The 57,671-nt window shown below is 45.7% G+C and carries 49 protein-coding genes and 1 tRNA gene (2 of these 50 running past the window's edge); 22 read left to right on the forward strand and 28 right to left on the reverse strand.

Annotation, left to right across the window (positions count from 1 at the left end; all coding sequences use genetic code 11):
• Positions 1-209, reverse strand: the start of a protein-coding gene (gene truA, locus L0U88_RS05350; RefSeq protein ID WP_234864574.1) for a tRNA pseudouridine(38-40) synthase TruA. 556 nt of this gene lie to the left of the window's left edge; the window shows 209 of its 765 coding nt (coding positions 1-209); its start codon is at positions 207-209; its stop codon lies beyond the left edge, outside the window.
• Positions 206-820, reverse strand: a complete 615-nt coding sequence (locus L0U88_RS05355; protein ID WP_234864575.1) for a hypothetical protein — start codon at positions 818-820, stop codon at positions 206-208. Before L0U88_RS05355 ends, truA begins: the two co-directional genes overlap by 4 nt.
• Positions 821-932: 112 nt before the next feature.
• On the opposite strand from L0U88_RS05355, the gene L0U88_RS05360 reads away from it, so the two are divergent.
• Positions 933-3,434, forward strand: a complete 2,502-nt coding sequence (locus tag L0U88_RS05360; protein WP_234864576.1) for a M1 family aminopeptidase — start codon at positions 933-935, stop codon at positions 3,432-3,434.
• 670 nt (positions 3,435-4,104) lie between these two features.
• Here the strand turns inward: L0U88_RS05360 and L0U88_RS20985 are convergent.
• From L0U88_RS20985 to gap, 5 genes are all read right to left on the reverse strand, one after another.
• Positions 4,105-4,902 carry a TPM domain-containing protein gene (locus tag L0U88_RS20985; RefSeq protein ID WP_289623301.1) on the reverse strand — a complete coding sequence of 266 codons (798 nt, stop codon included), beginning with the start codon at positions 4,900-4,902 and terminating at the stop codon, positions 4,105-4,107.
• 15 nt (positions 4,903-4,917) lie between these two features.
• Positions 4,918-5,379 (reverse strand): TPM domain-containing protein, encoded by a 462-nt coding sequence (locus L0U88_RS05375; protein WP_234864577.1) that lies wholly within the window; start codon positions 5,377-5,379, stop codon positions 4,918-4,920.
• 9 nt (positions 5,380-5,388) lie between these two features.
• Complete coding sequence (locus tag L0U88_RS05380) at positions 5,389-5,979, reverse strand: LemA family protein (protein WP_234864578.1); 591 nt, start codon at positions 5,977-5,979, stop codon at positions 5,389-5,391.
• 98 nt (positions 5,980-6,077) lie between these two features.
• Positions 6,078-7,271, reverse strand: coding sequence for a phosphoglycerate kinase (locus L0U88_RS05385; protein WP_234864579.1), 1,194 nt, complete (start codon positions 7,269-7,271; stop codon positions 6,078-6,080).
• Positions 7,272-7,323: 52 nt separating this feature from the next.
• Positions 7,324-8,337 (reverse strand): type I glyceraldehyde-3-phosphate dehydrogenase, encoded by a 1,014-nt coding sequence (gene gap, locus L0U88_RS05390; protein WP_234864580.1) that lies wholly within the window; start codon positions 8,335-8,337, stop codon positions 7,324-7,326.
• Between the two features lie 134 nt (positions 8,338-8,471).
• Between gap and L0U88_RS05395 the strand changes: the two genes are divergently transcribed.
• Positions 8,472-8,543 (forward strand) — tRNA-Glu (locus L0U88_RS05395).
• A 53-nt stretch (positions 8,544-8,596) separates the two neighbouring features.
• Here the strand turns inward: L0U88_RS05395 and L0U88_RS05400 are convergent.
• Together L0U88_RS05400 and L0U88_RS05405 are read right to left on the reverse strand one after the other, a co-directional pair.
• Positions 8,597-9,658, reverse strand: coding sequence for an NADH:flavin oxidoreductase/NADH oxidase (locus L0U88_RS05400; protein WP_234864581.1), 1,062 nt, complete (start codon positions 9,656-9,658; stop codon positions 8,597-8,599).
• 64 nt (positions 9,659-9,722) lie between these two features.
• Positions 9,723-11,849, reverse strand: coding sequence for a PAS domain-containing hybrid sensor histidine kinase/response regulator (locus L0U88_RS05405; protein ID WP_234864582.1), 2,127 nt, complete (start codon positions 11,847-11,849; stop codon positions 9,723-9,725).
• A 71-nt stretch (positions 11,850-11,920) separates the two neighbouring features.
• Between L0U88_RS05405 and L0U88_RS05410 the strand changes: the two genes are divergently transcribed.
• On the forward strand, positions 11,921-12,316 hold the full coding sequence (locus L0U88_RS05410) for a hypothetical protein (RefSeq protein ID WP_234864583.1): 396 nt from the start codon (positions 11,921-11,923) through the stop codon (positions 12,314-12,316).
• A 5-nt stretch (positions 12,317-12,321) separates the two neighbouring features.
• Positions 12,322-13,011 carry a LytR/AlgR family response regulator transcription factor gene (locus tag L0U88_RS05415; protein ID WP_234864584.1) on the forward strand — a complete coding sequence of 230 codons (690 nt, stop codon included), beginning with the start codon at positions 12,322-12,324 and terminating at the stop codon, positions 13,009-13,011.
• Between the two features lie 207 nt (positions 13,012-13,218).
• On the opposite strand, the gene metX is transcribed toward L0U88_RS05415, so the two are convergent.
• Entirely contained in the window at positions 13,219-14,238 is a 1,020-nt protein-coding gene (metX, locus tag L0U88_RS05420; RefSeq protein WP_234864585.1) for a homoserine O-acetyltransferase MetX, read from the reverse strand.
• Positions 14,239-14,299: 61 nt separating this feature from the next.
• On the opposite strand from metX, the gene L0U88_RS05425 reads away from it, so the two are divergent.
• On the forward strand, positions 14,300-14,722 hold the full coding sequence (locus tag L0U88_RS05425) for an OsmC family protein (protein WP_234864586.1): 423 nt from the start codon (positions 14,300-14,302) through the stop codon (positions 14,720-14,722).
• Positions 14,723-14,733: 11 nt separating this feature from the next.
• Entirely contained in the window at positions 14,734-15,900 is a 1,167-nt protein-coding gene (metZ, locus tag L0U88_RS05430) for an O-succinylhomoserine sulfhydrylase (protein WP_234864587.1), read from the forward strand.
• On the opposite strand, the gene L0U88_RS05435 is transcribed toward metZ, so the two are convergent.
• The 7 genes from L0U88_RS05435 to atpG form a co-directional block, all read right to left on the reverse strand.
• Positions 15,893-17,296: an MBL fold metallo-hydrolase gene (locus tag L0U88_RS05435; RefSeq protein ID WP_234864588.1), complete on the reverse strand. Its 1,404-nt coding sequence runs from the start codon at positions 17,294-17,296 to the stop codon at positions 15,893-15,895. The genes metZ and L0U88_RS05435 overlap by 8 nt on opposite strands.
• Positions 17,293-17,778 (reverse strand): DUF4442 domain-containing protein, encoded by a 486-nt coding sequence (locus tag L0U88_RS05440; RefSeq protein WP_234864589.1) that lies wholly within the window; start codon positions 17,776-17,778, stop codon positions 17,293-17,295. The genes L0U88_RS05435 and L0U88_RS05440 overlap by 4 nt, the downstream gene beginning before the upstream one ends.
• A 92-nt stretch (positions 17,779-17,870) precedes the next feature.
• Positions 17,871-18,707: a ferritin-like domain-containing protein gene (locus tag L0U88_RS05445; RefSeq protein WP_234864590.1), complete on the reverse strand. Its 837-nt coding sequence runs from the start codon at positions 18,705-18,707 to the stop codon at positions 17,871-17,873.
• 20 nt (positions 18,708-18,727) lie between these two features.
• Positions 18,728-19,390: a ferritin-like domain-containing protein gene (locus L0U88_RS05450; protein ID WP_234864591.1), complete on the reverse strand. Its 663-nt coding sequence runs from the start codon at positions 19,388-19,390 to the stop codon at positions 18,728-18,730.
• A gap of 68 nt (positions 19,391-19,458) precedes the next feature.
• The gene (lysA, locus tag L0U88_RS05455; protein ID WP_234864592.1) at positions 19,459-20,664 is read right to left on the reverse strand and encodes a diaminopimelate decarboxylase; all 1,206 of its coding nucleotides are present in this window, start codon (positions 20,662-20,664) and stop codon (positions 19,459-19,461) included.
• Positions 20,665-20,730: 66 nt separating this feature from the next.
• Positions 20,731-21,498 (reverse strand): SMC-Scp complex subunit ScpB, encoded by a 768-nt coding sequence (gene scpB, locus L0U88_RS05460; protein WP_234864593.1) that lies wholly within the window; start codon positions 21,496-21,498, stop codon positions 20,731-20,733.
• Between the two features lie 127 nt (positions 21,499-21,625).
• Entirely contained in the window at positions 21,626-22,507 is an 882-nt protein-coding gene (atpG, locus tag L0U88_RS05465; RefSeq protein WP_234864594.1) for an ATP synthase F1 subunit gamma, read from the reverse strand.
• Positions 22,508-22,718: 211 nt separating this feature from the next.
• Between atpG and secA the strand changes: the two genes are divergently transcribed.
• Both secA and L0U88_RS05475 read left to right on the forward strand, forming a co-directional pair.
• Positions 22,719-26,045, forward strand: a complete 3,327-nt coding sequence (secA, locus tag L0U88_RS05470) for a preprotein translocase subunit SecA (RefSeq protein ID WP_234864595.1) — start codon at positions 22,719-22,721, stop codon at positions 26,043-26,045.
• An 87-nt stretch (positions 26,046-26,132) separates the two neighbouring features.
• Complete coding sequence (locus tag L0U88_RS05475; RefSeq protein ID WP_234864596.1) at positions 26,133-26,972, forward strand: 3-keto-disaccharide hydrolase; 840 nt, start codon at positions 26,133-26,135, stop codon at positions 26,970-26,972.
• Between the two features lie 7 nt (positions 26,973-26,979).
• On the opposite strand, the gene L0U88_RS05480 is transcribed toward L0U88_RS05475, so the two are convergent.
• The 4 genes from L0U88_RS05480 to L0U88_RS05495 all read right to left on the reverse strand — a co-directional run bounded on the left by L0U88_RS05480 (position 26,980) and on the right by L0U88_RS05495 (position 33,160).
• The gene (locus L0U88_RS05480) at positions 26,980-28,188 is read right to left on the reverse strand and encodes a heparan-alpha-glucosaminide N-acetyltransferase domain-containing protein (RefSeq protein ID WP_234864597.1); all 1,209 of its coding nucleotides are present in this window, start codon (positions 28,186-28,188) and stop codon (positions 26,980-26,982) included.
• A 32-nt stretch (positions 28,189-28,220) separates the two neighbouring features.
• Positions 28,221-28,667, reverse strand: coding sequence for a hypothetical protein (locus L0U88_RS05485; RefSeq protein WP_234864598.1), 447 nt, complete (start codon positions 28,665-28,667; stop codon positions 28,221-28,223).
• Between the two features lie 90 nt (positions 28,668-28,757).
• On the reverse strand, positions 28,758-30,068 hold the full coding sequence (locus L0U88_RS05490; protein ID WP_234864599.1) for an amidohydrolase family protein: 1,311 nt from the start codon (positions 30,066-30,068) through the stop codon (positions 28,758-28,760).
• 11 nt (positions 30,069-30,079) lie between these two features.
• Positions 30,080-33,160 carry an amidohydrolase family protein gene (locus L0U88_RS05495; protein WP_234864600.1) on the reverse strand — a complete coding sequence of 1,027 codons (3,081 nt, stop codon included), beginning with the start codon at positions 33,158-33,160 and terminating at the stop codon, positions 30,080-30,082.
• Between the two features lie 91 nt (positions 33,161-33,251).
• Here L0U88_RS05495 and deoC point away from each other — a divergent pair, with 91 nt between their 5' ends.
• The 3 genes from deoC to L0U88_RS05510 are packed head-to-tail and all read left to right on the forward strand — an operon-like array spanning position 33,252 to position 35,661.
• A complete protein-coding gene (gene deoC, locus L0U88_RS05500) occupies positions 33,252-33,929 on the forward strand; it encodes a deoxyribose-phosphate aldolase (protein WP_234864601.1) in 678 nt (225 codons plus the stop codon).
• A gap of 60 nt (positions 33,930-33,989) precedes the next feature.
• On the forward strand, positions 33,990-34,418 hold the full coding sequence (locus L0U88_RS05505; protein WP_234864602.1) for an SPOR domain-containing protein: 429 nt from the start codon (positions 33,990-33,992) through the stop codon (positions 34,416-34,418).
• A gap of 40 nt (positions 34,419-34,458) precedes the next feature.
• Entirely contained in the window at positions 34,459-35,661 is a 1,203-nt protein-coding gene (locus tag L0U88_RS05510) for a M20 metallopeptidase family protein (protein ID WP_234864603.1), read from the forward strand.
• Here L0U88_RS05510 and L0U88_RS05515 read toward each other — a convergent pair whose 3' ends face one another.
• From L0U88_RS05515 to L0U88_RS05530, 4 genes are read right to left on the reverse strand one after another with little or no spacing between them, the layout of a single operon-like run.
• Positions 35,662-36,387 (reverse strand): hypothetical protein, encoded by a 726-nt coding sequence (locus L0U88_RS05515; RefSeq protein WP_234864604.1) that lies wholly within the window; start codon positions 36,385-36,387, stop codon positions 35,662-35,664.
• A gap of 10 nt (positions 36,388-36,397) precedes the next feature.
• Positions 36,398-36,775: a GntR family transcriptional regulator gene (locus L0U88_RS05520; protein ID WP_234864605.1), complete on the reverse strand. Its 378-nt coding sequence runs from the start codon at positions 36,773-36,775 to the stop codon at positions 36,398-36,400.
• 25 nt (positions 36,776-36,800) lie between these two features.
• Positions 36,801-37,610, reverse strand: a complete 810-nt coding sequence (locus tag L0U88_RS05525; RefSeq protein WP_234864606.1) for a hypothetical protein — start codon at positions 37,608-37,610, stop codon at positions 36,801-36,803.
• A gap of 23 nt (positions 37,611-37,633) precedes the next feature.
• The gene (locus L0U88_RS05530) at positions 37,634-38,464 is read right to left on the reverse strand and encodes an ABC transporter ATP-binding protein (protein ID WP_234864607.1); all 831 of its coding nucleotides are present in this window, start codon (positions 38,462-38,464) and stop codon (positions 37,634-37,636) included.
• A gap of 106 nt (positions 38,465-38,570) precedes the next feature.
• Here L0U88_RS05530 and L0U88_RS05535 point away from each other — a divergent pair, with 106 nt between their 5' ends.
• From L0U88_RS05535 to L0U88_RS05565, 7 genes are all read left to right on the forward strand, one after another.
• Positions 38,571-40,916, forward strand: a complete 2,346-nt coding sequence (locus tag L0U88_RS05535) for an NADP-dependent malic enzyme (RefSeq protein ID WP_234864608.1) — start codon at positions 38,571-38,573, stop codon at positions 40,914-40,916.
• A gap of 21 nt (positions 40,917-40,937) precedes the next feature.
• The gene (locus L0U88_RS05540; RefSeq protein WP_234864609.1) at positions 40,938-41,675 is read left to right on the forward strand and encodes an MlaE family ABC transporter permease; all 738 of its coding nucleotides are present in this window, start codon (positions 40,938-40,940) and stop codon (positions 41,673-41,675) included.
• 1 nt (position 41,676) lies between these two features.
• Positions 41,677-42,486 (forward strand): ABC transporter ATP-binding protein, encoded by an 810-nt coding sequence (locus L0U88_RS05545; RefSeq protein WP_234864610.1) that lies wholly within the window; start codon positions 41,677-41,679, stop codon positions 42,484-42,486.
• Positions 42,487-42,560: 74 nt separating this feature from the next.
• A complete protein-coding gene (sucD, locus tag L0U88_RS05550) occupies positions 42,561-43,433 on the forward strand; it encodes a succinate--CoA ligase subunit alpha (protein WP_234864611.1) in 873 nt (290 codons plus the stop codon).
• A 272-nt stretch (positions 43,434-43,705) separates the two neighbouring features.
• Positions 43,706-49,792: an alpha-2-macroglobulin family protein gene (locus L0U88_RS05555; RefSeq protein ID WP_234864612.1), complete on the forward strand. Its 6,087-nt coding sequence runs from the start codon at positions 43,706-43,708 to the stop codon at positions 49,790-49,792.
• A gap of 5 nt (positions 49,793-49,797) precedes the next feature.
• Positions 49,798-50,877 carry an NAD(P)/FAD-dependent oxidoreductase gene (locus tag L0U88_RS05560; RefSeq protein WP_234864613.1) on the forward strand — a complete coding sequence of 360 codons (1,080 nt, stop codon included), beginning with the start codon at positions 49,798-49,800 and terminating at the stop codon, positions 50,875-50,877.
• A gap of 25 nt (positions 50,878-50,902) precedes the next feature.
• The gene (locus tag L0U88_RS05565) at positions 50,903-51,262 is read left to right on the forward strand and encodes a hypothetical protein (RefSeq protein ID WP_234864614.1); all 360 of its coding nucleotides are present in this window, start codon (positions 50,903-50,905) and stop codon (positions 51,260-51,262) included.
• On the opposite strand, the gene L0U88_RS05570 is transcribed toward L0U88_RS05565, so the two are convergent.
• Positions 51,235-52,044 carry an MOSC domain-containing protein gene (locus tag L0U88_RS05570; RefSeq protein WP_234864615.1) on the reverse strand — a complete coding sequence of 270 codons (810 nt, stop codon included), beginning with the start codon at positions 52,042-52,044 and terminating at the stop codon, positions 51,235-51,237. The genes L0U88_RS05565 and L0U88_RS05570 overlap by 28 nt on opposite strands.
• A gap of 48 nt (positions 52,045-52,092) precedes the next feature.
• On the opposite strand from L0U88_RS05570, the gene L0U88_RS05575 reads away from it, so the two are divergent.
• Positions 52,093-52,374 (forward strand): Rdx family protein, encoded by a 282-nt coding sequence (locus L0U88_RS05575; protein ID WP_234864616.1) that lies wholly within the window; start codon positions 52,093-52,095, stop codon positions 52,372-52,374.
• Between the two features lie 6 nt (positions 52,375-52,380).
• Here L0U88_RS05575 and L0U88_RS05580 read toward each other — a convergent pair whose 3' ends face one another.
• Both L0U88_RS05580 and L0U88_RS05585 read right to left on the reverse strand, forming a co-directional pair.
• A complete protein-coding gene (locus L0U88_RS05580; RefSeq protein WP_234864617.1) occupies positions 52,381-53,181 on the reverse strand; it encodes a zinc-dependent peptidase in 801 nt (266 codons plus the stop codon).
• Positions 53,182-53,400: 219 nt separating this feature from the next.
• Entirely contained in the window at positions 53,401-54,225 is an 825-nt protein-coding gene (locus tag L0U88_RS05585) for a zinc-dependent peptidase (RefSeq protein WP_234864618.1), read from the reverse strand.
• Positions 54,226-54,269: 44 nt separating this feature from the next.
• Here L0U88_RS05585 and aspS point away from each other — a divergent pair, with 44 nt between their 5' ends.
• The 3 genes from aspS to L0U88_RS05600 form a co-directional block, all read left to right on the forward strand.
• Positions 54,270-56,093 carry an aspartate--tRNA ligase gene (gene aspS / locus L0U88_RS05590; protein ID WP_234864619.1) on the forward strand — a complete coding sequence of 608 codons (1,824 nt, stop codon included), beginning with the start codon at positions 54,270-54,272 and terminating at the stop codon, positions 56,091-56,093.
• A gap of 21 nt (positions 56,094-56,114) precedes the next feature.
• Entirely contained in the window at positions 56,115-56,627 is a 513-nt protein-coding gene (locus tag L0U88_RS05595; RefSeq protein WP_234864620.1) for a hypothetical protein, read from the forward strand.
• A 99-nt stretch (positions 56,628-56,726) separates the two neighbouring features.
• Positions 56,727-57,671 carry the 5' portion of a circularly permuted type 2 ATP-grasp protein gene (locus tag L0U88_RS05600; protein ID WP_234864621.1) on the forward strand. It continues 501 nt past the right edge of the window, so 945 of the gene's 1,446 nt are visible here — the first part of the coding sequence; its start codon is at positions 56,727-56,729; its stop codon lies off the right edge, out of view.

A 57,671-nucleotide genomic window follows, 5' to 3' on the forward strand; every position in this document is an offset into this window, starting at 1 on the left:
AGCTCCCTGTTTATATCAAAATGAAAATAGTTCTGTAAAGCATGAACACCTGCATCGGTTCGGGATGAGCCCGTCAGCTCAACCTTATTCCTGAGGATGGTTTGCAAGGCTTTCTCAATTTCGGACTGTACGGAATTGGCATTCTCCTGCCGTTGAAATCCTGCATAAGCAATGCCCATATAACTCAGCTCCAGAAAATATCGTTTCATTTCAATTCTTCCTTTTGTTGTCTGGGTATTTCCAGTTCGATTCTATCCAAACCATTGGCCTCCCGCACTTCATATACAAGTATCCATGCGGTGGCTGTTTCCTTTTTACTTACCAACCGGATAGCAGGAACAGGCGCTGCTTCCAACACGGTTGTGGGTTTTGGGAGATAATATAATACAGCTGAATCATTTACTACCTGCGATAACCGAACTGCAAATGCATCGGTACGTTTGAGCATTCCCTGGTAAGGATCTGTTTTTGATCCCAGCCTGCGGGTAGGCACCAGTTCATCCAGCTTGCTGTCATACAGCCGCCATCCCTCCTGTTTCATATCCTTCAGTACCCAGCCTTTATCCATATCCGTTGCAGGCATGGCAAATACAAATGCAGCTGTCGTTTGGCCAGGGAAGCCCAGTATAAGATCTCCTTTCAGCTTGTGCAGGGAGGCCAATAACATAAAGCCTTCCGGTGCGGAGTGGTAGAGACTATCGCGGGTTCGGATATAAAACGGCTGCCCGTTTTCCGATTCAATGTATACAAAACCGGTATGCTGAGCATATATACCCTCCGCACAACACAAACAAAAAAGAAGAAAAAGACAGGTCCGCATTCAGCCTGAAAATTAGGTATAATTCCAGTTCGGCTGACCGTTCTTCATTTTCAGCTTTTTTTATGAGGAGCTTTGAAACCGAACGAATAAATTTACCCGGTAAAATATACATATGAAAAAAGCACTATTGCTGCCTCTGTGTCTCCTGGCACTTACTGGTTTGCATGCACAGGAAAATGCGAAAAAAGAAGATGAAGCGCTCCGTATCTATCGAGAAACTCCGGCCAAAATCAACAACCTGGTGCATACCAAACTGGATGCACGTTTTGATTATAACAATGCCTGGCTGAATGGGAAAGTTTGGATCACCCTACAACCACATTTTTATCCTACCGATTCTCTCACACTCGATGCAAAGGGGATGGACATCAAAACGGTTGCACTTTCAGCAGCAGGAAAGAACAATCCGCTGAAATATAAGTATGATGGTCAAAAGCTATTCATCCAACTCAATAAAACCTATTCCAACAAAGAAAAATACACGGTATATGTAGAATATACAGCCAAGCCAAATGAACTGAAGGTTCAGGGCAGTGCTGCGATCACGGATGCAAAAGGCTTGTATTTCATCAATCCCAAAGGAGAAGAAAAAAACAAACCGACACAGATCTGGACACAAGGAGAAACAGAAGCTACATCCGTATGGTGCCCCACCATCGACAACCCTGGGCAGAAAACCACACAGGAAATTATGATGACTGTGCCGGCTAAATACGTTACCCTAAGTAATGGAAAACTGGTTTCCCAGAAAAACAACCCGGATGGTACCAGAACCGATCACTGGAAGATGGATCTTCCACATGCACCCTATCTGTTCTTTATGGGTGTAGGCGACTATGCCGTAGTCAAAGACAACTATAAAGGAAAAGAAATCAGTTATTACGTTGAAAAGGAATATGCACCTGTAGCAAAAAAAATCTTCGGTCATACACCGGAGATGATGGCTTTTTTTGGAAAGGTAACCGGGATCGAATACCCCTGGGTTAAATACGCACAGATTGTTGGTCGCGATTATGTAAGCGGGGCGATGGAAAACACCACTGCCACACTGCACCAGGAAAGCGCTCAGCAGGATGCGAGGGAGTTGGTTGATGGCAACCGCTGGGAAGATGTAATCGCACATGAATTGTTTCACCACTGGTTCGGCGATTATGTTACAACCGAAAGCTGGAGCAACCTGACGCTCAATGAGTCCTTTGCTGATTACAGCGAAACACTTTGGAATGAATACAAGTATGGTAAGGATGCTGGTGCAGCCGCATCTTATGCTGCGATGGAAGGCTACCTGGCCAATCCGGAAAATGCCAGCAAAAAACTGGTACGCTTTCATTACCACGATAAAGAAGACATGTTCGATGCCGTTAGTTATCAGAAAGGTGGAAGAATTTTGCACATGCTGAGAAATTACCTGGGCGACAGCGCATTCTTTAAATCACTCAACAAATACCTGACGGAAAACAGGTTTAAAGCAGCAGAAGCACACCAGCTCAGGCTGGCATTTGAGGAGATCAGCGGAAAGGATCTGAACTGGTTCTTTAATCAGTGGTATTTCGGCAGTGGTCATCCGAAACTTGAAATAACCTATAACTACAATGACGCAGCAGGTACTGCTACTGTATATGTGAAACAAAACCAGGATGGAGACAAGGTATTTCAATTACCAATGGCAATCGATGTTTATGAAGGCGGTAAGAAAACCAGGTACCAGGTAATGGCAAAAAACAGCATTGACAGTTTTCAGTTCAGTTACAAAAAGCGGCCGGACCTGATCAATGTGGATGCAGATAAAGTATTGCTGGCTGAGAAAAAAGACAACAAGACGATAGAACAGTTTGCTTATCAGTATAAACATGCAGCTAATTATCTCGACAGAAGAGAAGCCATTGTATTTGCGGCAGAACAGCAGGGCAATGCTGTTGCTCAATCGATCCTGATGCAGGCTATGAAGGATCCTTATCACGGATTGCGTTCACTTGCTTTACAATCCCTGGATCTTAAAAATAGCACCATCAAAACCACCGCCGAAAAAACCATTGCGGAACTGGCAGCTAAGGATCCCAAATCGACTGTCAGAGCAAGGGCTATTGAAATACTGGCTTCTTATGACAATGACGCCTATACGACTATTTTCAAAGCCGGCCTGAGCGACTCTTCCTATTCTGTTGCAGGAGCATCGCTTTCCGCAATCATGGAAAGAGACAATACTGCAGCAGTGGAAGCTGCCAGGAAAATGCTGACTCAGCCAATCAAAGGAAGTCTGGTACCGGCTCTCACTAATGTGGCTGCCAGGAACAGTCTCGCAGAAGCTACAGCTCCGATCAATGACGCGTTCGGCAAGATGCCTTTATCACAGGAAAAACTGGAGTTACTCGGACCATTTGCCAAATTGCTGGCAAGCTCTACTGATGCTGCACAGGTAAAATCCGGTGTATCGCATATTGTGAAGTTCAGGGAAGGCATTCCGGCTCAATACCGGACACAGATCGATCCTTATATCAACAATATGATCCTGCAAAGCATTCAACAGGCCTGGCAAAAGAATACCAGTACTGAAGCGGCTGCAGTGGTTGAATTCATTAAAGCCGCGCGCAGCGGAGAAAAGAAAGGATTTTGACAAGTTAGAAGTATGAATTGTGAAGTAAGAAGTGGGGAGTATTGGTCAGGGGGTTGGTGGGTACCGGAGATAGGGAGCACCAACTGATGAACATACAATACAAAGGGGCTGTCTTTAAGGAGGCAGCCCCTTTTATATTTTATTATTGCTGCTATTCGCAAATGGAGATTGGTTAGCTACCTATATGAAGTCTGATTCGATTTTTGGCAAAATCCCTTCAGATGATTCAATTATTTTACCCCTTGAGCTGATTTTTTACCCGAAATGATTCGATTCATTGAGTCACCAAGCCAACTAAGTCAAGGTGGTTTATTTATCTGCAAATTCAACAAAACACAGTACCAGCTTGCCTTACATTCGAAAATACCAGCAATTTACCAGGGATAGAATGGTGGAATGCTCAACTTCCTTCATTAGCCAAACCAAATAAACTTACATACATCCTACGTATAAGAAATCATAATAAATAGATAATCAATCACTAAAGCATCGTTTGAATTGAATCAATTGAATCAGGAAAAAGGGGTAGCGCTGAATAGCTCAGGCAATGAAAAAGGCTGCCTCCATTGAGACAGCCTCTTAAATTCATGTATCCGTATGGGGTTAGGTTATCCAAACCCCTTTCTTCCTTTCTTCCTTTCCTCCCTCTTCCTTTCCTCCATCTTCCATACTACCAGTCCCCGCCGGCTCCACCGCCTCCAAATCCTCCGCCACCGAAGCCTCCAAAGCCGCCGCCACCACCTCCACCGAAGCCGCCGCCTCCGCCGCCACCAAATCCTCCAGGGAAGAAAATAGGCGGACCACTATTCCAGCCACGATAACCACGGCGACTCAGCATACCGCCACCACCACGCCCACCTCCACCGCGGGAAGCAAAAATTATCACCATTATAATTATGAAAATGATCAACCCGAGCGGAATGCCACCCTCACCTTCACCACGATTACGATAACCTTCCGGTGCCTTGTACTCACCGGCAGCCGCTTTTATCAATGCATCCGTGGCCTCATCCAGCGCACGGTAATAATTACCTGCCTGCAAATTGGGAATCATTTCCCGGTCCACGATACGCTTTGCGATGATATCGGGAATTGCTCCTTCAAGGCCATACCCTGTTGCGATGTAAACCTTTCTTTTTTCCTGGCCATCATTGCCGGTAGAAATCAGGATTACAAGCCCATTATTGAACTCCTTGCCTCCGACGCCCCATTCTCTACCCAGTTGCGTTGCATAATCGTTAGGCTCCAGCCCATTCAGGGTTTTCACCAATACTACAGCAATCTGGTTAGAAGTAGTATCATCATAAGCAACCAGCTTGGCCTCAAGAGAAGCTATCTGGTCCGGAGTCAATAATTGTGCGGCATCGTTTACCAGCCTGGGTGGATTAGGCTTGGGCAACACCCTGCTTTGCGCTGAAACGGTCAGCGTACAAAAAAGCAGGACAACCCAGGCTAAGAATCTATTCATACTGTACTTGGTTGCTTAATGACCAAAAATGATGTCATCAGGCAATTCATTTTTATCGGTGGTAGGCTTATATGGGAAATGCTGGCTCAACAAATCGCCAATATCATGAATGGCGAGAACCAGGCCTTCTGCATAAGCATTGTGCCGAAAGTGATTAATAACCAAACCGATCTCATTTTTCCAAAAATCAGGACCGGCAATTTTGTGAATACCATCATCGCCCCAGATAGCTACCTGGTGATCTTTGGAGGCAATATAAATGAGAACAGCATTGCGCTCCTGCGTATGGTCCATCTGAAGCAACCAGAATAACTCGGCTGCCCGGTCAATTGGATTTACATACTTACAGCGACTCTCAATAAAAACCCTGATTTCCCCACTCGTTTTCTGTTCGGAAGAACGGATGGCTTCAAGCACCCGCGATGCTTCTTCATGGGTGAAAAAACGGGCTTTTCGCTTAAGGAAAAAAAATGCCATCAGCCTTAATTAAAAATTGACTGAGGGAGCTTTTTCAGATCCGGCTTCCGCTTTGAAACCTTCTTTAACAGAGAAGCCAAACATACCAGCGAAGATATTATTGGGGAAACGGCGAACAGAACTGTTGTACTCCTGAACAGCCGCATTAAAATCATTCCGGGAAACTTTGATCCGGTTTTCTGTTCCTTCCAGTTGTGCCTGTAAATCGCGGAAATTCTGGTTGGCTTTCAGATCGGGATAGTTTTCCACTACTGCCAGTAAGCGACCCAGTGCACTGGTTACGCCGGCCTGTGCCTGCTGGTATTCTGCCAGTTTCTCGGGCGTAATATTGGTTGGATCAATCTGAACAGAGGTTGCTTTCGAACGGGCTTCAATTACCTGGGTAAGTGTTTCCTGTTCGAAATTAGCAGCTCCTTTTACCGTATTCACGAGGTTGGGAATCAGATCAGCTCTGCGCTGGTAATCACTCTGGACATTCGCCCATTTGTTTTTTACATTTTCATCCAGGCCAACCATGCTGTTATAACCACTGCAGGCCCGGAAACCGAAGAGCACCAACACTCCGAGAACAATAATCAGGATCAAGTTTTTTGAATTCATGGCAGAGAGTTTATATATATAATTAAATGTACAATAATCCAGACAAAAAAAGGGAGCACCGGGTTGGATGCTCCCTAAAAAAAATCTAACGAAGGGTGTTAACTGTTGATCGCAGCTATACCTGGCAATACTTTTCCTTCAAAGTATTCAAGCATTGCACCACCTCCGGTTGAAACATAACTTACTTTTTCTGTATAACCGAACTGGTTAACCGCAGCCACCGAATCGCCACCGCCAACCAGGGAGAAAGCTCCTTTTTCAGTAGCTTCTGCCACTGCATCCGCGATGGCTTTCGTACCGGCCTGGAATTTTTCCATTTCAAACACGCCCATCGGACCGTTCCAGAGAATGGTTTTGGAGGCCAATATCACGCTGGCGAACTGCTGGCGGGCATCCGGACCAATATCCAGTCCCATCCAGCCATCCGGAATCTGATCACTAGGTGCAGTTTGTGTATTGGCATTTGCATCAAACTTATCCGCTATGATAGAATCTGCAGGCAGGTGAATATTCACGCCTTTCTTTTTGGCTGTTTCCAGTAAGGCTGCTGCCATTTCCAGGCGATCGGCTTCACACAATGAATTTCCAATTGATCCACCCATTGCCTTTTTAAAGGTATAGGCCATACCACCACCAATGATAATATCGGTTGCGCGTTCCAGTAAGTTCTCAATGATCAGAATCTTATCAGAAACTTTGGCGCCGCCAATGATAGCAGTAAAAGGCTTCTCTGAATTGTGCAGTACTTTTTCCGCACTCATTACTTCTCCTTCCATTACCAGGCCGAAGAAACGTTTGTCTTTCGGAAAGAATTCAGCGATAATTGCGGTAGAGGCATGCGCGCGGTGAGCAGTTCCAAATGCATCATTCACATATACATCACCAAGGCGGGCCAGCTTTTCTGCAAACCCTTTATCTCCTTTCTCTTCTTCCTTATAAAAGCGAAGATTCTCCAGTAATAAAACCTGTCCGGCTTTGAGAGATGCCGCTTTCTGAACTGCTTCTTCGCCGATGCAATCAGCCGAGAAATCTACCTGAACGCCTAGAGCGTTTGACAAATGGGCAACAATATGGCGGAGAGAATATTTATCAGTTGGACCGTCTTTGGGTCTGCCGAGGTGACTCATCAGTATAACACTACCACCATCACTAAGAATTTTTTTGATGGTTGGGATAGCTGCCCTGATTCGGGTATCATCTGTAATTTCAAAGCTTGCATTCAGGGGAACATTAAAGTCGACCCGAATGAGTGCTTTCTCCCCGGCAAAGGAATGTTGACTATATTGACTCATAGAAAATTGCTTGCGATAAAAAAGGAAAAGCGGGCAGAACCCGCTTTTATGATTATTTGGAAATAAGTCCGGCGAAATATTTCACAGTGCGAACCAGCTGGCTCACATAGCTCATTTCATTATCGTACCAGCTAACAGTTTTAACCAGTTGCTGATCACCAACCGAAATTACTTTTGTTTGAGTAGCATCAAAGATGGATCCGAAAGTAGAACCGATGATATCAGTGCTAACAATCTCATCTTCTGTATAACCGAAGCTCTCATTGCTGGCAGCTTTCATCACGCCGTTTACTTCTTCCAGGGTAACTTTTTTGGAAAGAACGCAGGTAAGTTCAGTTACAGAACCAGTAATGGTTGGAACGCGCTGGGCACCACCGTCCAGTTTACCTTTCAGTTCAGGTAATACCAGTCCGATTGCTTTAGCAGCACCGGTGCTGTTCGGAACGATATTAGCTGCAGCAGCTCTTGCACGGCGCAGGTCGCCTTTTGCGTGAGGAGCATCCAGGGTGTTCTGGTCGTTCGTGTAAGCATGGATGGTAGTCATGCTACCTATGGTAATTCCAAACGCATCATTCAACGCCTTTGCCATTGGAGCCAGGCAGTTGGTAGTGCAGGAAGCACAGGAGATGATTTCTTCAGAACCATCCAGGATTGCATGGTTCACATTGTATACAATTGTTTTCAGGTCGCCGGTAGCGGGAGCTGAAATAACAACGCGCTTTGCACCTGCTTTCAGGTGAGCAGCAGCTTTGTCCTTATCAGTAAAGAAACCGGTACTTTCAATCACTACATCTACTCCGTGAGAACCCCAGGGAATTTGTGAAGGATCTTTCTGGGCATATATTTTAACCTCATCGCCATTTACGATGATGGCATCCTGTGTAGCTTTAACGTCTGCATCGAAGCGGCCTTGTGCGCTGTCGTATTTCAGCAGGTGAGCCAAAACAGCCGGAGAAGTAAGGTCATTGATCGCAACTACGTCAATACCTTCCATGTTATAGATCTGGCGGTATACCAGGCGTCCAATTCTTCCGAATCCGTTGATGGCAACTTTTACAGTGCTCATAATTGGTTTAGTTTGTGTTTTACTTTTAATGAATGAGGCGCTAAGTTACTATATCAGGATAGGCGAGAAAAATTTTCAAATTTTTTTTGGTAGATATATCGCGCTCCCTATCTTTGCACTCCCAAAAGGGAAATGCCGCGTTGGTCAATCGGTTAAGACGCATCCCTTTCACGGATGAATGACGGGTTCGATTCCCGTACGCGGTACAAAAAAGAGCTGAAATTTCAGCTCTTTTTTCGTTTATAAAAGTTCCTGTTTTCTATTTCTTAGCCCGGAGGTATTGGTTCGGCCATTCAATTTCTTCACCTAATGCTGCGGCAGCCTTCAGAGGGAAATAGGGATCCCTCAAAAACTCCCTGGCCATCAGTACTATATCAGCTTTCCCTTCCAGGATCAGTTCGTTTGCCTGTTGGGCGGATGTAATGAGTCCGACTGCTCCAGCCAGTATTCCTGTTTTTCTCGCAGCAGTTGCAAACCGAACCTGGTAGCCCGGTTCGAGGGGAATCTTAACACCACTGCTATTCCCCCCGGTGGAGCAATCCAGCAGGTCCACTCCCCTGTTTCTCAAAATAGCTGCCAGTTGAACGGTATCGTTTTCTGTCCAGCCACCCTCCACCCAATCGGTTGCCGACACTCGTACAAAGACTGGCAGTTCTTCCGGCCATACCGACCTTACCTTTTCAACTACTTCCAGCAGGAACCGAGTCCGGTTTTCAAAACTGCCACCATATTCATCTGTACGTTTGTTGGATAGTGGTGATAAAAATTCGTGCAGGAGATAACCATGGGCTGCATGGATCTCCACTATTTTGAAGCCTGCTATAAGTGCTCTTTTGGCAGCCGCAGCAAAGAGTTCGGCGAGCTCCTGTATTTCGGACTGGGACAATTCATGAGGCAGACGGTCGGATGGATAAAATGGAATGGCTGAAGGTGCGATGGTTTGCCATCCTCCTTGTGATAGTTCTAATTGTTTGCCACCTAACCAGGGCAGATCACAGGAAGCTTTACGACCAGCATGTGCGAGCTGAATGCCGGCAACCGCACCCTGCTGGTGAATGAAATCAACCATATTTTTTAATGGAGCGATCTGCTCATCCTTCCAGAGCCCAAGGCAGCCCGGAGTGATGCGCCCTTCCGGAGTAACGCCGGTTGCTTCTACGATGATTAATCCAGCTCCACCTACAGCCCTGCTACCAAGATGGACCAAATGCCAGTTGTTTGCAAATCCATCGGTTGCAGAATACTGACACATAGGTGAAACAGCTATCCGGTTAGGAATGGTTACCGACCGGATCGTAAGAGGAGAAAATAAACCTGCCATAAGCTGAAATTGTCAGGTAATATTATAAAAAAAGCCGGTAGAAACCGGCTCTTGAAAAACAATACTACACATGTTGCAGACTTTTTGCGTAATGCAATAATTTTTGTTTAAGGTCCTCCGGCCTAAACGGCTTAGGTATAAAATCATTAAAGCCTTTATCAATAAGATCTGCCTGCATATGATCATACACAGCTGCAGTAAAGGCAATAATCGGAATATCTTTATCAGTCTTTCGGATATAAGCTACCACACCTGCACCATCCAGCTCCGGCATTTCAAGGTCTACCAACAGCAGATCTGGTTTTTTCTCCGCGTATGCGCGAACAGCTTCCAATCCGTTTACAGTTTCAATAATAGTAGCATTCCATTTTGAAAGGAAACGTTTCACCACCATCATGTTGATCGGATTGTCTTCCGCTACCAGGATGCTGACACCGGTGAGGTCTTCCATCCGAACCTCCTTTACCTCTTCAATATAACTCTGGCGTTCTGTTTCGAGCGGAAGTGTTACTGTGAAACTGAATGTACTTCCTTTGCCAGGCTCACTTTCTACCGTGAGATCACCACCCATTTTCTGAACGATGTAATGGCTGATGGCCAAGCCCAAACCGGAACCACCATATTTCCGCGTGGTTTCCAGATCAGCCTGGTAAAATTTATCAAAGATCCGGTGCTGTTTCTCTTTCGAAATACCGATCCCCGTATCCTGCACACAGAAGCGAAGCGTAACATTATTGCTTCTTCTCATCAGGATTTTCACATTCATGCTAACGGTTCCTTTATCTGTGAACTTGATTGCATTGGACAACAAATTGTTCAGCACTTGTTGCAGTCTCAATTCATCACCAACAATATCAATACCCAGCACAGAGGAGATATCCGCCTGGAAACTCAGGTTTTTCTGACGAACCGGGTTCTCAAAAACAGTAACTACTTTTTCAAGGAAGGCGCTGAGGTTAAATGGTTCTTTATTGAGTTCCATTTTATCTGCTTCCAGTTTACTGTAATCCAGGATATCATTAACCAGGGTAAGCATGTGTTCGGACGAATGTTTGAGTACATCCAGCATCTGGCGCTGACTGTTCAGGTGATATTCCTGGTGCAGCAGATTGGTGGTACCGATAATTGCATTCAACGGGGTTCTGAGTTCATGGCTCATATTACTCAGGAAGCGCGATTTCACCCTGGCAGCGCGTTCCGCACGCTCTTTTGCTTTCAGTGTTTCAACCTCTGCAATTTTCACTTCGGTAATATCGAGGATACTCATTTTGGCATACTTGCATTTCTGATGCTCAAACACCACAATGTTTACATAGGCAAAAATGGGTCGGCCTTCCGCATCTGAAAACTCCATATTTCCAAACCAGGGAGAATGTGCTGTAAACGATTCTTTACTGAATGCATTCAAGCGTTTGGCAGACTCTTCTCCTAGAATGGATTCAACCGCAGTGAGTGTAATCCCTTCTTTTGAACGTATGGAAAATAATTCCAGTGCGCGCTTGTTGCAATCCGAAATCAACTGGGTATCCAGGTCAATAATAAAGATGGCGTCCAGGGAGGTATTAAAAATCGTATCGCCCAGGTTTTTCTCACCGAGAATATCTTCCTCCTTTTTATTCAGGGCTTTCAGGATGGAAAAGGCTACCAATCCGGTCAGCAATAATGAAAGCGTAAGATTAATCCGGAGATTATAGATGTAATGCGATTGTTGTACCAGGTTACCGCTACCATTATTAGGTGAAATAATAAAAGCGATTCCGAAGAAGGTAAGTGTAGCAATTTCTGCAATGATGAGATCCTTGCTGATTTTGGTATCAATCAGGAAGATCATGGCAAAGATTACCGGGAAATAATAAAGATATACACCCGATTTAATACCTACGAAATAACTCACTACCAGCACACCGGCATTAAAACTGATGATCACTACCCATTTTGCCAGTTCCTGGCGATTGTATAATCTAAGGAAGTAAGAGAAGAACAACATGGAACATACCATCAGGCAGGCAAAGGCCGCCATATATTCTTTCATGATCGTACAAAGGATCATGTTCAGTCCGGCAACGATAATTCCCACTTCGGTAAGTGTCTTCAAAGGAGAGGCAGGAAGATTCTCCTGTCGGTGGTAGAGATCTTCCGCTAATTTTTCCCAATATCTCGTTACACCAGATAATATGTTGGTACGATTCATCGTTTTCTGTTTGGTAGACGGAGTTTTTATCTGCCTATCAAACGTACCGAGTAATTAAAAAATTGTACCCTATGCAAGCCATTTCGGACACTGTGTTCCAACTCAGTAGCCAGTTTGACAGCATGTTTCTGCTTGACATGCATGATAATGACCTGGCCGCTATTTCAGACATCTTTCTTACATCCCACCAACAATTGTCAGAAGAAACGGCACGCTATGCCTGGCTGGCAGAAAACGGAGAAATCACAGAGCTAAAGCGTAGAGTACACCTCGTAAAACCACTATGGGGCTATTGTGGTTTATCCGAATTCCAGACACGTTTTCAGGAAATGGAAAATTTTTTCAGCACAAATCCGTCAATAAATGATTCGCTTATACGACTGGAGACAGAAAATCCGTTTATACTGGAAGGACTGGAACTGATCAAAAAGGAAGCCAATAAAATTCAGGAATTTTTAAAACAATAATGGTCATGAAATTTACAGCTGTTATCGTAGAAGATCTTTCCGTTGCCGCAGACGTATTGCAGAAATATTGCATTAAAAGTGGAAAAGTCAATGTGGTAGGAAGTTTCAAATCAACCGAAGAGGCAATTCCCTACCTCAGTGAAAATTCTGTAGACCTTATTTTCCTGGATATTGAAATGCCCGGCGCAAATGGCTTTAGCCTGCTGGACCAGATGCAATACCAGCCACAGGTAATTCTGACTACCTCCAAAACCGAATATGCATTTGACGCATTCGAATACAGTGTGACCGATTTCCTGCGCAAGCCTTTCAGCTACCAGCGTTTTGCACAGGCATTGGAAAAACTAAAGCCACTGAATGAGAAAAAAGAGGAGCCGGAAGAAATGTCGCATGTGTTCATCAAAAGCGATGGCAAACTAATCCGCCTGAATAACGATGATATATTATACATCGAGAGTATGGGCGACTATGTAAAATTTATCACGAACGATAAAAAGATCATCAGTCACAATACGATCAAAGCGTTGACGGAAAAAATCAATCCGGATGTTTTCTGTAAAGTGCATCGCTCCTATATCATCAACATGAATAAGATTTCTGATATCAGGGACAATACACTCTATATTGCCAATGCCAAAATCCCGGTGAGCAAAGCAAACAGGAGTACAGTAATGAGCAGAATCAAAATCGTATAAAATCAATTTATCGAAGCTATTTTTCCATTAATCGACAAAAGGCTGGTACTGATCGAATCAATTTCTGAAAGCCATAAAGAGATCGGATCTTTGATCTTGTAAGTAACCAGTTTAGTCCACAAAAGTTTTAGCCCCGCAAGTCCAGCGGGGCTTTTTGTATGGAGGAAAGGACAAGGGAGTAAGGAGGAGGGAGACGGGAGACGACATTTAAACGCGGTACAACCAGGCTTTCAGTTCTTTGCCGATGGTAGGGGCTTCGACGAGGAAGCCATCGTGACCATAGGCAGAATCGATTTCGATGTACTGGGCATGTGGAAGATGACTGGCAATTTTTACTTGTTCAGCAACCGGGCAAAGCAAATCACTTGAGACTCCCATTACCAATGTTGGTTGTTGAATAGTTTCCAGTGTTTTTTCCAGACTTGCATTTCGGCCTCTTGCGATATTGTGACTATCGAGTGCCTTGGTGAGCAGCCAATAGGCTTGTGCATTAAACCGGTTCACCAGTTTCTCCCCCTGGTATCGCATATAGGAGGCTGCTTTAAAATCATCTGCCTTTTCAGGATCTGCTTCCTTTTGCTGTTTGATCATCGCGTCATAATTCCGGTAGGTCAGCATACCGATGGCCCTTGCAGCTTTCAGTCCATTTCGACCGGCCTGATCACTGGCATCTTTCCAGGAGGGATCTGCCTCAATAGCCATGCGTTGTGCTTCATGGATGGCAATCCCCCAGGCGCTTTCTGCTGCCGAGGTGGCGATCAGGAAAAGCTGGCGGATAACTGCAGGTTCCATCAGCGCCCATTCCAGCACCTGGTACCCCCCCATGCTACCTCCCATAAGGAGGTGGATTTCGGAGAGTTCGAGGTGTTTTCTCAGCAGGATATGCGCCTGCACGATATCCCGAATGGTGAGCCTGGGGAAGTCCATAAAATAGGGCTTCCCGGTAGCCGGGTTCTCAGAAAGGGGGCCCGAGCTGCCGTAACAGGAACCAACAATATTGGCACAGACGATAAAATATTCTTCAGGATTGATGGCAGCTCCGGAGCCGATCAGTCCGGGCCACCAGGCTTCCGCATCCGCATTTGCCGTTAACGCATGACAAACCCAAACCACATTTGACTTTGCCGGGTTCAGGGTGCCATAGGTATGATAAACAATTTCCAGCCTTTTCAGAACTGCCCCGGATTCCAGGGTAAAGGGCCGGGGCGATACAAAACGATGCTGCATAACTGCAAAGTAAACGCTCCCTCCGTTACCTTTGTAAGAATTGATAAAAAAATCCGCTAACATGATTAAAATTGACGTGATCAGGACATCGGGTGATTATGGCTTTGAAGCAACTGATGCCAATGGACATACCATAAAAATTGATACGAGTCCGGAAACCGGAGGAAACAACTTTGGTGTTCGCCCGATGCAGTTACTGCTGATGGGGTTAGGCGGTTGTAGCGGAATTGACGTAGTAAGCATCTTGAAGAAGCAGCGCCAGGAGATCACACATTTTGATATGCACATTGAAGCAGAAAGAGAAACGGGGAAGGAACCGGCTCTCTGGAAAAAAGCAACCATCATATTTACCCTGGGTGGCACAATCGATGAGGACAAAGCCAAACGTGCAGCCCAGTTATCCATGGATAAATATTGTTCAGTTGCTGAGACCCTGCGTCGTGGAGGCTGTGAGATAAGTTACGAGGTAAGAATCAAAGCCTAAGAAAGAAGTACATGAAACACCCAATATCAAAACTCATTCGCACACAGATAGAACGCACGAATGAGATGGAACATTCCCAGCCCATGTATCTGACCAGTAGTTTCTGCTTTGACAATGCAGAAGATATGCGGGCAGCATTTGCGGATGAAACGGAGGACAATATTTACAGTCGTTTCAGCAATCCGAATGTGCAGGAATTTGTAGACAGGATGTGTACGCTGGAAGGAACCGAAGCAGGATTTGCTACCGCCTCCGGAATGAGTGCCATCTTTGCCAGCTTCATGAGTTTTCTCAAGCAAGGAGATCATTTGCTCGCCTGCCGCAGCATTTTTGGAAGCACGCATACGGTCATCACCAAATACCTTCCCAAGTATGGCATTGAACATAGTTATGCAGATGCAGGAGATATCAGTAGTTGGGAAGCAGCGATCAAGCCCAACACAAAGATGATCTACCTTGAAACGCCGACGAATCCTGCTTTGGAAATCATTGACCTGGAAGCAGTGCGAAAACTGGCGGACAAATATGGATTGCTGGTAAATGTAGACAACTGTTTTGCAACTCCGGTGAATCAGCAGCCGGCAGCCTGGGGAGCCGACCTGGTAATACATTCCGCTACCAAATGGCTGGATGGCCAGGGACGTGTATTGGGAGGTGTTGTACTGGGTAAAAAAGAGTTAATAAAAGAGGTCTACCTGTTTTGCAGAAGTACGGGTCCTTCTTTATCGCCCTTCAATGCATGGATACTTAGCAAGAGTCTCGAGACACTGGAAGTACGCATGGACCGCCATGCCTCCAATGCGATGTACCTGGCAGAACAATTATCAGGACATCCGAAATTATCCTGGGTTAAATATCCGTTTTTGCCTAACCATCCGCAATATGCAATTGCTCAAAAGCAGATGCAAAATGGCGGTGGCATTGTCTGCTTTGAATTAAATGGTGGCGTGGAAGCTGGCAGAAAGTTTCTGAACAACCTGAAGATGTTATCACTGTCTGCGAACCTGGGAGATACCCGCTCCATCGCATCTCATCCGGCCAGTACCACACATGGTAAACTGACAGAAGCCGAACGAATGGCTGTAGGTATCAGTCCGGGCTTGATTCGGATTTCAGTTGGCCTGGAAAACAAACAGGATATCCTGGAAGATATCCTGCAGGCGTTGGAGCTCAGCTAAGTCCAACTTCCCAATGGCGTTCGGGGATTTCAACATCCAGGAATCCTTTGTTCAGGAGACGTTGTTTGAACTGTTGTTGTACATCGTATTCTCCATGCACCAGGAATAGTTTTTTAACAGCCTTATAATCCTGGCAACCCAGCCACTGGCTAAGGTCTTCGTAATCGCCATGAGCACTCATACTTCGAACCGAACCAATTTCTGCATGTACTTCGTGTTCTACACCAAAAATGGAGACTTCCTTTCTTCCGGAAAGGAGTCGTGCACCCAGAGAACTGGGTTCACAATAACCAACCATCAATATGGCATTGCGACTGTTTTCGACATTGTTACTAATATGGTGCTTCACTCTTCCTGCATCGGCCATGCCGCTTGCACTGATAATGACGCAGGGTTCATTCCGGAAATTAAGCAGCTTGGATTCATCCACCGTTTTAACGTATTTGAGACCATTAAAATGGAAGGGATCATTGTCTGTTTCTAGCAGGCGCTGAATGGTCTTATTAAAATACTGCGGATAGCGTTTAATCATCTCCGTTGCCTCAATACTGAGCGGACTATCTACAAAATAGTCCAGCTCAGGCAACCTTCTTTCAACTTCGAGTTGGTTGAGGGAATAAAGAATTTCCTGCGTTCTGCCGACACTAAAGGCTGGTATGATCAGTTTCCCCTTGCGTTGAACACAAACTTTTTCAATCCATTCCAGCAAGTGATCGGGAGTAGTAACCTGGAGGTCGTGCAGGCTATTCCCATAAGTAGATTCAAGAATGATATAATCTGCTTGCGGGAAAACTTCCGGGGACCGAAGAATGATATCGCGGTAGCGGCCAACATCTCCGCTAAAGGTTAGCTGTTCTGTTTTCCCATTTTCGGTTATGCGTAAGTGAACAGCGGCGCTTCCAATGATATGGCCCACATCGGTAAAAAGCAACTCGACTCCTTCCTCAATTTCAAACCAGTTTCCATATTCAACTTCATGAAACATCCCATTTACTGCATGCGCATCTTCCTTGGTGTATAATGGTTTCAGGTATGGCTGACCGGCAGCTGCTCTTTTTTTGTTGATGTATTTCACATCATCTTCCTGGATTTCAGCAGAGTCTTCCAATAAAATTCCAGCAAGGGCACGGGTGGCGGGAGTACAATAAATTTTCCCTTTGAAACCATCACTGGCAAGTTTGGGCAGGAGACCACTATGATCTATATGTGCATGGGAAAGAATTACAAGATCCACTTCTGAAGGTTCGAAACCCCAATGCCGGTTCAGGGAGTCCGTTTCTTTGCCCATTCCCTGGAACATTCCACAGTCCAGCAAGATTTTACGACCATTCTTCAAGGTAAGCAGGTGTTTGGAACCCGTAACTGAACGGGCTGCACCGTGGAAAGCAATCTTCATATTTTTTTAGTTTTAAAAGACCAGGTAATATAAAATTCCGCCACGAGTTCTCCGGATTGGGTTACTCCTCTTGACAGGATCCGAATCATTTGTGCTTCGCCGGTAGTAACTGCCAGATTTACCGCTTCAGCAATTTCTCTGCCTTGTGAGCAGGTGAAAATAGTGATCCCGGTTGCCTTTTTATGATAGGCAGCTTCGAGACCGGTTACCAGCATGGAAACCGCTGGCTGTCTTTTCCAGGTTTGGGACATCGCCAGCAAACCTGTACTCATTTCTGCGGCCATTGCAAGACAAGCAAAATAGGTGGAGCGGAAAGGATTTTGACTGAACCATTTAAAAGGAACCGAAACATCGCAACGTTCATCCGATGCAGACACCACCCGAACACCGGCAAAAAAAGCACTGGGTAATTTCATGAGCATGAACAACCGAAACCGGAAGGAACTATTCACCAATTGCAGGAAAGAGTTCGAATCATGCATGTTGCAGATGGATTGTAACTAAATATACCAAATCCGTGTGAAATAAAAAGGCCGCGTCTTAAGACGCGGCACAACAACACAACCGGACCGTATTACTGAACAATAAAAGGACCAACAATGGCCAATACCTGTTCTTTGGTCAGGCCTTCATCAAAAGCCTCCGTAGCAGCCGAGGCAGAGATCATTGCACCATTGATGTTAACAATGTTAATGCCGGCCTGTGTGCTCAGTTCTTCCCCATCATAACTGGCTTGCACAACCGAACCTATACCGGATTCTTTTCCAGTGATCCAGGGCTTCACATCCCCAAAACCATTTGCTTTGCGCATGGTTCGGATATGTGCGGCATGGCGGGCTTCCACTGAATGAATATTGAGTGCTGCAGTGAGCAGGTCTCCGCCGCCTGTTATTTCCGCAGCTCTGCCTTTATAAGCGCGTACGCCTGTATCTTCAAAGGTTTGGGCAACCGCGAGGAAAGTGGCGTAATCGGAGAAGACATTGGCAAAAGTTCCACCTGCAGTAAAATCGAAGGTTGGTTTGGAAACCGGTGTACCGCCAGATGCAGTGATTGCAGTCTTCAAAAATTCCACATGCGCAGCTTCATGATCACCAATCGTTTTTATGGCAGCAGCAGGAGCTCCGGCAGGCACCAGAGCGGTTCCTTTTGCTATACCCATAGCATAGAATTCTGCTTCAAGGTATTCTAACGTCAACGCATAATTCAATACATCCAGGACAACATTTTGAGAGGGACCTGATTGGGCATAAGCCTTTTTGAAAATGGATCCGATAAAAAAAGGAAGTGCGGCCAGGCCAATTTTTGCTCCGATGCCAGCGAAAGATTTCATGGCAGTGCGACGATCACTGAGTCTATCCGGCATTTCGGGATCCACTTTTTCAATTTCATTTATGATGTGTAGGAATTCCATAACATTCTTTTTTTGTGGTGTTAACGGGGAAGATTAGACGCATTGATTTTTGTTTTGATAAAGCCAGCAGCAACAGCCAGTACATCCACTGGCATGCGACTGGTATCCAGGCCATTCATATCAACAACTGTATTATCAGCAAAACTTCCATTGCTGATCAGGTCTCTGATATAAGCGGCATGACGGGCTTCAACCGATACAATTTTCCCTGCGAGTGTTAGGTAATCAGGTGTAACTATCAGTTTACCGGCACCATTGTAAGCGGAGACCCCGAGATCTTCAAATGCCTTGGCGGTTGCCAACACACTGGCACGACTACCGAAATCAATGGCACTGAAATCAAATTCGAGATTGGAAATAGCTGCTCCTGCAAGAGCGGATTTGAAGAATTCACGATGAGCGATTTCATGGTCGCGGATATCGGTGAGCAAGGCATTTTCGGATGCTGAAATTCCATTGTAGGGCGACTGTGCAACTCTGGTATAAAAAGCAGCTTCCAGTTGTTCCAGCGCATAGGCGTAGTTGAGGATGCCCACATCCCCGCTACCAAGATCTACCCCATTGTTCATCATGTTGTCGTCATTCTTGTCGCAGGAAGAAGCAAGCACCATGATGCCGGTAGCTGCACCTGCCATACCAAGAAAGGCACGCCTTGATAAGGCCTCAGAAGATTTTTGGATCATACATTTCGATTTTCTGGTTAATGGATATTCCATTTACGAGAAACCGAAATGTCTGGATTGGGTAGTTTTTAAATTACCTGGTTGCGTAGTAAATCTTCAAATGTATCGCGGCGGCGAATCAGTTTCGCATCACCATCCAACATCATAACTTCTGCCGGTTTTAAGCGGCTGTTAAAATTCGAAGACATTTCGAAACCGTAGGCTCCTGCGTTATAGAAAACCAGGAAATCGCCTTCACGCACTTCATTCAGGGTGCGATCCCAGGCAAACGTATCGGTTTCACAGATATTACCCACAACAGTGTAAATACGATCACTGCCTTTGGGGTTTGAAATATTACGGATTCTATGATAGGCATCGTAGAACATGGGGCGAATCAGGTGATTGAAACCACTGTTTACACCCACAAAAACAGTTGCGGTAGTTTGTTTGATAACGTTGGCTTTCACAATGAAATACCCGCTCTCGCTCACGAGGAATTTTCCGGGTTCAAACCAAACCTGCAGTTCTTTTCCTGTTTCCTGTTGGTAGGCTGCAAACGCTTCTGCTACTTTTTCTCCCAGCAAATCAATATCAGTCTGCACATCCCCATCCTGGTAAGGCACTTTGAATCCACTACCCAGGTCAATAAATTTCAGGTTCGGGAAATGCGTAGCGAGTTCAAACATTACTTCGAGTCCCTGCAGGAATACATTTACATCCTTGATATCACTACCGGTATGCATGTGAATCCCTTCAATATTGAGACCGGTTGTTTTCACCACACGTTCAATATGACGCAACTGGTGAATAGAGATACCAAACTTACTGTCTATATGTCCGGTTGAAATTTTATAATTCCCTCCTCCCATGATATGGGGATTAAACCGGATACAAATTGGATAAGAGCCTTTGTATTTGGAGCCGAACTGCTCCAGAATAGAAATGTTATCAATATTAATATTCACTCCGAGTTTTTTGCCTTCATCTACTTCGGCAAAATCAACACAGTTGGGGGTAAAGAGAATTCTATCGGGTGCAAAACCGGCTTTAAGACCGAGTTGCACTTCGTGAATGCTTACGCAATCCAGTGATGCTCCGAGTGATTCAATGTACTTGAGTACATTGATATTGCTGAGTGCTTTACAGGCATAAAAGAAACGTGCGTTCACCTTTTTAAAGGCGGACTGCAATTTATTGTACTGCTCACTAATTTGATTGGCATTGTACACATAAAGAGGCGTACCATATTCCTGTGCTAACTGCACCAGCGTTTCATCCGATAAATAAGACATAACTAGATTGCTTGCAAATTTGGCGAATATACAGCAGTTCTGTCTTATTTCTGAAGGGAGTGCTGCTTATTGTTCAGGATCTTCTTCAGGAGATGTGTCTTCCTGTTGATTGTCTTCCTCCTGCTGGTCGTTGGCCTCCAGTAATTCACCGGTTTCGCTAACCAGCCAAACGCGGTTGGTATCTGCATCTTCGATGGTTTCAACCAGTGTGTCTGTAATGGACTCATCATCGCCATTGGCAACATGTACCTGTCCTCCGCTTAAGAGTGTTGGTTCCACCACCTGGTCAGCCAGTACTTCCCGGATACGCGGGAGGTCTTCCGGACCATTTAATCCGAAATAGTCCATGAAGGAGCGGGAAGTTGTATATACCAGGGGTTTACCAGGCATATCTTCATTACGGCCACTGATCACGATCAATTCTTTTTCCAGTAATTTCTGGATGGAGTAATCAGCACTAACGCCGCGGATCGATTCAATTTCACCTTTGGTGATGGGTTGCTTGTAGGCAATAATCGCCAGGGTTTCCATAGCAGCCGGACTCAGGCGCTTGAGGAATTTATCACCATTCAGCTGGGCAACGGTTTTGTGGTATTCCTTCTTGGTAAGGAATTGCCAGCCACCACCGCTGAAACGGAGTTCAAAAGGATAAAACTCTGACTGGTATTTTTCAACGATTCCCTCAATGCCGGCTTCAATCTGATCCAGCGTCAACTTATCTTCCATAAAGCCAAAAGCCTGGTTAATAAGATCTGTCAGTTCGATGGCACCCAGCGGTTTTTCGCTTGCGAAAATGAGGGCTTCAATATGAGGGATGATATTTCCGATTTCCATGGTTTCGACATTTTAATTTCCAATACACACGATCCTATGCTAAGGCAGCAATGAACATGCCGCAAGCTTCTCAAAAATGCTAAAAACAGGAAATGGAGTTATACACAATGTGGAAAAGCCCCTGAAATTAGCCCTGGAGCGCAGCAGCACCACTCACGATCTCGGTCAGTTCGGTAGTGATGGCAGCCTGGCGGGCGCGGTTGTAGCTGATCTTCAGACTGCGAAGCAGTTCGTTCGCGTTTTCAGATGCCTTATCCATGGCCGTCATACGGGCTCCGTGTTCAGATGCATTGGCATCCAGTACCGCCTTGTATAACTGGGTGTTCAGAATTTTGGGCATCAGTTCCGCAATTAGTTCTTCTTTATTGGGCTCAAAAATGAAATCGCTTTTTTTGGCATTGGCTGCAGCTGTAACCTTGGGAATTGGCAGGAAACGCTCTACCACAAAACGCTGGGTAGCGGCATTCTTGAATTCACTGTATACAATTTCAACTACATCAAACTCCTTGTTTTCAAAGGCCTTGACAGCAGCCTGGGCACAGGCCTGAACTGTTTCAAAACGGAGATCAAGGAAAATGTCTTTATAAGTAGCGTCTGCCTTGTAGTTGGCTTTCAGCATGGCCTCATATCCTTTTTTACCAATGTTCCAGATCTTCACATTTCCCTGGGCCTGCTGGGCACTGTAACGCTCAGCAATAACCGCTTTGGCTGCTTTAATGATATTGGCATTGTAGGCACCTGCCAGTCCGCGATCACTGGTAATAACAATTAGCAGTACTTTTTCCACCGGACGCTCGCTAGCCAGGGATCCCCCTACTTCACCTTCAGAATTGCTGACAATATTGGACAGCATTTCCTGCAGTTTGGTAGCATACGGACGCATCTGAAGAATCGCATCCTGTGCACGGCGCAATTTGGCGGCACTTACCATTTTCATGGCTTTTGTGATCTGCTGAGTGCTCTGAACGGATTTGATCCGGTTGCGTACTTCTTTTAATGCTCCTGACATAGTAGGGTGATTTTCCTCAATTTGGCCGCAAAGGTAAAAGAAAACAGGTAATTTCAATAAATCCCGCTTGGAAAATGTGGCTCTTCCAATTCCGGTTGGCTTGCCGTACCTTTGCCAGCCTGACAATTTGACTAAACAGGAAGTGTAGCACTGAAATTGACAGAGTTAATTATGCGCAGAAACGAAATCTTTTAAGACAATACCCAAAACGATGTTAGGTTTTATTCAGAAACTATTTGGCGGAAGCAAATCGGAAAAAGACGTTAAAAGCATCCAGCCATTAGTTGCCAAGGCGAATGAATATTTTGCTGCTTATCAATCACTTAGCAACGATCAGTTGCGAGGCAAGACAAGGGAATTCAAGGATCGGATCCAACAACATGTAAGCTCCATAAATGAAGAAATTGCACAACTGAACGCCCAGGCGGAAGCACTGCCCTTCAGTGATTTCTCCGGAAAGGACGCAATTTACCAGGAGGTTGACAAACTCAAAAAGAAGAAAAACGAGCAGCTGGAAGAGGTGCTGAAAGAGATCGCTCCGGAGGCATTTGCAGTAGTAAAAGAGACCAGCCGCCGCTTCAAGGAAAACCCGGTAATGATTTCCAGCGCCACCGATCTGGACAGGCAGCTGGCGGTTAAAAAAGAACACATTAAAATTGAAGGCGATCAATCCCATTTCAGCAATAGCTGGACAGCAGGTGGCAATATCGTAACCTGGAACATGGTGCATTACGATGTGCAGCTGATTGGTGGTTTTGTGCTGCATTCAGGAAAAATTGCCGAAATGGCAACCGGTGAAGGTAAGACCCTGGTATCTACCCTGCCCGCCTATCTGAATGCGCTGGCTGGCGAAGGAGTTCATATTGTAACGGTGAACGATTACCTGGCCCGCCGTGACTCTGAATGGAATGGTCCCATCTTCGAATGGCTTGGATTGACCGTGGATTGCATCGACAAACACCAACCTAACAGTGAAGAGCGCAGAAGAGCCTATATGGCGGATATCACTTATGGCACCAATAATGAATTCGGCTTTGATTACCTGCGTGATAACATGGTGCACAGTCCGGATGAAATGGTACAGCGGAAACATCATTTTGCCATGGTGGATGAAGTGGACTCCGTATTGATTGACGATGCGCGTACACCACTCATTATTTCCGGACCGGTACCTCGCGGTGAAGAACAGCAATACCATTTGCTGAAACCAAGAGTACTGCAATTGGTGGAAGCACAGAAGCAGATGGTGAATAAATTCCTTATTGAAGCAAGAAAAAAGATTGCAGAAGGAAATGATGACCCTAAAGATGGCGGCCTTGCCCTGATGCGCGCCTATCGTGGCTTGCCCAAAACGAGTGCACTTATTAAATTCCTGAGTGAACCGGGTGTAAAAGTAAAACTACAGAAATCGGAAAATTATTACCTGGCGGATCAATCGAAAGAGATGCCAAAGGTAGATGCCGAATTGTACTTCTATATTGATGAGAAAAACAACTCTGTTGACCTGACTGAAAAAGGGATTCAGATGATCACCCGTTCCGGGGAAGATCCTGATTTCTTTGTGCTGCCAGACATCAGTTCCAAACTGGGAGAAATTGAAGCAGACGCAACTGCCAGCGCAGAAGACAAACTGCAGCAAAAGGAAGCGCTGTTAAACGAATACACATTAAAGGCGGATCGCATTCATACCATACAGCAATTACTGAAAGCCTACACCCTGTTTGACAAGGATGTAGAATATGTGGTAATTGAAGGACAGGTAAAGATTGTGGATGAACAGACAGGTCGTATTATGGAAGGTCGTCGTTATTCAGATGGCTTACACCAGGCGATTGAAGCGAAGGAAAATGTGAAGATCGAAGCAGCAACACAAACCTATGCTACCATCACCCTTCAGAATTATTTCAGGATGTACCACAAACTGGCTGGTATGACAGGTACTGCGGAAACAGAAGCAGCTGAATTGTGGGATATCTACAAACTGGATGTGGTAACGATTCCTACCAACCTGCCTATTTCAAGAAAGGATCAGCAGGATTTGGTGTACAAAACAAGGAAAGAAAAATTCACTGCAGTAATTGAAGAAATTGAGCAACTCCGCAATGCCGGCAGACCCGTACTGGTAGGTACCACTTCAGTTGAAGTAAGTGAATTGTTAAGCCGGATGTTGCAGGGTAAAAAGATTCCTCACAACGTATTGAACGCCAAGCAGCACGCGAGGGAGGCCCAGGTGGTAGCCGAAGCTGGTTTGGCAGGTGCGGTAACCATCGCCACCAACATGGCGGGACGTGGTACGGATATCAAACTGGGCCCAGGTGTGAAAGAAGCTGGTGGATTAGCAATTATTGGTACTGAGCGCCATGAAAGTCGCCGGGTAGACCGCCAGTTACGCGGACGTGCCGGTCGCCAGGGAGACCCAGGTACTTCTCAGTTCTATGTATCCATGGAAGATGACCTGATGCGGATGTTTGGATCAGACCGTATTGCTTCCCTGATGGACCGGATGGGATATAAAGAAGGTGAAGTGATCCAGCACAGCATGATCACCAGGAGCATTGAAAGAGCGCAGAAAAAAGTTGAAGAAAACAACTTCGGCATACGTAAGCGCTTGCTTGAATATGATGATGTAATGAACAAACAGCGGAATGTGGTTTATAAGAAACGTAACCACGCCCTGTTTGGAGAGCGTCTGGCGCTTGATCTGGACAATGCATTTTATGGTGTGGCAGAAGGACTGGTAACTTCTTTCAGAGAGCAGGATGATTTTGAAGGCTTTAAACTGGGTGCAATCATGAATTTTGGACTGGATACACAGATCACAGCCGCAGAGTTCAAATCTGGGAATGCCCAGCAACTGGCAGATCGTTTATACCAGGAAGCTACTGCAAGATACCAGCAGAAAATGCAGTCTGTTGGTCAGCAGGCAGTACCGGTATTCCAGAATATTCGCAGTACACAGGGCAATCATATTGAAAATGTGGTGGTACCGTTTACCGATGGACGTAAAGGCATCAACGTGTTAAGCAATATGCAGAAGACACTTGATACCAATGGTCGGGAATTGACCAATGCGCTGGAAAGAACCATTACGCTGGCGCTCATTGATGATTCCTGGAAAGAGCATCTGCGTGCCATGGATGACCTGAAGCAAAGTGTGCAGACAGCTTACCTGGAGCAAAAAGATCCGTTGGTAATTTATAAAATGGAAGCTTTTGATCTTTTCCGTAAGATGGATGGTGAAGTGAACCGTGAAATCGTTTCCTTCCTGGCCCATTGCGGAATACCAATGGAACAACAGCAACCTGCTGAGATCATTAAAGAAGGTCGGGAAGAAAAAACCGATATGAGCAAACTGCAATCCAACAAGGAAGAAGTAGATGCGAGGGGTGATGATTATGCTGCTAATCAGAATGACTATTATGATCCGAGCGGAACTCCAACCGTACGTGAACCTATCCGGGTTGGACCTAAGGTAGGTCGTAATGATCCTTGTCCATGTGGTAGCGGCAAAAAATACAAAAACTGTCACGGAGCATAATCAAACGATTGAGTAAAACATAAAAAGGTGTCCTTCGGGCACCTTTTCTTTTTTAACTTACGAACGAATCTGACAAAACCAACCGGCATGAAAAAGCTTCTATCGACCCTTTGTATTTGCATTGTTCTTTCCTGTGGCAGCAGCAACCAGAAGGCTTCCCTACAGTGGGTTCAGTTGTTTAATGGGAAAGATATGACCGACTGGAAAGTAAAAATCAAGGACCATGATTTGAATGATAATTTCGGAAACACATTCCGGGTCGAGAATGGAGTGTTGAAAGTATCCTATGATCAATATGATGGATTCAAAGAAAAGTATGGTCATATTTTTCATAAGAATAAATACAGTCATTACCTGCTGGGGGTTGAATATCGTTTTGTAGGTGAGCAGGTGAAGGAAGGTCCAGGTTGGGCGATCCGGAACAGCGGAGCGATGTTGCATTGCCAGTCTCCGGAAAGCATGAAAAAAGAACAGGATTTTCCAATTTCAATGGAAGCACAATTTCTTGGTGGGAATGGCAAAGATCCCAGGACTACCGGTAATCTGTGTACACCTGGAACGAATGTTTTTTTGAATGACAAATTATTCACGCCGCATTGTGTTAACTCCAATTCCAAAACCTATCATGGCGACCAGTGGGTACGTGCAGAAATGCTGGTATTGGGTGATTCCATCATTAAGCATATTATTCAGGGAGATACCGTATTGACCTATACACGTCCGCAATACGATGGTCGTGATCCCTGGGTAAAGGGAATGGGTCTTCCGGATGGAGGACTGATTGGTGAAGGATATATCTCCCTGCAATCAGAAAGTCATCCCATTGAATACAGAAAAGTGGAGATAGTGGATCTCTCATCCTTTAAAAAGGACGGGCAAAAGCTCCAGGAGGCACTGGACAAAATCAGAGATCAGTCCCGCAAGTAAATACCAGTTATAATTTCAGTTTAAGTCCTTTTTTGCTCAACCATCCGGCAATTTGAATCATTAACAGAGAGAACAGCAAAGATTTAAGCAATCCGACTGATCCGGTCAAAGCCCAGTCGGGCAGGTAAAGGCCGGAGGGACGAATCATTGCATACGCAAAATAAGGGAGTGCATAACAAAGTAGTGTGTCTGTTCCTCCCGGACGAATAGCTGCAAACCAGTTGGATTTTTGTTGCTGATCCACCAGCTGGTAGACCAGTAAAAAGAGTACCAGGAAGATAGCCACACAAATCATCACCCAGGAAGGGGTAGCCTGGATTTTGGATATACCCCAGAGTGGCCGCGTAAGAAAACCGGCAACAAGCAAGAGCAGTGCTGACCCTCCAAATAAAGCTGACAGTTTCGCCATAGACTGATCTGTATGACGTCCTTTCCAAAATACCTGTGAGGCCCAGGCACCGCCAATTGTAAAAGCCGTCATGGCACCATGTCCAATGGGTGAAAGAAGGGTATTAAGCAAGCCCTGTTCAGGCAACCAATGAAGATGATGAGCTGCTGAAATTAATAAACTGAGGACTGCAGCAACCGCGAGAGGTATAATTTTCCCATTAACCCAGGTAAAGAGCAGAGCTGCTAACAGGTAAGCCCAGCCGATCAAACCAAGAATGCCCCACCACCAGGTAGTGAATCCCGATAAATTTTCGGCTGCGCCACCCCGATAGACAAAAGCCAATGCCCCCAGCACCACTAAAGCCAGTACCTGGGCAATACGGATTCCTGTTTTATTCCAATGTTTTGGATATTGGTTCCAGAGCACCATAAAAGCGATCCAGCTGATAACATTCCAGGTACCCCTTGAAAGACCGGTGGCCGTTTCATTGATATTTTCTCCATTTACCAGGAATACACCCATCAGGAGCAGGGCAAGCCCGCGCTGGAGAATATGAAGGGTAAGTTGTTGCTTGTTATCTCCTTTCGCCTGCCGGTTTCTTACAGCAAAGGGGATGGACATACCAACTATGAAAAGAAAGCCTGGAAAAACAATATCTGCAAAGCCCATACCGTCTGCATCTGCTGCAACATGTTCTAACCAATGGGGAATGTCTTTCAATGTCCAGAGATCATTTACGAAGATCATTCCGAACATGGTGAGTGCACGGAGCACATCAATAGAAGCCACGCGGATGGGGGCTTTCGGGATAAAATCAGAGCTCATTTAGTTTTGGTTATCCCCCTAATATACCAATTTTACTTTTTCGTAAAGTGTAGTTTTTCGTCGCGTTCATCATTATCATCCTGTAGTTCAATTTTTGAGTTGGTGCTCAGTACGATATCCCAATCGTCATTCAGTTCCAGCAGATCTTTATCTGTTGTTGAAAGCTGGATAACCAATTCATTGCTACCATCATCCCTGCGCGTGCGCCAGGTACCGGTAGTGGCAACTGCTCCACGGGTGGCAGTCAGCTTGCCGTCATCTCCAAAAACAAAGGTATATCCGTCGTAATCGCTGGTTTCGTCTCTCCCATCATCAGTAAGCAGGCTTACTTTCCAGCTACCATTGATCAGGTAGGAGTTGGTTACTGAATTCGCGGGCGTATTGGTTGGATCATCATTATCGTCGTCAAACCTGTCGCAGGCAACCATACCTAAACTAACAAACAAAACAAGCGCCATCTGCATCATATGCTTTTTCATACGTTTCAACATTTAAGATCTGAACGAATTAATTTGAACTTGGTTGCCACCACAAGAAAAAAGGTAACCGAGTTGGTTACCTTTTTTTTACTATTTAGTAAGTCCGTACTTTTTTCTGTATCGTTCATCCAACTGCTTGTGTTTATCCGTCAGATCGACTTTACGTCCCTGGATAAAGGCATGCAGGATGATGCTGCTTCTCATATCCAGGATATCCCCCTCGCTCACTACAAGGCTGGCGTCCTTACCCACCTCGATGGATCCGGCCTGATCACCAATACCCAGGATTTTCGCGGGATTCAGGGTGATGGCTTGCAGGGCCTGCTCTTTGGTTAACCCGTAGGCAGCAGCTGTACCGGCATTGAAGGGAAGGTTCCGACCTCTGGTCTGTCCGTCTGCATCATTAATTGCGAACAAAACTCCCGCTTTCTGAAGTGCAGCAGCAGTTTTGTAAGGCTGATCCACATCATCATCTATTGAAGTTGGCAAACTGTGCATCTGGTTCAGGATTACTGATATGTTGTTTTGTTTCAGCAGTTCGGGCATCTGGTAAGATTCACTACCACCAACAATTACCACATCCATCCCAAATTCCTTGGCAAAATCAACAGCAATCAGCATTTCCTTAACGATATCACAATGAACGAAGAGTTTCTGCGACTTGTTGAACAGCCCTTTTACCGCTTCGTACTTCAGGTTTGTACTGGTACGGCCAGTTTCATTTGCATAGGCTTGCGCTTCCCGAAAGAAGGTCTTGATTTGGCCAATCTGCTCCAGCCCTCTTTTCACCGGATCGCCAGCTGCTGCAGCCCCCATAAAGAAAGCAAAGCGGTTAGGACGGTTGATCAGGGATGGCATTCTAAGATGAAGCCCATTTTCCATTTTCACAGCAGCATCTTCCCAATTCCAGGCATCCAGCTGAACTACAGAGGAAGAACCACTGATCAGTCCGCCATCAGGCACAATATTAGCCATCAGGATACCATTTGTTTTCAGCGTGTTGATCACCTTGGAATCGGTATTGTAAGCTACAATAGAACGAATGGAGGGATTGATCTCTCCTATTTCTGTATGATCAATAGTAGCCCGAACACTGTTGACTTCCACTAAGCCAAGCGTGGAGCTGCTAAGGATGAGTCCGGGGTAGATATGTTTACCACTGACATCGAACACTTTCACATCATCCATTGGGATGGGCAGGTTTTGTCCGATTTTTTCAATCTTGCCATTGTTGATCTGAATGGTGGTATTCTCCAACACCTGGCCATTACCAACATGTACGGTACCATTTTTCAGGAAAAGCAGTCCCTTATATTCGGGCGCTGGATAAACATTTTCCTGGGCAAAGGAAGCAGCTGAAATCAGGGAAGCTCCCAGTAATGCAATTATGTTGTTTTTCATTGTTGTCTTGTTTAGTCGTTAGAATTGATCTCATCGGCATCTACCACCAGCAGTCCATGACTATGCGCATGGTCGCTGCAGGTATGCATGATTTCCATACTTGCACGGGCCGGAGCCATTGGAGCGCCTGATTTTTTCTCACCAATCATTTTCTGTGCAAGGCGGCTCTTTTCTGAAGTGATTTTCGCACGCAGTTCCTGGTCGCGCTGACGATCAAAATATACAATTCCGTCTACAATAGTTTTTTCAGCCTTTGCATAAATGCTGAGCGGGTTATCTGACCAAAGTACCAGGTCGGCATCCTTACCAATTTTGATGCTGCCCACACGATCTTCCACATGCAGCATTTTGGCAGGATTCAAGGTTACCATTTTCAAGGCGTCCTCCTCACTCATATTGCTGTATTTGACACTTTTGGCTGCTTCCTGGTTAAGGCGACGGGCCATTTCCGCATCGTCACTGTTGATGGCTACATTCAAACCGACTTCATGCATGATAGCTGCATTTTGCGGAATGGCATCCACTACTTCCATTTTATAATTCCACCAGTCGGAAAACGTGCTGGCATTTGAGCCATGTGCTTTCATTTTATCTGCCACCTTATACCCTTCCAGGATATGGGTGAAGGTGTTGAAAGTGAATCCAAATTTGTCACCTACACGGATGGCTGCAGTGATTTCACTTTGAACATAAGAGTGACAGGTGATGTATCGCTTTTTGTTAAGGATCTCCACCAGTGCATCCAGTTCCAGATCGCGGCGAACAGTAGCCCATGGATTGGCTGTTGCCCCTTTCTTACCCTTAGGTACAACCGAAGCAGCGGCAATTGCTTTTTCATAATCACGGGCACGGGTAAACGCATCAACCAGAACTTCTTCCACACCCATTCGGCTGTCAGGGAAGCGATTGTTAGCACTGCTGCTGGAACGTTTTACGTTTTCACCAAGGGCAAATTTGATCTGGGGAATCCAGTTGGCGAATTTGAGTCCCTCAGCATCTGCCCCCCAGCGAAGTTTAATCAGCTGGGTCTGTCCACCAATGGTATTGGCAGAACCGTGCAGGATATGGGATGATGTAACACCGCCGCTAAGCTGACGGTAAATATTGATATCCTCCGGATTCAGGTTATCGGCAATGCGCACTTCAGAAGTAACCGATTGCCCGCCTTCATTAATGGAAGCAGCTGCGATATGGGAGTGTTCATCGATAATACCCGGCGTAAGGTGTTTGCCGGTTCCGTCCACCACTGTTGCACCGGCATCTGACAGGCCTTTACCAACTGCTGCGATCTTGCCATTTTTAATCAATACATCTGCACCTTCCAGTTTGCCTTCTTTTTCATTGGTCCATACGGTGGCGTTCCGGATCAGCAGGGTTTGTTGTTCCGGCATTTTTTCAAAGCCATAGCCGTTAAAAGGAAAAGGAACCGCACTCAATTCAGGAGTAATTTTCTTTTTAGCACTGTCAGTTTTAGCAGGCTCTTCCTTCAGCATTTTGGCTGTCCAGTAGAATTTATTGCCATTGGCATCTTCTCCGGTACCCTGCCAGCCATCGGCCTGACTAACACCACTGAGACGGATATTCTTTTTGGATTGTTTGCTTTCAGGGAAGCTGAGTTTAACCAGTTTGCCATCGAAGCTGAATTTTCCGGCCAGGGTATCTTTCTGAATAACAGAAGCAGCACCGCCTGCTTTGATCAGCAGATTGTATTGTTGCGGGCCCTTCGTAGTGTTTAAAGTCAGTTGATATTCACCCATGGGGGCAGACCAGCTATCCTCTTTAACTCCGTATTTTTTACCCTGTACCCAGTTTTGCAAAATCACTGTTTTTTCCTGGAAAACAGGTCCGCTGGTAATGATAAAATTGGCCCATTTGCCGGTTGTGAGGCTACCCACTTCGTTATAAACACCCAGTAATGTTGCAGGAGTTTTGGTAAGGGCATCCAGTGCTTTATTTTCGGACAATCCGTATTCAATTGCCTTGCGCAGATTCGCCAGGAATTGTTTGGTATCGCGAAGATCTGCTGCAGAAAGCGCAAAGGGAATATTGGCCTTTTCAAACGCGGCCGCATTCGAGGGAGCCATTTCCCAATGTTTCATATCGGAAAGAGAAATAAAGCGGGCATCGTTCGGATCTTCTACATCCATAGCCTGGGGGAAATTCAGCGACAGGATAAAAGGGGCTTTGGAAGCTGCCATTTCCTGGATCCGCTGGTATTCATTACCGCCGGCCTTGATGATGTACTGGATGCCGAATTCATCACCGATTTTGTCGGCTCTTAAAGCCATCCATTTATCATTGGCTTCGAAGATTTGGGGCAGCGACAGGTTTTCATTCCAGGATTGAAGGCTTATATTAAGTCCTTCTTTAGCAGCATTGTTTTTATACCATTGGGCATCGATAAAACTTTGACGCAGTAAAGCGATCGTCCCCATCAGACTGCTGGGATAGACCTGTGTGGAGGATCCCTTACTGAAAGAGAAATGGGATGCAGCCTTATCTTTTAAAACAGTTTTATTTTCTTTATCATCAGCCAGGGTAACCAGGGTGCCGGTTCCACGGGCAATACCATCCTGTACATGGGTAAGTACGGTGCCAAAGCCCTGTTCGCGAAGCTGTTTGGCTTTTTCTTCATTGGCGGCAAATTGGGTTACAGCCTGCACATTAGAACGAATTGCCTGGTTCCAGCCGTAAGCGCCCTTCTGATTGGATGTCAGCTGTGCGGGAGCATTGAAATTAAACCGACGCTGAACTGCAGCCAGGGGAGGCATACCATAGTCGGAATACATATCAATAAAGGAAGGATAGATGTACTTTCCCTTGCAATCAACCACCATCGCTTCTTTCGGAACAGCTACATTGGTACCGATGGAGAGAATCTTGCCATCTTTAACTACCATGGTAGCTGCATTGAGCACGGATCCGGATTCTGCCACAATAGTTGCATTGGTGAATGCATAAGTGGCAACTTTTTCATCAGCGATACCATTGACCGGGAAAGTCGGTTGTGCCTGGGCCAGTGTACCACTGAGCACAGCGCAGAGCAGTGCGGGCAGCCGAAGGCCGGAAGGCAGCATAAAATGCTTTCTCATGAGTGTTACTTGTTTCGTTTGTGTGAAGTACCGAATTTAAGTAAATGGTATAACTTCGACTACCGATTTTTATCAGCGGTCGTTACATATTATGAATATTGCTTCTTTTATAGACCATACCATCTTAAAGCCAACCACTTCAATTGGGGATATTGAAAAATTATGTGCAGAGGCCGTTGCCTATGGGTTTGCAGCAGTTTGTGTACCACCGCCTTTTGTAAAAAGAGCGGTGGCCATCCTGGCACCTACCTCCGTAAAAGTAGCCACCGTAGTGGGTTTCCCTTTTGGGTATTCTGCCACGGAAGCCAAGGTAGCAGAAACCGTACTGGCCGTTGTGGACGGGGCGCATGAGGTAGATATGGTGATCAACCTGGTAGCGCTCAAACAGCAGGACTGGACCTATCTGCAGAAAGAAGTAGCCCTGCTGGTGGAAGTCTGTCACAATAAAGGAAGAATCTTAAAAGTGATTATTGAATCGGGTATTCTGAGCGAGGAAGAAATCATTGGTTGTTGTGAAAAACTGGGGCCGCTTGGTATCGATTTCATGAAAACATCCACCGGTTATGCTGAAAAAGGCGCCAGTGTGGAAGCGGTGCAGTTAATGCGAAAGCACCTGCCCCCACAGGTACTGATCAAGGCTTCTGGTGGAATCCGGGATTTTGCCTTTGCCAGTGCCCTGGTGGAGGCCGGTGCGAATCGCCTGGGCTGTAGCGCAAGTGTTGCCATTGCGGAAGGAAATCCCGCCAGGGAAACTACCGGAGGTTATTAGTAAAAGATTAAAAAGAACGGTCCTGCCAACTTTGGCGAGGATTTTGAATGTCTTAGTAACATGAAAACCCTGATAATATTATTTTTTGCCTGCGTCTATACAGTCATCGGTTATGCCAATCCGGTAGTGGATACCATAATCGTTAAAAAAGACCCAAGGCTGGACCAACTCGTGAGAAAGCAGATCGAGATCAATGAAGTAACTACCAGGGAATCGCGCCGGAACATACCCGGTTTTCGTATCCAGGTAATTAATACGACCGACCGGAATGCGGCAATCAATGCAAAAACCACGGTTTACCGGTTATTCCCGGAGTTGAAAGCCTATCTGCTTTATCAGGCCCCCTATTTCAGATTGCGGGTGGGCAATTTTGAAGACCGGAAAATGGCGGAATCCTACCAACGCCAGTTATCCCGGGAATTCAAGCAGAATGTATACATCGTGAATGATGTGATTGAAGTGAATCCGGACAAGAGCATGGAAGATTGATTTCGAAGTAAGAAGTTGGGAGAGCGCTTATATTTGTGGGATGGGGAACCAGGAGCAACAGGAATTACAGGAAAAAATAAGGCAGAAAGCTGCTTATTACGCAGCAGAATATATAGCCATTCGGCAACATTTACATGCCAATCCGGAATTAAGTTACCAGGAATTTGAGACAAGCCAATTTGTGCAGGAACACCTGCGCAAACTGGGTATTCCGTTTACGATAATGGCTACTACAGGTGTAGTGGGACTTATAAAAGGCAGGAACCCCGAAAGTCGATGTATTGCCTTAAGGGCAGATATGGACGCACTTCCCATCCTGGAAGAAAATGATATATCCTATAAATCAACAAAACCGGGTATTATGCATGCCTGTGGGCACGATGTGCATACCAGTTGTTTACTCGGTGCAGCGCGCCTTTTACAGGAGTTAAAAGATGAATGGACAGGCACCATTAAACTGGTTTTTCAGCCAGGCGAAGAAAAAAATCCGGGTGGCGCGAGTTATATGATCCGGGATGGAGTATTGGAAAACCCAGCGCCTGCAGCAATATTCGGATTGCACGTGCATCCGCAATTACCGGTTGGGCAGGTAAGTTTCCGGGCCGGAAAAGTAATGGCGAGTGCTGATGAAATTTATATAACAGTAAAAGGAAAGGGCGGACATGCTGCTGCACCGAACCTTACAACCGATACCTTATTGGTTGCCTCACAAATGGTAGTTGCTCTTCAACAGGTGATCAGCAGAAACCGGGATCCGCATCAACCTTCTGTTTTATCTATCACTTCTATACAGGGTGGACATACCACCAATGTTATTCCCAGCGAGGTCAAAATGATGGGCACGTTCAGGGCAATGGATGAAGGCTGGCGATTCAAAGCGCATGAACTGATCCGAAACATAGTGGAGGGCATTGCTCAATCAATGGGCGCTGAAGTAGATTTACACATTGATGTGGGATATCCATCTGTTTACAACAATGAAGTCCTGCATGAAAAAGCCAAAGCAGTTGCCATAGATTATCTTGGAAGTGCACGGGTAGAAGAGACAGAACTGAGAATGGGTGCGGAAGATTTTGGCTATTATTCACAGCAAATACCTGGCTGTTTTTATCGGCTGGGCGTAATGAATAAAGAACGTGGCATCGTATCCGGAGTGCATACGCCCACGTTCAATATTGATGAATCTGCCATCGAAACCGGGATGGCTATTATGGCTGTATTGGGAGCCCTGGTAGAGCCCTGATCAGGGGGTTGGTTTTAATAGATAAATCCATTTTGCGGGACCTGTCACGGATGTTTCACTGGAAACAGTTCCCTCCAGATTGGCTAGTTGTAATTCCTGGCCGAAACCAAGTTTTGATTTTCCATCCAGTTTCAGCACCAGCTTTTCAATGGAGGTGAGATCGGGAATATTCAGATCTGAATTGTTCGCCTGCACAAAGAGAGAAGCAAATTTCAACGGTGTGTTTTTATCTCTTTCCCTGTTACCCAAAGTAAGGATGCTATTATTTTGCATGGCTACTTCAATTTCCGCATCAGCGGCTACTGAATCCAGTTTTGCCGTAGTACCATCCAGCAGTAGCAAACCGTTGAAGGGCATAAATAAATCAAGATAGATTTCATTCCGATCTTCATCTTTACCCGCATCTGTAGAAGAAGCTAAGGAAAACACCAAGGTATCACCTGAATTTTCAACAGAAAGTCTTTCATTCGCAGAACCATATTTACGGTAATACACGCTGTCAGAATAATGAATGGTGCATTCCAGTTTGGAACCCTTTGGTGCTGCCAGTTTCAGCAAGCCAGTAGCTGTTATGGGCTTAGCAGCCCGGGCCTCTTTTTCCATTTCTGTCATACCCAGTACATAATTACCGCTTTTAACTTTTGCAGAAAGCGCCAGCATGATGGTGGTTGGTATCAGTACGAGATTGATTAGCAGTATTACTAATAATTTATTACTTGTTTTCATCTGAATAGGTTTATGCTCTTACATATTTGGTTTTAAAACTCTCATAAGCTGGAACCAGATCAGATGGCTCCATACCCAGCATGAACAGGACCCTAAAAAAGGCTGGCAATTCACTGTTGGTAAATTCCTGTTTCCGGTAGTTCAGTGCATTTTCTTTGGCAGCTTCACTGATGAAGTATCCAATGCCGCGCCGGTCATGAATGATCCCTTGCTGTTTGAGCACTTCATAGGCCCGCATGACCGTATTGGGATTTACTTCCAATTGCATGCCCATCTCCCTTACACTGGGCAGTTTGTCTTCCGGTTGATATTCGTCCAGCAGCACTTTCTCGCAGACATAGTCCACAATCTGAAGATATATGGCCTGGCCGGTTGTATTGAATTGCATGATTAATTTCGTTTAAGGGTATGCGTTAAATTTCTTTTTCTTTCAAACGGAACCAGGTGATAACCCAGAACAAGGGTACCCAACTATAGGTCAGTAAGTAACCAAGTACTTTTGATAAAGTTGAACCTAAGGCATAGGATTTATATACTCCATAATTGGAAGGATCATGGTATTCTCTCAACTCCAGGTTGTTCCAGTAAAAGTTATAATTAGGGAATAAGTTGATCGCGAGCTTGGCAAGCAGGAAACTCAGGGCACCTCCAATTATCGTGACAAAAATGACGGTCTTTATAAAAGCGAACTGTTTGAAGTAAACAGAACCCAGGATAAAGAGTGATTGCAAACAGAAATAACCCCAGATGATATAGGGGAATGCTTCCCCAAAACCATTTTCCCAATCCATTGGTCGGATGCTGGCCCATTTATGGGTGCGGATATAATTTTCTATGTAAGCCTGACAACCCCATTTAACTACAAAAAAACAAAGCGTATATACGATGAAAAACAGGATTACGTTGAAAAAAATTGTTGTAATCAATTTCTCTGTATGACTTGCAGGAAAACACAACCAGTACTGTCCTCTTTCTTTTGATCCTAAAATGGAAAAGCTGATGCTTCCATAAATTGATCCTGCTAAAATCAATCCGATAACATATAAATTATATGCAAATGCTTCCATATAATTATCACCATCCATCAGCACCCAGAATATAATCATGCAGATGCTCATCATTCCCAGTAGAGCCAATGCGCCAAGGGTATAGAACTTTTTATTTTCAATCCATTGTTTGCGGATTAATCCAAACAAACGTTCAAAACTGAATTCGCTATTCATAATTAGTTGGATAAGGTGGTTGATTATTTAAATGCTTTTTGTACCGCTTCCTTATTGGAGATGATGGCCTTGTATAACATCTCGAGGTCCAGCCTTCCCTCCTCTCCTTCATCGTTGAGCAGGATGATGGCATTCCCTTTTAAGGAGGTCTCTTTATAAAGCGCAGACCGAACTTCCTCGCTGTCGAAAGAAATTTTAAAATGCAGGCGATTGGTGATACTGCCAACTGTTTGATCAAAGAGAATACCGCCTTCATCAATTATGGTAATCCGGTCGATCAGGTTTTCCAGGTCTTTTACCTGGTGGGTGGAAATCAGGATGCATTTTTCTTCGCTAACGGCACCCGCCATCACTTTACGAAACTGGCTTTTGCTTACAATGTCCAACCCGTTGGTTGGTTCATCCATTAATAAGATGGGGGTGTTACAGGCCAGGCCAAAACTGATCAACAGTTTTTTCTTCTGTCCATAGCTCATTTCCTGCAGGTGCTGGTCGCGGGGAATGGCAAATTCACCCAGATAGCTGTTGAATTGTTCGGCATTGAATAGCGGATAGAATCCGGTATTGGCGGTTAAAAATTCATTGATGGAGATATTCGGCAGATAAAACTCTTCCGGAACCAGGAAAACCTGCTTCAAAAAATCTGGCTGGCGTTTGGCCGGCGTATAGCCCAGCACGTTAAGCTTACCTTCTTTTGGGAAGAGTAAACCATTGATCAATCGGAGCAGGGTCGACTTCCCCGTTCCGTTTTTACCCAGCAGTCCATAGATATGTCCGGGTTGCAGATCCAGCGACAAACCACTGAAAACCGGTTTGTTTTTGTACCTGAAATGAATGTTCTGGATGGATATCATATTTTATTGTTTTAGTGTACTACTTAACTAGTACAGTACAAATGTAGAGCTTTTTCTTTTCCAACCAAATCTTTTTGCAAAATGTCATTTCGTATTTTGCACCCGTATGAGTAAAGAAACCAGACGTTCCCAGGCCCTTGAGTACCATGCGAAAGGAAGGCCGGGGAAAATTGAAGTGGTTCCCACCAAAGAGGCCAAAACCCAGCGGGATCTGTCGCTGGCGTATAGTCCGGGTGTGGCCGAACCCTGTAAGGAAATCGAATCCAACCGTGAGAACGTTTATAAATATACTGCCAAAGGCAACCTGGTGGGAGTCATCACCAATGGTACTGCGGTATTGGGACTTGGCGATATTGGCCCGGAAGCCAGTAAGCCGGTAATGGAAGGGAAAGGGGTATTGTTCAAGATTTTTGCAGACATCGATGTATTTGATATTGAGATCAATGAAAAGGATCCTGAAAAATTTGTAGCCATCGTACAAGCGCTGGAACCCACTTTTGGCGGAATTAACCTGGAAGATATCAAGGCTCCCGAGTGCTTTTACATAGAGAAGGAATTGCGCAAGCGGATGAAAATCCCGGTGATGCATGACGACCAGCATGGTACCGCCATCATTAGTTCGGCTGCTTTACTGAATGCCCTTGAGTTACAGAAGAAAAAAATTGAGAAAGTTCGTTTTGTAATTAATGGCGCCGGAGCTGCGGCTATGGCCTGTGTGAAACTGTATGTCTCCCTCGGTGCCCGCTATGAAAATTTCACCCTCTTTGATAAGGATGGCGTATTGCATGCAGGAAGAACAGACCTGGGAGAAGACAAAGCTCCATTCGCGGTAAAATCAGCTGACTGGACGCTTGCCAAAGCCATGAAAGATGCGGATGTTTTCCTTGGATTGAGTGTCGGGAATGTAGTTACCACCGAGATGGTGCAAAGCATGGCGAAAAATCCCATCGTATTTGCGATGGCCAATCCTGATCCGGAAATCACTTATGAAAAAGGCATTGCTGCGCGCAAAGACCTGATCATGGCAACCGGACGGAGTGATTATCCCAACCAGGTGAACAATGTGCTGGGCTTTCCCTATATCTTCAGGGGTGCACTCGATGTGCGGGCCACTCAGATCAATGAGGAAATGAAACTCGCGGCCGTACATGCGCTGGCAGACCTCGCCAAGAGCCCGGTTCCGGATATCGTGAACCTGGCCTATAATGAAAAGAATATCGTTTTTGGTCCGCATTATATAATTCCCAAGCCCCTTGACCCACGCCTGCTGGCCTGCATCGCACCGGCTGTGGCCAAAGCGGCGATTGCCAGTGGGGTTGCCACCACTACCATTAAAAACTGGGAAGCGTATGAGGAAGAATTGAACAACCGGCTGGGTATCGACAACCAGTTGATGCGTGTAATCGGCAGCAAGGCAAGAAGAGATCCGAAACGCCTGGTTTTTGCGGAAGCGGATAACAGTAAAATTCTGAAAGCAGCTTCCATTGTTTTTGAGGAAGGTGTCGCCTATCCTATCCTGTTAGGAAATGAAGAAAAGATCCGCCGGATCGCTGAAACCAACCAGATTGATTTAGATGGCATTCCTATCATTGATCCGCGGAGTGATGAGCAGGAAGAGAAAAGAAAGGATTATGGGCAGCTCCTGTTTTTAAAAAGACAGCGTAAAGGCCTGAATAAGTACGAATCGATCAAGATCATGAAAGATCGGAACTATTTCGGTTGCATGATGGTGGAAACAGGCGATGCTGATGCCATGATATCCGGGCTCACCCGCAACTACGATGAAACCATCCGGCCGGCGTTGCAGGTGATCGGTACGGAAGAAAGCGTAAACAAAATCGCCGGCATGTATCTGCTGCTGACCAAGAAGGGTCCCATTTTTATGGCAGATACAACGGTGAACTTTAATCCAACTGCAGAAGAACTGGCGGAAATCACATTGATGGTAGCCAAGGAAGTTCGGAATTTCAATCTCACCCCCCGCATTGCGATGTTGAGTTATTCCAATTTCGGAAGCAGTGCATCGCCCGAAGCCCAATTGGTAGCCAAGGCGCGTAAGCTGGTAAAAGAGCGAAATCCTTCACTGATCGTAGATGGCGAAATGCAGGGTATCATCGCTTTTAATAAAGAAATTTTAAAAGACAACTATCCTTTCAGCGAACTGGTGGATAAGGACGTGAACACCCTGATTTTCCCCAACCTGGCTGCAGGTAATATCGCCTATAATCTATTGAAAGAAGTAGGTGGAGCAGACGCAATCGGACCGATTCTGCTGGGATTGAAAAAGCCCGTTCATGTATTACAGTTAGGAAGCTCGGTTCGGAGTATCTTTAACATGGCATTGGTTGCGGTAATAGATGCACAAATGAAATGCAGCCGCAATCAGACAGAAGAGATCGTTCGCAAATCCAAGTGGTGGAAACGATTCCAGAAAGTCACAAAAGAAATGTAATTAATCAGCCAAGCGCATAGCATGAAATTTATCCAGGAATTCGGGAGATACATACTGATGTTAAGGGATATGTTTTCCAAACCGGAGAACCGCAAGGTATACTGGAAGGAATTCATGCACCAGTGTAATGATATAGGAATCGGATCGCTCGGCATTGTGGTGATTATATCCGTTTTTATGGGTGCGGTATCCACCCTGCAAACAGCTTATCAGCTGGTGAGTCCGCTTATTCCAAAATCTTCCATCGCCCAGATCGTGCGGGATACCGTGTTACTCGAGTTTGCTCCTACCCTTGTCTGTATTGTGCTGGCGGGAGTGGTAGGCAGTAAAATTGCGAGTGAACTGGGAAATATGAGGGTAAGTGAACAGATTGACGCATTGGAAATTATGGGGATCAATACCAAAACCTACCTGGTGTTGCCTAAGATTGTGGCAGCCCTGGTGGTGATACCCATGCTGGTGGTAATATCAGCCGGACTGGGTATCTGGGGAGGCCGGTTGGCCGGTCAGGCAGCGAATATCCTTTCAACAACTGATTTTGACAAAGGCCTGCTGAATGCGTTTCTACCCTATAACGTGTTTTTTGCAATGGTAAAGGCCTATGTTTTTTCTTTTATCATATCCAGTGTACCTGCCTTTTATGGATATTATGTACAGGGAGGAGCACTGGAAATCGGGCGGGCATCTACCAAATCGGTAGTGGTGAGTTGCGTATTAATTCTATTTGCCGATTACGTGTTGGCAGCCATACTCTTATAATATGATTGAAGTAAAGCATATCAAAAAAGGCTTTGGCGACAAAATCGTAATCAACGATGTGAGTGCGGTTATGGACGATGGCAAATGTAATCTGATCATTGGAGCCAGTGGAAGCGGGAAAACCGTATTCATGAAATGCCTGGTTGGATTGTTTCGTCCGGATAGCGGCTCCATTTTATACGATGGCGAGGATTTCACCAATATGGATGCAGCTGGCAAAAAGGAGATCCGGAAGAAGATTGGGATGTTGTTCCAGGGTTCTGCTCTTTTTGACAGCTTGACTGTTGAGAAAAATATTCAGTTTCCGCTGGATATGTTTACCAACTGGACCCTGGCAGAGAAACGCAAGCGGGTTGATGAGGTATTGGACCGGGTGGAGCTGAGGGATGCCAACAAAAAATTCCCGGCTGAGATCAGCGGAGGCATGAAAAAAAGGGTAGGAATCGCCAGGGCGATCGTATTAAATCCCAAATACCTGTTTTGCGATGAACCCAACTCTGGTCTTGATCCGCAGACATCACTGGTGATTGATAAGCTGATCAAAGAACTGACACAGGAGTTTAATATTACCACCGTGATCAATACCCATGATATGAACTCCGTAATGGAGATTGGGGATAAGATCATTTATATGTACAAAGGAGACAAGGAATGGGAAGGGAATAATAAAGAGATCATCTTCAGCAAAAACCAGCGCCTGAATGAATTCATCTTTGCCTCTGACTTCCTCCGGGATGCAAAGGACATGCGGATGCTGGAACAGACCGGCAAGATTGACAACGACCGGAATATGGAGGACCTGATCCGCTAATTTTCCCTTTGGAATGCGCCGGATATCTGCCCATTATACCTTAGTTTTGCCCCCGATCATTAAAATAAAGCCATATGAGCGTTTTAGTAAATAAGCAATCGAAGATTATAGTACAGGGATTCACAGGAACGGAAGGAACTTTCCATGCTACCCAAATGATCGAGTATGGCACCCAGGTAGTGGGTGGTGTTACTCCCGGTAAAGGTGGCTCAATGCACCTGGATCGTCCTGTTTTTAATACGGTAGCCGATGCTGTGAAGGCAACCGGCGCCAATGTATCCATCATATTTGTTCCACCTGCATTTGCAGCAGATGCTATCATGGAAGCCGCTGAAGCCGGTATTGAACTGGTGGTATGTATCACAGAAGGTATTCCGGTGCAGGATATGGTTCGCGCCAAAAACTTCCTGCAGGGCCGCAAGACTCGCCTGGTTGGTCCAAACTGTCCGGGTGTAATCACTGCCGATGAATGCAAAGTTGGTATCATGCCAGGTTTTGTGTTCAAGGCCGGTCGTATTGGTATTGTTTCCAAGAGTGGTACGCTGACTTATGAGGCGGCAGACCAGGTAGCGAAAGCGGGATTGGGAATTTCCACAGCGATCGGTATTGGTGGTGACCCCATCATTGGTACACCTACCAAAGAAGCGGTAGAATTGCTGATGAATGATCCTGAAACGGACGGTATCGTAATGATTGGTGAGATCGGAGGAAGCATGGAAGCGGAAGCTGCTAAGTGGATTAAAGAGAATGGAACCAAGCCGGTGGTAGGATTCATTGCAGGTCAGACAGCGCCTCCGGGTCGTCGTATGGGACATGCCGGAGCGATCATCGGTGGCGCAGACGATACTGCGGCTGCGAAAATGAAGATCATGGCGGAATGTGGAATCCACGTAGTACAAAGTCCGGCTGATATCGGAAAAAAGATGGCCGAAGTGATTAAAAAATAGTAGATATACCAGAAAATATCAAAAAGCGGTGCAATATTTGTACCGCTTTTGTCTTTCTGTACCCTCCCAGGCAGTCGTCTCCCATTCACTCCAACATAGGGCTGTCCTCTCCGGGGGACAGCTTTTTTAATTTGTTCCTGCAACGGGAGTAGATCACATACACTCAAGGTTCTGTTAAGATGATTGATTTGCGGGCATTGGTCTATGTAATCCAATGTCGCCTGCATCTATGGTCTGTATGCTTTTCAATAACTTGTATTAAAATATCGAATATGCGCTTAGGACTAAGCCTTTTGATTTTATTTTTTTCCTTTTCCTTATCAGCCCAGAAAATGCCAACAACACAATACGATCCCTGGTGGGAAAAAATAGACTCCCTGGTACAGCAAGCAGGCTTGTACCAATCTGCACTGGAGGAAGTACAACAGTTGTATACAAAGGCAAAGGCAGAGAAACAATCGGGTCATCAGATTAAGGCGATCCTCTATCGAATTCAATTGCAGGAGGTTCTGGTAGAAGAAAGTGATACAGCAGCGTTGAATTTGTTGCGAAAGGAAATTGCGCTTGAGCAGGGTGTGGCACGGGCACTATTGAATACACTTTTGGGAGATTATTATAAAAAGAAATACGACCAGCAACGTTGGTCGATCTATGACCGCACTCCCCTGGCGGAAACCAATGTGGAGGATATTCAAACCTGGACAGCAACCGATTTTCACAAAGCTATTACGAAAGCATACCGGGAGGCGCTCTCCGAGCCAACGCTGAAAGGTCCGGAAGCCCGCAGACTGGTTGAGCCACTGATTAAAAAAGGAGAAAATAGCAACTACCGATCATCGCTATACGAATTAGTGGTAAAAAAAGCACTGAATTATTTTAAAGAAAATCCAGTGGAACTCACGGAGCAGGCGGATCAATCATTTTGGGAAAATAAAACACTCTGGCAACCGGCAGAAGGATTTATGAAACTTCGGTTATCCGAAGGAGATAGTGCGGAACCGGGAAGGATCAGTCTGGTGCTGCTGCAGGATTTGATGAAGTATTATGAAACGCGGCAGCAGCGTGAAGAGCTGGCCGCAACAGATCTTGAACGATACCTCTACCTGCATTATAAAGCTGAATTCGCAGATAAGGACAGTTTATACAAAGCTGTGCTGGAGCAACATCGAAAGGAGTTCAAGGGAACAGCTGCTGCAGATCAGGCCGTTTTCCTGTTGGCAGACTGGTATTACAGAAACGAAGAAAATCCTGTAAAAGCGCTGGGACTGGCCGAAGAACTGGTAAGGGAAAATAAAACAAGTCCCGGCAGTATACGCACGTATAATCTGGTACAGGAAATCAAGTCGCCCCGCCTGAGTTTGCAAACCGAACGGGTGAATATCCCGGGTGAGCCTTTTCGGGGACTGGTAGAATGGAAAAACCTGGACAGAATTTACCTGCGTATCATACAGGTGGATCCGGTAAAACATGGGTATTTGCTGGAGCAATCGAGCTATTTTGACAGTACGAATTGGGCATTGTTAACTGGCTCGGAATCGATGCGTGCATGGGAACAAGCGCTCCCTGAAAGCAACAATTATAAACTTCACCGGGCAGAAATCAAGGTTGATGCATTGCCGGTGGGAAGGTATTTTTTACTGGCAAGTGATCGCCCTTCCTTCTCTATGGCAGATGCCAACCTGGGAGTGGTGGAGCTGAATGTTTCCAATATCAGTTTTATTCATTCTGGTTCCGATTATTTCTTCTTGCATCGGAATACCGGACAGCCACTACCAAAAGCAACTGTGGAACTGTATCAACGAATTTATGACCCCGTTTCCAGGAGCTATCGCCGGGTGAAAAAGGAAACACTGACAGCAAATGATAAAGGGTATCTCTATATCGACCAGATTGGTGATACCAAATACGGAAGTTTTTCATTGGTAGTACAGCATGGAATTGACAGTCTCCGGATTGATGAGCAGGAATATGTTTATTCCTACCATCAGCGGGAAGCGGAAACAACAGATGAAGCTTTTGAAAAGAGAAACGCAAGAGTACATTGGTTTTTGGATCGGGGGATCTATCGACCGGGACAACTGCTTTACTTTAAAGCAGTGCTGACAAGCAAGGACAAGGAAACCGGTTTGCCCCGGTTATTGACCGGCAAAAAAACCACCCTTCAGTTGTTTGATGCGAATGGGGAGAAAGTGGATTCTTTGTTATTGAGCAGCAATGAATATGGTTCTGTTGCTGGCAAATTCACCTTGCCATCAACCGGACTAACGGGACAGTTTTATCTTGCAGTGGAAGAGTTTGGCAATGAAACGTATTTTAATGTAGAAGAATACAAGCGGCCCCGCTTTGAAGTAAGCCTGGATAAACTAAAAACGACAGTTCGGTTAGGCGATACCGTTACAATAAAAGGCAATGCCATGGCCTATGCGGGCAATGCGATTTCCAATGCAACCGGCACTTACAGGGTTACCAGGGGTGCCAGATTTCCGTATCCCTGGAAGCTGGCAGCCTATGGATTCAGACCGGGGTACAGAACTGCCGAAATCGCGCATGGCAGTCTGACAACTGCAGCAGATGGAAGTTTCAGCATTTCTTTTCCGGCCATAACCGATGGTAACATTGATCCAAAAACTGATCCGGTATTTGATTATACCATCCATATTGATATCACTGATCTGAATGGAGAAACCCGTTCGGCCAGTAGTTCGGTGCCGGTATCCTATAAATCATTGCAACTGACTGTACGTGCGGAGCAGCAGAAAATGCCAACTACTGATTTTACCCGTATCCTCGTCAGCAGCACCAACCTGGTGGGAGAACCGCAACCCACAAAAGTTAATGTGGAGATCGTACCGTTAAAGAGTCCGGGTAAACTGCTCCGCTCCCGCTATTGGGAGGCACCTGATACCTTTGTACTAACTGAGCAGGAGTTTCGTCGTTACTTCCCGAATGATTTGTATAAGAACGAAGATGATCCCGAAACCTGGTCGGAGGGAAAAAAAGTTTGGAGTAAATCCATACAAAGCGACTCCACCGGCTATGTAAAACTGGATAGAAAAAAATGGGCTCCGGGCTGGTACCGGCTGATTGCTAAGGCAGTAGATCCGAATGGAGAAATGATAGAGAGCAAGTCTGTTGTATTCTTATCAGACCCCACAGGTAAAACGGTTGCAGAAACAGGTTACCTGAGCGCAAGCCAGGGTAAACGCAGTCTGAAACCCGGAGAAAAAACCAGTATTGAACTGGCTACTGAAGCAACTAACCTGTTTGTCATTGAACGGAAAATCAATTGGGCGGCACAATCCAAAGAGATCAAACTGCCCTTCTCTCAAAAGTTTCGATTGTTCGGGCTCGGTAAAGAGCGGGTACAGATTCCCGTTATAGCAACCAATGCAGACAAAGGAGGGATTGAAGTACAGCATGTATTTGTCAAGCACAACAGGGTGTACAGGTATGATAGCTATTTCTCCGTACCACTGGAGGAGAAGGATTTGAAGATACAGTTGAAAACCTTCCGCGATAAACTGGAACCCGGCGGAAAAGAAAAATGGACGGTTGCTATTTCAGGAGAAGAAGCAGAAAAATTCGGCATGGAATTGCTGACATCGATGTATGATGCTTCATTGGATCAGTTTGCAGCTAATATCTGGAACAAGCCGGCAGTATGGCCCAGTTTGAATCATATGGGTAACTGGACGGGCAGAACTAATTTCATATCCGAAGAAAGTAGTGATCACATCGTTCGATTGGAGGGAAAAGCGGAGGATTGGAAGAAGGAGGAAGAACTGCTGGATTTTACGTTTTTGCAAGACCGGAGAAGGAGTTTTGGAGGTAAGCTCGTGTTGAGGGAAAGCGAAAGACTGATGGATGCAAGTATACCTGCTGCGGCACCAGTTGTGGCGATTACAAAGTCGACTCCTGCAAAAGTTGTTGCTGATTCAGCTAATGAAGATGATGAAGTGGGATATTTACCACTCATTAAAATACCCTCACCAAAAAACGATACCCCTCCGGCCATACGCACCAACTTCAATGAAACGGCTTTCTTCTTCCCGCAATTAAGCGCTGATTCGAACGGGCATTTCAGCTTCAGTTTTACTATGCCTGAATCAGTAACGAGCTGGAACTGGCAGCTCTTTGCACATACCAAATCCCTGGCCATGGGTTACCTGCAACAAACTATTGTAACGCAGAAAGACCTGATGGTACAACCCAATATGCCGCGTTTTGTACGGGAAGGGGATAAAATGGAGATAACCACCAAAGTGGTGAACCTGACCGACAAAGAAGTAACCGGACAGGCAGAATTGCAATTAATCGATGCTACTACCAATCAACCGGTGGATGGCTGGTTCCGGAATTTCTTCCCCAATCAGTATTTCACGGTTGGACCAAAATCCAGTGAGCTGGTGAAGTTCCCGATGGAAGTTCCTTATCAGTTCGACCGCGCCCTGACCTGGAAGATTATTGCAAGAGTAGGTGATAAAACAGATGGAGAATCCTCCACACTACCGGTATTGAGTAACCGCCAACTGGTAACGGAAGCGATTCCTTTCTTTATCAATGGAGCTGCCACGAAAACAATTTCGATGACCAACCTGCTTAACAGCAAAGACAGCGAAACCCTGAGCAATCGAACCCTCACCGTTGAATATTCGGCTAACCCTGCCTGGTATGCTATTCAGTCGCTCCCCTATCTGGCAGATTACCCCTATGAATGTTCCGAACAAACCTTCAATCGCTTATACGGGTACCTGATCGCGGATCATTTGTTGAAATCCGCCCCCCGCATCAAACAGGTTTTGCTGGAATGGCAGCAGAAAGATACCAGTGCCCTGCTGAGTAACCTGCAGAAAAACCAGGAGCTCAAACAGGTGCTGCTGGAAGAAACTCCCTGGGTGTTGGAAGCGAAAACGGAAGCGGAACAAAAGCAACGGTTGCTGTTGTTATTTGATGCTGTTCGCCTCAGCAATGAATCCTCTAAAATGATTGCCAAACTGAAAGAAATGCAGCTTGGAAATGGTGGATTTAGCTGGTTCACCGGCGGACCGGATGACCGATATATTACGCAATACATCCTGACTGGTATTGGCCATCTGCAAAAGCTGGGAATAATCGATGCAGATTATGGGCTGTTTGCTCCAATCATTAATGCGGCCCTGGGTTATACGGATCAGCGCCTGCTGGAAGATTACAATAAACGCGATAAAGGGCAGAAGGAACCTGTTTATCTGAATACCTATGCGGTACAATATCATTACATGCGGAGCTTTTACAGCAATAAGGGATTATCCGGCCAATATGTGGTAGCAGCTAACCATTACCGTAAGGAAATGCAATCCCTCTGGACCAAAGGCAATCTCTTTACAAAAGCGATGATTGCGCTGGCCCTGCACCGGACTGGGGATAAACAAACGGCTACTTCTATTCTGAAATCATTGCAGCAGACAGCGATAAAATCAGAAGACAAGGGCATGTACTGGAAATCGAACACGGCCGGATATTACTGGCAGGAAGCGCCGATAGAAACACAGGCATTACTGATCGAACTATTCCAGGAACTCAAACAACCGGCCGCTACCATTAATGCTTTAAAAGCCTGGTTATTGCTGAACAAACAAACCAATCGCTGGAGCAGTACAAAGGCCACGGCGGATGCCTGTTATGCCTTGTTATTGCAAGGTGAGAACTGGCTCGAAGCAGCACCGAAAGTACGTGTTAAACTGGGTGAGGTTACTACCATCACTGCAGCCAAAGAAGAAGCAGGAACGGGATATTATCAGAAGATCATTCCAGGCACAGCGGTATTCCCGGAAATGGGTGAGATCAGCATACAGGTGCAGCAGGCTGCAGCACCAAAGGCAGTAGCGCCTGTTTGGGGAGCCATCTACTGGCAGTATTTCGATAATCTTGAAAACATCACAGCTGCCAAAGGCCCGCTTTCCATCAGCAAGCAGGTGATGGTCGAAAAGCTGACGGATAAAGGTCCGGTGCTGGAAGCAATAACGGATGGCGCGATGCTGAAAGTTGGAGATAAACTGGTAGTGCGACTCGAAATCAAAACCGATCGCCAAATGGAGTATGTACATGTAAAAGACATGCGTGCATCAGCACTGGAACCCACGAATGTTTTAAGCGGGTATCGCTGGAAGGGAGCGTTGGGTTATTATGAAAGCACCAGAGATGCCAGCACAAATTTCTTTATCCAGTATTTGCCCAAAGGATCCCATGTACTGGAATACTCCCTGTTTGTATCACATGCCGGAACTTTCAGTAACGGCTTCAGCAGCATTCAGTGTATGTATTCACCGGAGTTTACCAGTCACACAGAAGGCATTAAATTGAACATCGAAGCAAACTAAAACACATGATCCATACCGGCACCCTGCTTGTTGGACAGGGCTTATCGGGTAGCTGGCTAAGCTGGTGGCTATCCCAGTACAACGAGGAATTTATGGTCATAGATGAAGGAAGGGAATTCAGTTCCTCCCGCATCGCATCGGGCGTTATCAATCCGGTCACCGGTCGGGTGCTGGCCAAAACCTGGATGGCAGAAACACTGCTCCCTTTTGCATTGGAGGCCTATACCAATATGGGCAACGCATTGGGAATCCGATGTATTCAGTCGACCCGCATCCTGCACAGTTTTCCCAGTATGCAGATGAAAGAAGCATTTGACAAACGATTGCCGGAGCTGTCTGAATACCTGAGTATACCCGAAGATCAGGAGTACTGGAAATCCCTGATGGAAATTCCATACGGACTTGGCAGTATCTCCCCTGCCCTGCTGATTGATCTTAACCTGCATTTGAACTCCTGGAAATCTGCTTTGGAAACCAAGCAGCAACTGATTCAGGAGAAATTTGAATCGAGTGAACTGGAACTAACCGACCAACATATACGTTATCGGGATATACAGGCAGAACGCATTGTTTTTTGCGATGGAATACATGGAATGGACTTGCCTTTTTTCAGCAAGCTTCCTTTTTCTCCAAATAAAGGAGAAGCCCTGCTACTCGAAATCGAAGACCTGCCTGCGGACCATATTTATAAAAAGGGGATCAGCCTGGTGCCCTATCCGCACCTGGGGGGCAATGAAAACCAGCGTTATTTCTGGGCGGGCTCTACTTATGAAAACCGCTATCAGACGGACGCTCCTACGGACGCTTTCCGCGAACGGACGGAGCTGGCTGTTCGAAATTGGATTAAGAGACCCTTTAAAACCCTTCATCACTGGGCTGCCATTCGGCCTGCAACGATTGAAAGACGGCCCTTTGCAGGGTTTCATCCCCATCTGCCCAGGGTGGGCATTTTGAATGGAATGGGTACCAAGGGTTGCTCCCTGGCACCATATTTCGGACAACAGGTAGCCCTGTTCATCAGAGCTGGTGGCACTATTCGTCCAGAAGCCAGTATTAATCGATTTTCGAGCCTGCTGAGCCCCTAACTTTGCCGCTGAAATTTTAGAAAGAATGGCAAGCAATACCCCCATGTACTCGATCCCGGAACGTTTCCGACGGATTGAAAACCTGCACATCGTATTCTGGTTGCTTAAAGACATGAGCTGGGCCTTGCTCTGGAAACCAATCGGGATGTTCATGATTGTACCCACCTTAACCGTTGCTGTCCTGATAACCTACCAAACCAGGAAAATAAAATCGGAATTATTTCACAACCTGGCGGTCCTGTTCTGGATCATCGCCAACTGTTCCTGGATGGTGTTAGAGTTCTATGAAACACCAGATCACTATCGATATTACACAGCCATTCCTTTTGGAATTGGTATGTTTTTTATTGCCTGGTTTTACCTGGTAGAGTTGCGTAAAAACTGAACCTCCATTCCATTTTTCAGGTATCCGTTTCCGTTATATAACAGGTTCTGTCCAAATAACACCTTGTTGTTCTTACTGCGATAAGCAGCTAGCGTTTTAAGCGGATCCTTTCCCTGTTCAGCAGTATCCTGATTGATAGTAGTAAGTACACAACGCGCACAGGGTTTTACCGCTTCAAATTGTATCTCACCAATATTGAACTCCCTGATGCTGTCCTCTTCATAGGGCTCCCAGCCCTCTATCACAATATTCGGCCTGAACCGGTTCATGGGAACCGGTTCTGTGAGTCTTGAATTTAAATCATCCAGGGAAGCCTGGCCAATCAGCAGCAAAGGATAAGCATCCGAAAAGCTGGTGATTTCTTTATTGCGTGCATAATCGGGGTCCACCTCACGGCGACTGTAATCCGGCATAAAAACCAGGCGGCAATTCATTCCCAGTTGTTGTGAAAACCAGTTATCAAATTCGGAACCAACCAGGGTTGCAGGCATTGTATCATCCCAAACAGTTACTGTAGTTTCCACACCCTGCTGCTCAAATGGAATACGGATGCTTACAGCAGGATTTTTTTTATGATAAACCTGTAGTCCATCTTGCTCTAAGGCAACCTGAAGCAGTGCCATAACGGGATGTTCACGTTGGGTGAGGAATCGGCCTGCTGAATCAATCAGCATCCAGCGCCGGTCGTATTGAAAACCCCGGTCTGTCAATAAAGCCGACTCTACTTCTATTCCTCCCAGTGATTTAATTGGATAAATGAATAAACCGCTAATTTTTGCCATGTGGTAAAAATACAAAAGCCCGCTTACCTTTGAAGGAATACCATTAACATGAAAGCCTCTATCACTATCGAATACTGCCCCAAGTGCCATTGGTTACTAAGAGCTGCTTACATGGCACAGGAATTATTGACCACATTCGAAGCCGAACTAGCCGAGGTAACGCTCAGACCCAGCGAAATCGCTGGTCGCTATACCCTATTCATCAACAAGGAACCCGTTTATGACCGCAAGCGGGATGGCGGTTTTAAAGAGATTAAGGAGATAAAACAATTGGTGCGCGATCACATTGCCCCGGGCAAATCGCTGGGACATTCAGATCGGAAAGACTAACCTTTCTCAGGCGGCAGCCAGTCGGCTAACCAACACTTTATAGGGATCCTGGCGGAGCAGTTTTGCCATCGCTTCATAAAGATCCGGCAGATCATGCCGCAGCCGCACACTGTTCTCAAAAAACACTTCCACACTCACCGCCCAGAATTCATGATAATTGGTTGCTGCATATTCCCCAAGGATGGTTTTACGTCCGCGTTGCATATCCTGAAAAATCGGGCGCGCAACTTTTGAGAAATTGTGAAACTCCTTTTTGAAGTGGCGGTCTTCATCCGTTTTGGTGATGAAATTGACATAGGCCAATGCATGTGCCATTTCATGTAAACCTACATTGCTGCTGTCATGTGCACTCCGGATTCCTTCCAGGAAATTATGCCAGGATAAATAAATACCGGAACTGTCTACATGCCCCATAAAAGGGAGTGAATAATGACCGTAATGATAGTCGTGTTGCAACACATAGATATCCCGAAAATAATTGAGCGAGAAATTTTCAAGTCCCAATGTCAATTGAGCTGCTGTTGCACTGATCAATATGGGCATTTCCTCTTTGCGGTCCACACCAACGTAATGGAATTTTTTAGACCGGAAAAATAGATAGGCCCTGAACAACCATTTTTGCTGGGTTGCTTCATCCACTTTGTTAAAGTAGCGAATGTTCGAAGAAATAAGCTTTCTAAACTGTGGTTCATGCAGTTCAAAGCCCTTGCGTCGGCGGTAGAGTAAAAAATATTGCCAGCGATTGTTCAGCAGATCAAACAAAAACACAGTACTGAACACCAGCAAACAAATGAACACGATTTCCATAAGGGTCAACTTTACGGGTAAGAAAATCGAAATTGTCTTGCTGGTTCAACACAGAAATGGATACGATGGCCTTTCGGAGAGGAGACTGGTACGGATTAAAAATCTCGACGGTTCGAGTAAGGGTAATAATTGAACACAATTTAAACCTAGATTTTGAAGTTTAAAAGCATTTGGCCTTTAAAATCCTGTAAAAATCAGGTTTTCGACGAATGGACAGCCTTAAACCACTTTTACGGCAGTTAATTCCAAGGGGTCCTGATTCAGTAACTGACAAAGTGCGCCGTATAAGGCAGGTTCACAGGTTTTCAACAAAAGGGGCTTTTCAAAAAACGTCTCGACGGAAACTGCCCAGAATTCGTGAAAATTGGTGGCGGCATAGCGGTCAAGGACGGAATCTTCTCCATTCCTCATACGTGTAAGTATCGGATAGGCCGCTTTCGCGTATTCTTTGAATTTGGTGCGGAAACTTTTCTCCATGGTAGTTCTGCCCATCATTGCGCCATAGGTAAGCGCATGTGCCATTTCATGTAATCCTACGTTGTGGCCATCATCATATTCCTGGTATCCGTGAAAAAAATGATCCCAGCTTAGGTATATTCCCTGCAGACTTACATGGCCCTGGAAAGCCTGTTTGTGCCAGTGAACCTGGTAGGCAGATCCGGAAACATAGATTTTTTCAAAAAAATCCAGGCGAAAATCCGTCAGTCCGAATGTCAGTTGCACCGCTGCGGCGCTGATCAGGAGCGGAATCATGGGATCCGGCTCCAGGTCAATATATTTAAACTCTTTATACCGCATGAAATCCATCACTCTTCGAAGGAAGCGGGCCTGGTTGTCTAAACTGAGCGACCGGTAATAGATATTGTGGGTTCGAAGCCAGTCGTGGTGCTGGGCCCACTCGGGCAACAGGGATCCGGAGCCTTCCGGCGCAGGATGATTGCTGTCGCGGTCGAGTCGCCGGTAATCATAGCGAATTCGCTCCCAGCTCCAGATCAGAAAAACCAGGAGGCTGCTTCCGCCCAATATGGTAATTACGGTAATCATGTTACATTTGCACCTCAGCAACAAACCGAAAATATAAATTCTATATGTATAGATCGCATACTTGTGGGGAATTAAATGCAAATGCCATAGGAAAAGAAGTGACACTGGCAGGATGGGTACAAACGGTTCGTAAATTCGGCAGCATCACCTTCGTGGATTTGCGCGACAGATATGGGATCACACAATTGTTATTCGGAGAAACACTAACCCCGCAGCTGGATAACCAACCATTAGGAAGAGAGTATGTACTGCAGGTAACTGGAAAAGTGATTGAACGAACCAGCAAAAATAAAAACCTGGCAACCGGTGATATTGAAATTGATGTAACCAGTTTCACCATTCTGAATAAAGCAGCTACACCTCCCTTTACCATCCAGGATGATACAGATGGCGGAGATGATCTTCGCATGAAATACCGTTATCTCGATTTACGTCGGAATGCGGTAAAACGCAACCTTGAATTGCGGTATGCAGTGAATCGCTCCGCACGTAATTATCTCCATGAGAACAACTTCATGGATATTGAAACGCCATTTCTGATTAAGAGCACACCGGAAGGCGCCCGTGATTTTGTGGTGCCCTCCCGTATGAACCCCGGACAATTTTATGCGCTGCCACAGAGCCCGCAAACCTTCAAGCAGTTGCTGATGGTAAGCGGATACGATCGTTATTACCAGGTAGTTAAATGTTTTCGCGATGAGGACCTGCGGGCCGACCGTCAGCCGGAATTCACACAGATTGACTGCGAAATGAGCTTTGTAGAGCAGGAAGATATCCTGCAAATGTTTGAGGGATTGATTAAGCGCATATTCAAGGACGTTAGAAACATCGATTATACGGAAACTGTTCAGCGCATGACCTGGAACGATGCCATGCTGAAATATGGTAACGACAAACCGGATATCCGTTTTGGCATGGAGCTGGCAAACCTGAAAACTGTTTTTGAGGCACAGACAGGAGATGCAGCTGCACTGGAAATATTTGAGGCAAGTGGATTTAAAGTATTTAATGAGGCGGAAACGGTGCTGGCAATTGCCGTACCAGGTGCTGCTGACTATACCCGCAAACAGGTAGACGAGCTAACGGAATGGGTTAAACGTCCACAGATCGGCATGAACGGACTGGTTTATATCCGTTGTGGTGCTGATGGCAGTTTTAAGAGCTCTGTAGATAAGTTCTTTAATGAAGAACAACTCAAAACGATCGCGGGTATTGCTGCTGCACAACCGGGCGACCTGGTACTAATACTGGCAGGCCGTGAAGAAAGAACCCGCAAGGCAATAAGTGAATTGAGGCTTGAGCTGGGTGAGCGTCTGGGGTTGCGACGTAAGGATGAGTTCAAATTATTGTGGGTATTGGATTTCCCGCTGTTTGAATATTCGGAGGAAGAAAATCGCTGGGTGGCAAGACACCATCCCTTTACTTCGCCCAAGCCGGATCATATCTCCGTTATGATTGAAAATGATCCGGAAATCAGGGATGCCGCCAACTACTTACAACATCCGTATGCGAATATCAAGGCCAATGCCTATGATATGGTGCTGAACGGAAATGAAATCGGTGGTGGTTCTATCCGGATTTTCCAGCGTGAGCTTCAGGAGAAAATGTTTGCAGCCCTGGGCATGAGTAAGGAAGAAGCACTGCATAAGTTTGGCTTCCTGCTGGGCGCCTTTGAATACGGCGCACCGCCGCATGGGGGTATCGCTTTTGGATTCGATCGTCTTTGCGCCATCCTGGGTGGATCCGAAAGCATCCGTGATTTCATCGCTTTCCCGAAAAACAATTCCGGCCGTGATGTGATGCTGGATGCTCCGGCAGCTATCGACGACAAACAACTTACCGAGTTAAGTATCAAATTAAATGCCTGATTTTTTTCGCGCACGACAATCATGAAAAAGCTCATCTTTTACAGAATATTGACCTATTTGCTGCTTGCGATCGCCGGAGTCATCTCCTTCTTTATTTTTGGCGGATTGTTGGCAGCATTGGCCAATCCCGTTATGCTCTTCTTTGTTTTCCTGTTGGTGTGCGTAGTGATTTACAGCTATTGCAGTTTCCGCTTCCTAAGCCGCGGGATAGATGCCCATATGTATTGCAAACCCGCCCTGCGCGATCTGATCCGCGTAAACGGAATTGGCACCCTGGTGCTGGGAGGTATGATCTTCATCAACGCACTGGTATTGAAAATGAAACCGGAAATGTTGAATATGGTCATAGAACAGGCGGTATCCATGCAAAAGGAAGAAGTAGAAGGAATGGAAGAAATGATGTACTCCGCCATGAAGAGCATGCTCAATTTCCTGCTGGTTTATGGTCTGGTACTCCTGATTCATGTTTCAATGACGTTCCGGCTCCTAAAACAGCATGCAGATGCTTTTGACACCCCTGCCGGCCAGAAGTAAGCCGGAGTTCCAAATACCATACTGAATCGTTATATTTGAAATACAGGTTGCTTGCTCCATACGTGGGGCAGCAACCTTTTTTTATCTATAACCAAAACTATGCTCGAACAATCTGTTTTCAGCAACTACTGTATGGTGCCCATGAGTTGGGATGAAATGTGTGATGGATCCCAGGTACGGCCGCCTTATCAACAGGTATTTGAAACCTTAAATCAACTCAGTGCCGGCAGCCTGAACGACAAAGATCGCCTCGCGAGTGAGTTGTTCATGAGCCAGGGGATCACCTTTACCGTGTACAGCGACAATGAAGGCATTGAACGCATTTTCCCATTTGACATCATTCCCCGCATCATTCCCGGAAACGAATGGGATCAGATTGAAGCAGGCATCACCCAGCGCCTGAAAGCCTTGAATCTTTTTCTGAGAGATATCTACACTGATCAGCAGATTTTGAAAGACGGCATCATCCCTGCCGAACTGATTGCTTCCTGTCCACATTATACCAGGGAAGTGTTCGGCATTCGTGTGCCGCATGATATTTTTGTACATATTGCCGGTATTGATCTGATCAGAGGTCAGGATGGCTCTTATTATGTTTTGGAGGATAACCTGCGGACTCCTTCCGGCGTATCCTACATGCTGGAAAACCGGGAAGTTACCAAACGCATTTTCCCCGAAATGCTCACTTCCAACAAAGTGCGAATGGTAAACAATTACCCGCTGGAACTTTATAACGTCCTGGTATCACTTGCCCCAAGGCAGATCGCGCATCCTACGGTGGTTTTACTTACTCCCGGTGTTTTTAACTCCGCTTATTATGAACACACATTTTTAGCCAGGTCGATGGGCATCCCGCTGGTGGAAGGCCGTGATCTGGTAGTAGACAACCACAAAGTATACATGAAAACCACACTGGGACTCCAACAGGTGGATGTGATCTATCGCCGGATTGATGATGAGTACATGGATCCGCTTGTTTTTCGTCACGATAGCGCATTGGGCATTCCAGGCATTCTTGGAGCTTATCGAAAGGGAAATATTGCC

The sequence above is a fragment of the Flavihumibacter fluminis genome (genome assembly GCF_021491375.1).
Classification (GTDB): Bacteria; Bacteroidota; Bacteroidia; order Chitinophagales; family Chitinophagaceae; genus Flavihumibacter; species Flavihumibacter fluminis.

Excerpts from the sequence above, each read along its gene's own strand:
- L0U88_RS05355 (WP_234864575.1), bottom strand. The coding sequence starts at position 820 with ATGCGGACCTGTCTTTTTCTTCTTTTTTGTTTGTGTTGTGCGGAGGGT.
- L0U88_RS05360 (WP_234864576.1), top strand. The coding sequence starts at position 933 with ATGAAAAAAGCACTATTGCTGCCTCTGTGTCTCCTGGCACTTACTGGT.
- L0U88_RS20985 (WP_289623301.1), bottom strand. The coding sequence starts at position 4,902 with ATGAATAGATTCTTAGCCTGGGTTGTCCTGCTTTTTTGTACGCTGACC.
- L0U88_RS05375 (WP_234864577.1), bottom strand. The coding sequence starts at position 5,379 with ATGGCATTTTTTTTCCTTAAGCGAAAAGCCCGTTTTTTCACCCATGAA.
- L0U88_RS05380 (WP_234864578.1), bottom strand. The coding sequence starts at position 5,979 with ATGAATTCAAAAAACTTGATCCTGATTATTGTTCTCGGAGTGTTGGTG.
- L0U88_RS05385 (WP_234864579.1), bottom strand. The coding sequence starts at position 7,271 with ATGAGTCAATATAGTCAACATTCCTTTGCCGGGGAGAAAGCACTCATT.
- gap (WP_234864580.1), bottom strand. The coding sequence starts at position 8,337 with ATGAGCACTGTAAAAGTTGCCATCAACGGATTCGGAAGAATTGGACGC.
- L0U88_RS05400 (WP_234864581.1), bottom strand. The coding sequence starts at position 9,658 with ATGGCAGGTTTATTTTCTCCTCTTACGATCCGGTCGGTAACCATTCCT.
- L0U88_RS05405 (WP_234864582.1), bottom strand. The coding sequence starts at position 11,849 with ATGAATCGTACCAACATATTATCTGGTGTAACGAGATATTGGGAAAAA.
- L0U88_RS05410 (WP_234864583.1), top strand. The coding sequence starts at position 11,921 with ATGCAAGCCATTTCGGACACTGTGTTCCAACTCAGTAGCCAGTTTGAC.
- L0U88_RS05415 (WP_234864584.1), top strand. The coding sequence starts at position 12,322 with ATGAAATTTACAGCTGTTATCGTAGAAGATCTTTCCGTTGCCGCAGAC.
- metX (WP_234864585.1), bottom strand. The coding sequence starts at position 14,238 with ATGCAGCATCGTTTTGTATCGCCCCGGCCCTTTACCCTGGAATCCGGG.
- L0U88_RS05425 (WP_234864586.1), top strand. The coding sequence starts at position 14,300 with ATGATTAAAATTGACGTGATCAGGACATCGGGTGATTATGGCTTTGAA.
- metZ (WP_234864587.1), top strand. The coding sequence starts at position 14,734 with ATGAAACACCCAATATCAAAACTCATTCGCACACAGATAGAACGCACG.
- L0U88_RS05435 (WP_234864588.1), bottom strand. The coding sequence starts at position 17,296 with ATGAAGATTGCTTTCCACGGTGCAGCCCGTTCAGTTACGGGTTCCAAA.
- L0U88_RS05440 (WP_234864589.1), bottom strand. The coding sequence starts at position 17,778 with ATGCATGATTCGAACTCTTTCCTGCAATTGGTGAATAGTTCCTTCCGG.
- L0U88_RS05445 (WP_234864590.1), bottom strand. The coding sequence starts at position 18,707 with ATGGAATTCCTACACATCATAAATGAAATTGAAAAAGTGGATCCCGAA.
- L0U88_RS05450 (WP_234864591.1), bottom strand. The coding sequence starts at position 19,390 with ATGATCCAAAAATCTTCTGAGGCCTTATCAAGGCGTGCCTTTCTTGGT.
- lysA (WP_234864592.1), bottom strand. The coding sequence starts at position 20,664 with ATGTCTTATTTATCGGATGAAACGCTGGTGCAGTTAGCACAGGAATAT.
- scpB (WP_234864593.1), bottom strand. The coding sequence starts at position 21,498 with ATGGAAATCGGAAATATCATCCCTCATATTGAAGCCCTCATTTTCGCA.
- atpG (WP_234864594.1), bottom strand. The coding sequence starts at position 22,507 with ATGTCAGGAGCATTAAAAGAAGTACGCAACCGGATCAAATCCGTTCAG.
- secA (WP_234864595.1), top strand. The coding sequence starts at position 22,719 with ATGTTAGGTTTTATTCAGAAACTATTTGGCGGAAGCAAATCGGAAAAA.
- L0U88_RS05475 (WP_234864596.1), top strand. The coding sequence starts at position 26,133 with ATGAAAAAGCTTCTATCGACCCTTTGTATTTGCATTGTTCTTTCCTGT.
- L0U88_RS05480 (WP_234864597.1), bottom strand. The coding sequence starts at position 28,188 with ATGAGCTCTGATTTTATCCCGAAAGCCCCCATCCGCGTGGCTTCTATT.
- L0U88_RS05485 (WP_234864598.1), bottom strand. The coding sequence starts at position 28,667 with ATGAAAAAGCATATGATGCAGATGGCGCTTGTTTTGTTTGTTAGTTTA.
- L0U88_RS05490 (WP_234864599.1), bottom strand. The coding sequence starts at position 30,068 with ATGAAAAACAACATAATTGCATTACTGGGAGCTTCCCTGATTTCAGCT.
- L0U88_RS05495 (WP_234864600.1), bottom strand. The coding sequence starts at position 33,160 with ATGAGAAAGCATTTTATGCTGCCTTCCGGCCTTCGGCTGCCCGCACTG.
- deoC (WP_234864601.1), top strand. The coding sequence starts at position 33,252 with ATGAATATTGCTTCTTTTATAGACCATACCATCTTAAAGCCAACCACT.
- L0U88_RS05505 (WP_234864602.1), top strand. The coding sequence starts at position 33,990 with ATGAAAACCCTGATAATATTATTTTTTGCCTGCGTCTATACAGTCATC.
- L0U88_RS05510 (WP_234864603.1), top strand. The coding sequence starts at position 34,459 with ATGGGGAACCAGGAGCAACAGGAATTACAGGAAAAAATAAGGCAGAAA.
- L0U88_RS05515 (WP_234864604.1), bottom strand. The coding sequence starts at position 36,387 with ATGAAAACAAGTAATAAATTATTAGTAATACTGCTAATCAATCTCGTA.
- L0U88_RS05520 (WP_234864605.1), bottom strand. The coding sequence starts at position 36,775 with ATGCAATTCAATACAACCGGCCAGGCCATATATCTTCAGATTGTGGAC.
- L0U88_RS05525 (WP_234864606.1), bottom strand. The coding sequence starts at position 37,610 with ATGAATAGCGAATTCAGTTTTGAACGTTTGTTTGGATTAATCCGCAAA.
- L0U88_RS05530 (WP_234864607.1), bottom strand. The coding sequence starts at position 38,464 with ATGATATCCATCCAGAACATTCATTTCAGGTACAAAAACAAACCGGTT.
- L0U88_RS05535 (WP_234864608.1), top strand. The coding sequence starts at position 38,571 with ATGAGTAAAGAAACCAGACGTTCCCAGGCCCTTGAGTACCATGCGAAA.
- L0U88_RS05540 (WP_234864609.1), top strand. The coding sequence starts at position 40,938 with ATGAAATTTATCCAGGAATTCGGGAGATACATACTGATGTTAAGGGAT.
- L0U88_RS05545 (WP_234864610.1), top strand. The coding sequence starts at position 41,677 with ATGATTGAAGTAAAGCATATCAAAAAAGGCTTTGGCGACAAAATCGTA.
- sucD (WP_234864611.1), top strand. The coding sequence starts at position 42,561 with ATGAGCGTTTTAGTAAATAAGCAATCGAAGATTATAGTACAGGGATTC.
- L0U88_RS05555 (WP_234864612.1), top strand. The coding sequence starts at position 43,706 with ATGCGCTTAGGACTAAGCCTTTTGATTTTATTTTTTTCCTTTTCCTTA.
- L0U88_RS05560 (WP_234864613.1), top strand. The coding sequence starts at position 49,798 with ATGATCCATACCGGCACCCTGCTTGTTGGACAGGGCTTATCGGGTAGC.
- L0U88_RS05565 (WP_234864614.1), top strand. The coding sequence starts at position 50,903 with ATGGCAAGCAATACCCCCATGTACTCGATCCCGGAACGTTTCCGACGG.
- L0U88_RS05570 (WP_234864615.1), bottom strand. The coding sequence starts at position 52,044 with ATGGCAAAAATTAGCGGTTTATTCATTTATCCAATTAAATCACTGGGA.
- L0U88_RS05575 (WP_234864616.1), top strand. The coding sequence starts at position 52,093 with ATGAAAGCCTCTATCACTATCGAATACTGCCCCAAGTGCCATTGGTTA.
- L0U88_RS05580 (WP_234864617.1), bottom strand. The coding sequence starts at position 53,181 with ATGGAAATCGTGTTCATTTGTTTGCTGGTGTTCAGTACTGTGTTTTTG.
- L0U88_RS05585 (WP_234864618.1), bottom strand. The coding sequence starts at position 54,225 with ATGATTACCGTAATTACCATATTGGGCGGAAGCAGCCTCCTGGTTTTT.
- aspS (WP_234864619.1), top strand. The coding sequence starts at position 54,270 with ATGTATAGATCGCATACTTGTGGGGAATTAAATGCAAATGCCATAGGA.
- L0U88_RS05595 (WP_234864620.1), top strand. The coding sequence starts at position 56,115 with ATGAAAAAGCTCATCTTTTACAGAATATTGACCTATTTGCTGCTTGCG.